The 57,671-nt window shown below is 42.0% G+C and carries 49 protein-coding genes and 3 tRNA genes (1 of these 52 only partly in view); 31 read left to right on the top strand and 21 right to left on the bottom strand.

Translation table 11 applies throughout. The annotated features are described in order from the left end of the window. On the top strand, positions 1-1,218 hold the 3' portion of the coding sequence (gene sppA / locus B9Y69_RS01010; protein ID WP_085471161.1) for a signal peptide peptidase SppA. It extends 549 nt beyond the left edge of the window; the window shows 1,218 of its 1,767 coding nt (coding positions 550-1,767); the start codon falls outside the window, past its left edge; it ends in the stop codon at positions 1,216-1,218. 101 nt (positions 1,219-1,319) lie between these two features. Further along, the gene (locus tag B9Y69_RS01005) at positions 1,320-2,510 is read left to right on the top strand and encodes a phosphoglycerate kinase (RefSeq protein WP_085471160.1); all 1,191 of its coding nucleotides are present in this window, start codon (positions 1,320-1,322) and stop codon (positions 2,508-2,510) included. Between the two features lie 149 nt (positions 2,511-2,659). On the opposite strand, the gene B9Y69_RS01000 is transcribed toward B9Y69_RS01005, so the two are convergent. Together B9Y69_RS01000 and B9Y69_RS00995 are read right to left on the bottom strand one after the other, a co-directional pair. Beyond that, the gene (locus tag B9Y69_RS01000) at positions 2,660-3,841 is read right to left on the bottom strand and encodes a DEAD/DEAH box helicase (protein ID WP_085471159.1); all 1,182 of its coding nucleotides are present in this window, start codon (positions 3,839-3,841) and stop codon (positions 2,660-2,662) included. A 13-nt stretch (positions 3,842-3,854) separates the two neighbouring features. Next, the gene (locus B9Y69_RS00995) at positions 3,855-6,659 is read right to left on the bottom strand and encodes a DUF2268 domain-containing putative Zn-dependent protease (protein ID WP_085471158.1); all 2,805 of its coding nucleotides are present in this window, start codon (positions 6,657-6,659) and stop codon (positions 3,855-3,857) included. Between the two features lie 769 nt (positions 6,660-7,428). Here B9Y69_RS00995 and mgtE point away from each other — a divergent pair. The 3 genes from mgtE (at position 7,429) to B9Y69_RS00975 (ending at position 10,995) form a co-directional block, all read left to right on the top strand. Further along, a complete protein-coding gene (gene mgtE / locus B9Y69_RS00990) occupies positions 7,429-8,808 on the top strand; it encodes a magnesium transporter (RefSeq protein WP_085471157.1) in 1,380 nt (459 codons plus the stop codon). Positions 8,809-8,926: 118 nt separating this feature from the next. After that, a tRNA-Asn gene (locus tag B9Y69_RS00985) sits at positions 8,927-9,000 on the top strand. Between the two features lie 231 nt (positions 9,001-9,231). Next, positions 9,232-10,995, top strand: coding sequence for an aromatic amino acid hydroxylase (locus B9Y69_RS00975; RefSeq protein ID WP_085471155.1), 1,764 nt, complete (start codon positions 9,232-9,234; stop codon positions 10,993-10,995). On the opposite strand, the gene B9Y69_RS00970 is transcribed toward B9Y69_RS00975, so the two are convergent. Beyond that, on the bottom strand, positions 10,984-11,844 hold the full coding sequence (locus B9Y69_RS00970) for a flavin reductase family protein (protein WP_085471154.1): 861 nt from the start codon (positions 11,842-11,844) through the stop codon (positions 10,984-10,986). The two genes, B9Y69_RS00975 and B9Y69_RS00970, sit on opposite strands and share 12 nt — an antisense overlap. Position 11,845: 1 nt before the next feature. Beyond that, positions 11,846-12,820, bottom strand: a complete 975-nt coding sequence (locus B9Y69_RS00965; protein WP_085471153.1) for a fumarylacetoacetate hydrolase family protein — start codon at positions 12,818-12,820, stop codon at positions 11,846-11,848. A 318-nt stretch (positions 12,821-13,138) separates the two neighbouring features. Between B9Y69_RS00965 and B9Y69_RS00960 the strand changes: the two genes are divergently transcribed. From B9Y69_RS00960 to B9Y69_RS00940, 5 genes are all read left to right on the top strand, one after another. After that, the gene (locus tag B9Y69_RS00960) at positions 13,139-14,296 is read left to right on the top strand and encodes a homogentisate 1,2-dioxygenase (protein WP_085471152.1); all 1,158 of its coding nucleotides are present in this window, start codon (positions 13,139-13,141) and stop codon (positions 14,294-14,296) included. Positions 14,297-14,510: 214 nt separating this feature from the next. Then, complete coding sequence (gene hppD / locus B9Y69_RS00955; protein WP_085471151.1) at positions 14,511-15,638, top strand: 4-hydroxyphenylpyruvate dioxygenase; 1,128 nt, start codon at positions 14,511-14,513, stop codon at positions 15,636-15,638. A 24-nt stretch (positions 15,639-15,662) separates the two neighbouring features. Further along, positions 15,663-16,892: a Glu/Leu/Phe/Val dehydrogenase dimerization domain-containing protein gene (locus tag B9Y69_RS00950; protein ID WP_085471150.1), complete on the top strand. Its 1,230-nt coding sequence runs from the start codon at positions 15,663-15,665 to the stop codon at positions 16,890-16,892. Between the two features lie 142 nt (positions 16,893-17,034). Further along, a tRNA-Asn gene (locus tag B9Y69_RS00945) sits at positions 17,035-17,108 on the top strand. Between the two features lie 76 nt (positions 17,109-17,184). Further along, positions 17,185-18,105 (top strand): PfkB family carbohydrate kinase, encoded by a 921-nt coding sequence (locus tag B9Y69_RS00940; RefSeq protein WP_085471149.1) that lies wholly within the window; start codon positions 17,185-17,187, stop codon positions 18,103-18,105. A 17-nt stretch (positions 18,106-18,122) separates the two neighbouring features. Here B9Y69_RS00940 and B9Y69_RS00935 read toward each other — a convergent pair whose 3' ends face one another. The 3 genes from B9Y69_RS00935 to murB form a co-directional block, all read right to left on the bottom strand. Beyond that, entirely contained in the window at positions 18,123-18,362 is a 240-nt protein-coding gene (locus B9Y69_RS00935) for a cytochrome b5 domain-containing protein (RefSeq protein WP_085471148.1), read from the bottom strand. A gap of 134 nt (positions 18,363-18,496) precedes the next feature. Further along, the gene (locus tag B9Y69_RS00930) at positions 18,497-19,009 is read right to left on the bottom strand and encodes an RNA polymerase sigma factor (RefSeq protein WP_085471147.1); all 513 of its coding nucleotides are present in this window, start codon (positions 19,007-19,009) and stop codon (positions 18,497-18,499) included. A 267-nt stretch (positions 19,010-19,276) separates the two neighbouring features. Continuing rightward, positions 19,277-20,296 carry a UDP-N-acetylmuramate dehydrogenase gene (gene murB, locus B9Y69_RS00925; RefSeq protein ID WP_317042123.1) on the bottom strand — a complete coding sequence of 340 codons (1,020 nt, stop codon included), beginning with the start codon at positions 20,294-20,296 and terminating at the stop codon, positions 19,277-19,279. A 101-nt stretch (positions 20,297-20,397) separates the two neighbouring features. Here murB and B9Y69_RS00920 point away from each other — a divergent pair, with 101 nt between their 5' ends. Then, positions 20,398-21,009 (top strand): TetR/AcrR family transcriptional regulator, encoded by a 612-nt coding sequence (locus B9Y69_RS00920; protein ID WP_085471146.1) that lies wholly within the window; start codon positions 20,398-20,400, stop codon positions 21,007-21,009. Positions 21,010-21,037: 28 nt separating this feature from the next. On the opposite strand, the gene B9Y69_RS00915 is transcribed toward B9Y69_RS00920, so the two are convergent. Then, positions 21,038-22,021 carry a YpdA family putative bacillithiol disulfide reductase gene (locus tag B9Y69_RS00915; RefSeq protein WP_085471145.1) on the bottom strand — a complete coding sequence of 328 codons (984 nt, stop codon included), beginning with the start codon at positions 22,019-22,021 and terminating at the stop codon, positions 21,038-21,040. 1 nt (position 22,022) lies between these two features. Beyond that, entirely contained in the window at positions 22,023-24,197 is a 2,175-nt protein-coding gene (locus B9Y69_RS00910) for an FUSC family protein (protein WP_085471144.1), read from the bottom strand. A 371-nt stretch (positions 24,198-24,568) separates the two neighbouring features. Here B9Y69_RS00910 and B9Y69_RS00905 point away from each other — a divergent pair, with 371 nt between their 5' ends. From B9Y69_RS00905 to B9Y69_RS00885, 5 genes are all read left to right on the top strand, one after another. Then, entirely contained in the window at positions 24,569-27,139 is a 2,571-nt protein-coding gene (locus B9Y69_RS00905) for a phosphoenolpyruvate carboxylase (protein ID WP_085471143.1), read from the top strand. Positions 27,140-27,239: 100 nt separating this feature from the next. Next, positions 27,240-27,794 carry a hypothetical protein gene (locus B9Y69_RS00900; RefSeq protein WP_085471142.1) on the top strand — a complete coding sequence of 185 codons (555 nt, stop codon included), beginning with the start codon at positions 27,240-27,242 and terminating at the stop codon, positions 27,792-27,794. A 149-nt stretch (positions 27,795-27,943) separates the two neighbouring features. After that, a complete protein-coding gene (locus tag B9Y69_RS00895) occupies positions 27,944-28,822 on the top strand; it encodes a Ppx/GppA phosphatase family protein (protein WP_085471141.1) in 879 nt (292 codons plus the stop codon). A 63-nt stretch (positions 28,823-28,885) separates the two neighbouring features. Then, a tRNA-Leu gene (locus tag B9Y69_RS00890) sits at positions 28,886-28,969 on the top strand. A 384-nt stretch (positions 28,970-29,353) separates the two neighbouring features. Then, positions 29,354-30,154 carry a hypothetical protein gene (locus B9Y69_RS00885; protein ID WP_144036472.1) on the top strand — a complete coding sequence of 267 codons (801 nt, stop codon included), beginning with the start codon at positions 29,354-29,356 and terminating at the stop codon, positions 30,152-30,154. Between the two features lie 95 nt (positions 30,155-30,249). Here the strand turns inward: B9Y69_RS00885 and B9Y69_RS00880 are convergent, their stop codons facing one another. The 4 genes from B9Y69_RS00880 to gpmI form a co-directional block, all read right to left on the bottom strand. Then, on the bottom strand, positions 30,250-31,044 hold the full coding sequence (locus B9Y69_RS00880; RefSeq protein ID WP_085471139.1) for a (Fe-S)-binding protein: 795 nt from the start codon (positions 31,042-31,044) through the stop codon (positions 30,250-30,252). A gap of 15 nt (positions 31,045-31,059) precedes the next feature. Then, positions 31,060-32,352, bottom strand: coding sequence for a 4Fe-4S dicluster domain-containing protein (locus B9Y69_RS00875; protein WP_085471138.1), 1,293 nt, complete (start codon positions 32,350-32,352; stop codon positions 31,060-31,062). A gap of 397 nt (positions 32,353-32,749) precedes the next feature. Beyond that, positions 32,750-33,313 (bottom strand): hypothetical protein, encoded by a 564-nt coding sequence (locus B9Y69_RS00870; RefSeq protein WP_085471137.1) that lies wholly within the window; start codon positions 33,311-33,313, stop codon positions 32,750-32,752. Continuing rightward, positions 33,300-34,835, bottom strand: a complete 1,536-nt coding sequence (gene gpmI / locus B9Y69_RS00865; protein ID WP_085471136.1) for a 2,3-bisphosphoglycerate-independent phosphoglycerate mutase — start codon at positions 34,833-34,835, stop codon at positions 33,300-33,302. The genes B9Y69_RS00870 and gpmI overlap by 14 nt, the downstream gene beginning before the upstream one ends. A gap of 254 nt (positions 34,836-35,089) precedes the next feature. Between gpmI and B9Y69_RS00860 the strand changes: the two genes are divergently transcribed. The 4 genes from B9Y69_RS00860 to B9Y69_RS00845 all read left to right on the top strand — a co-directional run bounded on the left by B9Y69_RS00860 (position 35,090) and on the right by B9Y69_RS00845 (position 38,110). Further along, positions 35,090-35,485, top strand: a complete 396-nt coding sequence (locus tag B9Y69_RS00860; RefSeq protein WP_085471135.1) for a DUF4783 domain-containing protein — start codon at positions 35,090-35,092, stop codon at positions 35,483-35,485. An 81-nt stretch (positions 35,486-35,566) separates the two neighbouring features. Beyond that, positions 35,567-36,421, top strand: coding sequence for a carboxylating nicotinate-nucleotide diphosphorylase (gene nadC, locus B9Y69_RS00855; RefSeq protein ID WP_085471134.1), 855 nt, complete (start codon positions 35,567-35,569; stop codon positions 36,419-36,421). Positions 36,422-36,542: 121 nt separating this feature from the next. Then, entirely contained in the window at positions 36,543-37,196 is a 654-nt protein-coding gene (gene plsY / locus B9Y69_RS00850; RefSeq protein ID WP_085471133.1) for a glycerol-3-phosphate 1-O-acyltransferase PlsY, read from the top strand. Positions 37,197-37,318: 122 nt separating this feature from the next. Further along, the gene (locus B9Y69_RS00845) at positions 37,319-38,110 is read left to right on the top strand and encodes a M48 family metallopeptidase (protein WP_144036502.1); all 792 of its coding nucleotides are present in this window, start codon (positions 37,319-37,321) and stop codon (positions 38,108-38,110) included. A gap of 191 nt (positions 38,111-38,301) precedes the next feature. On the opposite strand, the gene B9Y69_RS00840 is transcribed toward B9Y69_RS00845, so the two are convergent. From B9Y69_RS00840 to B9Y69_RS00815, 6 genes are all read right to left on the bottom strand, one after another. Continuing rightward, positions 38,302-39,975 carry a DNA polymerase/3'-5' exonuclease PolX gene (locus tag B9Y69_RS00840; RefSeq protein WP_085471946.1) on the bottom strand — a complete coding sequence of 558 codons (1,674 nt, stop codon included), beginning with the start codon at positions 39,973-39,975 and terminating at the stop codon, positions 38,302-38,304. 7 nt (positions 39,976-39,982) lie between these two features. Beyond that, on the bottom strand, positions 39,983-41,302 hold the full coding sequence (locus B9Y69_RS00835) for an NAD(P)/FAD-dependent oxidoreductase (RefSeq protein ID WP_085471132.1): 1,320 nt from the start codon (positions 41,300-41,302) through the stop codon (positions 39,983-39,985). Between the two features lie 175 nt (positions 41,303-41,477). Then, the gene (locus B9Y69_RS00830) at positions 41,478-41,807 is read right to left on the bottom strand and encodes a 2Fe-2S iron-sulfur cluster-binding protein (protein ID WP_085471131.1); all 330 of its coding nucleotides are present in this window, start codon (positions 41,805-41,807) and stop codon (positions 41,478-41,480) included. 1 nt (position 41,808) lies between these two features. After that, the gene (locus B9Y69_RS00825; protein ID WP_085471130.1) at positions 41,809-42,813 is read right to left on the bottom strand and encodes an NAD(P)/FAD-dependent oxidoreductase; all 1,005 of its coding nucleotides are present in this window, start codon (positions 42,811-42,813) and stop codon (positions 41,809-41,811) included. Positions 42,814-42,888: 75 nt separating this feature from the next. Beyond that, positions 42,889-43,326 carry a MarR family winged helix-turn-helix transcriptional regulator gene (locus tag B9Y69_RS00820; RefSeq protein WP_085471129.1) on the bottom strand — a complete coding sequence of 146 codons (438 nt, stop codon included), beginning with the start codon at positions 43,324-43,326 and terminating at the stop codon, positions 42,889-42,891. Between the two features lie 75 nt (positions 43,327-43,401). After that, complete coding sequence (locus B9Y69_RS00815) at positions 43,402-44,397, bottom strand: acyl-ACP desaturase (protein WP_085471128.1); 996 nt, start codon at positions 44,395-44,397, stop codon at positions 43,402-43,404. Positions 44,398-44,519: 122 nt separating this feature from the next. On the opposite strand from B9Y69_RS00815, the gene B9Y69_RS00810 reads away from it, so the two are divergent. Genes B9Y69_RS00810 through B9Y69_RS00785 form a run of 6 tightly spaced genes read left to right on the top strand, consistent with a single transcriptional unit; the run spans position 44,520 to position 51,027 of the window. Further along, positions 44,520-45,761 (top strand): cysteine desulfurase, encoded by a 1,242-nt coding sequence (locus tag B9Y69_RS00810; RefSeq protein WP_317042122.1) that lies wholly within the window; start codon positions 44,520-44,522, stop codon positions 45,759-45,761. 12 nt (positions 45,762-45,773) lie between these two features. Next, on the top strand, positions 45,774-46,193 hold the full coding sequence (locus tag B9Y69_RS00805; protein ID WP_085471127.1) for a SufE family protein: 420 nt from the start codon (positions 45,774-45,776) through the stop codon (positions 46,191-46,193). Further along, entirely contained in the window at positions 46,165-47,082 is a 918-nt protein-coding gene (locus B9Y69_RS00800; protein WP_085471126.1) for a hypothetical protein, read from the top strand. Before B9Y69_RS00805 ends, B9Y69_RS00800 begins: the two co-directional genes overlap by 29 nt. Positions 47,083-47,095: 13 nt before the next feature. Further along, on the top strand, positions 47,096-47,908 hold the full coding sequence (locus B9Y69_RS00795; RefSeq protein ID WP_085471125.1) for an alpha/beta hydrolase: 813 nt from the start codon (positions 47,096-47,098) through the stop codon (positions 47,906-47,908). A 7-nt stretch (positions 47,909-47,915) separates the two neighbouring features. Continuing rightward, positions 47,916-50,234, top strand: coding sequence for a TonB-dependent receptor (locus B9Y69_RS00790; protein WP_085471124.1), 2,319 nt, complete (start codon positions 47,916-47,918; stop codon positions 50,232-50,234). A 4-nt stretch (positions 50,235-50,238) separates the two neighbouring features. Next, positions 50,239-51,027 (top strand): DUF4249 domain-containing protein, encoded by a 789-nt coding sequence (locus B9Y69_RS00785; protein WP_085471123.1) that lies wholly within the window; start codon positions 50,239-50,241, stop codon positions 51,025-51,027. Here the strand turns inward: B9Y69_RS00785 and B9Y69_RS00780 are convergent. After that, complete coding sequence (locus B9Y69_RS00780) at positions 51,024-51,632, bottom strand: polysaccharide deacetylase family protein (protein ID WP_085471122.1); 609 nt, start codon at positions 51,630-51,632, stop codon at positions 51,024-51,026. The two genes, B9Y69_RS00785 and B9Y69_RS00780, sit on opposite strands and share 4 nt — an antisense overlap. A 124-nt stretch (positions 51,633-51,756) precedes the next feature. Here B9Y69_RS00780 and B9Y69_RS00775 point away from each other — a divergent pair, with 124 nt between their 5' ends. From B9Y69_RS00775 to B9Y69_RS00755, 5 genes are read left to right on the top strand one after another with little or no spacing between them, the layout of a single operon-like run. Beyond that, the gene (locus B9Y69_RS00775) at positions 51,757-53,076 is read left to right on the top strand and encodes a TolC family protein (protein ID WP_085471121.1); all 1,320 of its coding nucleotides are present in this window, start codon (positions 51,757-51,759) and stop codon (positions 53,074-53,076) included. 11 nt (positions 53,077-53,087) lie between these two features. Next, positions 53,088-54,392 (top strand): efflux RND transporter periplasmic adaptor subunit, encoded by a 1,305-nt coding sequence (locus B9Y69_RS00770; RefSeq protein WP_085471120.1) that lies wholly within the window; start codon positions 53,088-53,090, stop codon positions 54,390-54,392. Positions 54,393-54,412: 20 nt separating this feature from the next. Then, on the top strand, positions 54,413-55,336 hold the full coding sequence (locus B9Y69_RS00765; RefSeq protein ID WP_085471119.1) for a ComEA family DNA-binding protein: 924 nt from the start codon (positions 54,413-54,415) through the stop codon (positions 55,334-55,336). Positions 55,337-55,345: 9 nt separating this feature from the next. Beyond that, on the top strand, positions 55,346-55,873 hold the full coding sequence (locus B9Y69_RS00760; RefSeq protein WP_085471118.1) for an adenine phosphoribosyltransferase: 528 nt from the start codon (positions 55,346-55,348) through the stop codon (positions 55,871-55,873). 20 nt (positions 55,874-55,893) lie between these two features. Further along, complete coding sequence (locus B9Y69_RS00755; protein WP_085471117.1) at positions 55,894-56,658, top strand: TerC family protein; 765 nt, start codon at positions 55,894-55,896, stop codon at positions 56,656-56,658. A gap of 43 nt (positions 56,659-56,701) precedes the next feature. Here B9Y69_RS00755 and murI read toward each other — a convergent pair whose 3' ends face one another. After that, positions 56,702-57,520 carry a glutamate racemase gene (gene murI / locus B9Y69_RS00750; protein ID WP_085471944.1) on the bottom strand — a complete coding sequence of 273 codons (819 nt, stop codon included), beginning with the start codon at positions 57,518-57,520 and terminating at the stop codon, positions 56,702-56,704. Positions 57,521-57,671 lie beyond the last annotated feature (151 nt).

The raw sequence follows: 57,671 nt of genomic DNA, 5'->3' as shown, positions 1-57,671 counted from the left end.
GTCGATATGCAGGTGGTCAAGGTCGGTACGTATAAGTCTGCTGTGGAACCTTTTCTGTTGAATGAGATGAGTGCTGCCAATCGCGAGCAAATGACATCTTATCTAAACAGTACATATGATGCTTTTTTGGCTAATATAGCGGAAGGACGAAAAATTCCAGCCGATTCTTTACGTGCAATTGCTGATAATTATTTGATCCGTAATGCGGATGATGCCAAGCGCTATAAATTTATTGATGATAAGCTATATAAAGACGAACTGTTGACATTGATGAAAAAACGTCTAGGTGTGGAGGAAAAGAAAGATATTCCAACCATTTCATTGCTAGATTACAGCACGCCTGCGAAAACAGAATCAGCCACAGACCGTGTTGCAGTTTTATATGCTTATGGCGATATCGTAGATGGTGAAGGAAGCGAAGGCAGTATTGGCGGGGAGAAGCTTTCCAGAGAATTACGTAAGCTACGTCGGGACGATCGCGTAAAGGCTGTTGTTCTACGTGTTAATTCACCGGGAGGATCGGCTTTGGCTTCCGATATTATCGCACGTGAGGTAGAGTTAACAAAAAAAGTGAAGCCTGTTGTTGTCTCCATGGGAGATTATGCGGCTTCGGGTGGTTACTATATTTCGGCACTAGCGGACTCTATTTTCGCGGAGAAAGAAACATTAACAGGCTCAATTGGTGTATTTGGTTTGATTCCAAACATGAAAGGCTTGTTAAATAATAAATTAGGTATCCATATGGATGAAGTGAAAACGGGTAAATTTGCTGATCTAATGACTTCTGTGGATCGTCCGTTGACGGCCGAGGAGTATACAATAGTACAGGCAGAGGTTAATCGTGTGTATCATACCTTTACCAGCAAAGTGTCTACGGGAAGAAAAATGACGGTTGCTGCGGTGGACAGCATCGGACAAGGACGCGTTTGGACGGGGCAACAGGCGGTCGCGAATGGATTAGTGGATGGTATCGGCGGTTTGCAACGTGCGATTAATTCGGCAGCAGCGAAAGCGAAGTTGAAAACATATAGAACGGTTGAATATCCGGCCGTGAAAGATCCGTTTGCTTCCATTTTAAGTACGTCAAAAGAAAAAATTAAAATGTGGGTCATCGGAGAGGAATTGGGTGAATATCGTGCTTATATTGAGCAGTTGAGAACGGTAACCAAACGATCTGGAATCCAGGCACGCGTCCCTTATAGTTTGGAGATCAAATAAAGGGAAAGCAAAAATACAAGCACCGTAATTTTTCAATTCGGTGCTTTTTTTTATATTTATAGCTGCATTAGTAACGCAACAACTTAAACACATATAATAGTATGAAAACAATTGATGACGTAAACTTCTCTGGTAAGAAAGCCTTGGTTCGTGTGGATTTTAATGTGCCTCTTGACGAGAATTTTAATATAACGGATGATAATAGAATTAAAGGAGCGACACCAACGATTCAAAAAATTCTAAAAGATGGTGGATCTGTGATCTTAATGTCCCATTTAGGACGTCCGAAAGATGGTCCTGTGGATAAGTATTCACTTAAGCATATTGTTGCGCATTTGTCTGCTGTTTTAGGTGTTGAGGTTCAGTTTGCAAATGATTGTATTGGTGCTGAGGCGGTAGAAAAGGCTGCTGCATTGCAACCAGGACAGGTATTGCTATTGGAGAATCTTCGCTTTTATAAAGAAGAAGAGAAGGGTGATCAATCTTTTGCGGAGAAATTATCAAAATTAGGTGATATCTATGTAAATGATGCTTTTGGTACAGCACACCGTGCACATGCGTCAACCTCAATTGTTGCGCAATTTTTCCCTGGAAATAAATACGCCGGCTACTTATTAGCGGCTGAAATCAACAATGCTGAGAAGATAATGAATCATCCGGAACGCCCATTCACCGCTATTATGGGGGGCGCTAAGGTGTCTGATAAAATTGAACTTATCGAAGCCTTATTGGATAAAGTAGATAACCTGATCATCGGTGGCGGTATGGCTTATACCTTTGTTAAAGCGAGTGGTGGTGAGATTGGAAAGTCGTTGGTTGAGCTTGATAAGCTAGATTTGGCAAACCTGTTAGTGAAAAAAGCAGAAGAAAAAGGGGTTAACCTAGTATTGCCTACAGATGCGCAGATCGCAGATAAATTCTCTAATGATGCCGATGTATACAACGGCCCGAACAATGAGATTCCTGCGGACAGAGAAGGATTGGATATTGGTTCGGAATCCTCGTCGCATTTTGCAGATGTTATTTTAGCGTCTAAAACTTTGTTGTGGAACGGTCCGATGGGCGTTTTTGAGTTTGATACCTTTGCGAAAGGTACAAAAGCGGTTGCGGATGCCGTTGTAGCAGCAACGGAACAAGGTGCATTTTCTCTAATCGGTGGAGGAGACTCTGCCGCTGCGGTAGCGAAATTCGGGATGACCGAGCATGTCAGCTACGTTAGTACAGGCGGTGGTGCTTTGTTGGAATATATGGAAGGTAAAGTATTGCCAGGCGTAAAAGCTTTAGCAGACTAAACGTAATCGTTTACGTATAAAAAGAGACTGCCACGTCACTGCGAGAAGCGTAGAGATGTGGCAGTCTTCGTTTATTTTCACCGCTATAAGATTGCTACATCTTCGTTCCTCCGCTTCGTAAAGATGTTTTACCTTTCTTCTGCGAGCCCTTATTTTTTTCGTTTCCCTTGCTTTTTGCCCTTTTTTACCACAGGGCTACTAGTTTGCATTTTTTGCCAACTTAATGGGTAAGGATGTTTGTCAAAAATAGGAATCGTCTTTTTTAGCTCCGTTTGGAGGCTGATTAATTTGAGGTTGTCCTCACCGTCGCAAAAAGTAAAAGCTATACCTTCCTGTGTGCGCCCTGTTCGGCCGATGCGATGTTGATAATTTGCGGCGGTCTCTGGAAGCTCGTAGTTGATGACCGCCGATAGATTCGGGATGTCGATTCCACGTGTAGCAACATCTGTTGCCACGAGGATACTGAACTTTTTATCGCGGAAATCCTGTACGATAGACTCGCGCGTAGCTTGTGTTTTGTCGCCATACAAACCTTCGGTCGGTAGACCGTTCGCCGTCAGATGCTTTACGATACGATCTACGCCATGTGTCGTTCGGGTAAAAACAATGGCTTGTTCTATCCCAAAGTGTGTTTGAAGAAACAGTATTAGATCTTTTTTATCGGCTTTATCCACGAAGAGAAGGTATTCCGTTATCTTTTTCTGCGTTTCGCTGATCTGAATATAGGTCATATCGCGCAGTTGTTTTTTAGCCATTTTCTCAATAGCTTCCGGCAAAGTCGCCGATACAAAAACACGCTGTGCGGAGGTTGGAATCGGGGCGATAATGGTGTTTACATCATGCAAGAAACCTAATTCCAACATTTGGTCGACTTCATCAAGTATTAGTTTTTGTATGTTTTCAAACGTTATAATCCCCTGATTATAGAGGTCCAACAAGCGTCCTGGCGTTGCAACAATGACTGCTGGATTTTGTGCAAGGGCCTTAGCTTGCTTCTCATACGTTGCGCCGCCGTAGATACTGATGCACCCTACGTGGTGTTTTTTTCCTAGTTTTTGGATTCTATCTGCGGTCTGTATCGCTAATTCGCGAGTCGGACTTAAGATCAAAGTTTGTTTTCTGTTTTCCGCAGTAGCCTCTATATAGGCGGAGATTATAGGGATTGCAAAAGCTTCCGTCTTACCGCTGCCGGTTGGTGCAACAGCTAAAATATCGGTTCCGCTTAACATAGTTGGAATCAGTTTTTGCTGTATGGCAGTCGCTTTTACGTATCCAAGCTCCGTTAAGGTCTCAACCAGGCTTTTGTTTGTTATTAATTCTTCAAATTTCACAGTAAACTTTTCTCTAATATGTATAACTTAAGGTAAAGGTAGGGACAATTTTATTGCTAGCTGAGCCGTCATTGAGATAAGTTAGCTTTGTGCCTACATTCACATCGGGTAGGTTGTACTTAAATACATTAAAATCAGCAGATAAACCTAATCCCATGCTTTTGGGAGTTACTTCTTGATGAATATTCTGGAAATCAGAAAAAACTAACCCTTGGATTCGTTTAATGTAAAAAATGGATCCTAAATCCCAATCAGGATAAAAGAGAGGAAGTCTGTAGTTAACCATTGCTGTGTTGTGTACGATAGGGGAGGTAAAGTGCCCCCAACCACTGACCATTGGGATATCATAGCTGTTTTGGTATCGACCAGTGCTTCTCTGTAGGGCGAAACGGGCTTGTATACTGTGGTTGGTCACCAATCCTGGAAGATAAAAATTGCTCCGTAAAGACAGGATGTTCCCCGAGATTTGGGTTTCAAAAGGTAGGTGACGATACGTAATACTCACGTTTTGGCCCCAGCGAGGGAGTAGATCTAGCTTGCTGCGCATGTTATTTCTATTAAAATAGACCTGATAACTAAGCGGAAAAGCAATTTCATCGTTGAAATTTTTAAGATCTAAGCTTAGATTATACCGCTTAGTATAGGATGTTCCCATGTTGAAACCAAAGCTATACACTTGGTTCTGGCGATAAATAGAGAATGGAAGTGACATATCGAAAGTTACGAGATGTTCCTTGTAATCAAACATGACGGTAGATCCAGGTTTTGCACTATTTACAGCGTTTCCTACTTGACCTCTATTCGTGTATTTAGCGGTGAAAATAGGAAAAAATCGCCTGTACGATACTTCTGCAGAGTATATGCTTTTGTTGATATCAGTGTCAAATTCGTACCCTAATTTAATCTGCGTTGTATTCAATAGGTCGTTGGAGAGCCAAAATATGCCAGGGATATAGTTGTCAAATGTTTCGAAATTAGTGCCACTAATAGACAAGCTATGGAAATTAATAAGGTGTGCTGTTGGGTTGTATTTCTGTACTGGGAAGTCATCTGATAGCGGCTGTGCCGTTGGAAAAGTAACCGTTTGCAGTGTTTTATTGATGTAAATTGCACGTGTAACGGTGTCTGTGTCCGTTATTTGGTTTAACTTTTGCGAAGCAAGTTTATAACCGTCATATGCGTAGTTATTGTAGACCAGGGTTTCCTCTGGACCAAGGGAAGGGTTAAATGCACCGAAAGTAGCTTGTGTAACTTGTTGTATTTGATTGTTTTGTAGTTGGTAAATGTTGTCTATCCCATTGTAGTGCGCTTTAAATACAATGTCGTTATTTCTGTATATTGGCCGCTCTAATTGTTGGTTGCCAGCAGGTAAGCGAACAGTAGATTGACGAGTTGTTAGATCGAACTCCAATAGGCTTGTACCTGCTTTGGAGACAGCAATGCATATTAATTTATCCCCTATATTATTATATCTAGGTTGTTGTATATGTGTTGCATTAAGTGCCGATAAGGAGTCTAAAACATGGCCATTCTTGCTGTTTAGGATTACAATACGACTCCTGTTATCATGTAAAACTTCTACGACAGCGACCTCATTTTTGGTGGGATGTAAGGTGGGCGAGTAGTATCGCGATCCTTTTGTAAGCGTCTTTAGTTGCTTGTTTTTGGTATCCAGTGTATGGATTACATTGTAGGTTCGTTTTCCAAATCGAGCATCTTTTCTGTATTCATCCCATACGATTTCTGTTCCTCGAAGATGAAAGTAAGGGGTAATCTGGATGCCTGTTTTATGTATCGTTTTCTCAGCCCCAGACTCCTCCAGCATGACGATTTCGTTTACTTTCTGCGGTGATGATTTGAGGACGAATAAACGATTATTTGTGTCGTATTGCGGAAGTAAAAAGTCGGTCGGGAAGCGCGATTTTTTCGTTTCGATCACGGCGAAAGGAGGCCCTTCGATAGGTCTTTCATGTTCCCATTTAGCCGTTAAATCTTGGATTGTTTTTGTGAAAAGTTGTTTTGAATTTAACCCCGAAACAGATTGTAGGGAGCGTTGGAAATTGAAAGGACGCACTAGTTTTCCACGCATGTTTTCGAGAATTTTCTCCTGACTGTCTATTCCAAAATTGTTCGTCAGGTACGTATTCATCAGGTAGCCGATTGTATAATAAGAGGGAATATTATCCCGAAAGGACCCTAAGACATACTTACTAAAGCCATAGTTTTTACCCGATAATATGTTTGCACGGATGGGCATTTCCCATGATGGAAGGCGGCCTCTTCCGCCTTGACTGTAGAGTGTTTCAACCTGCACGGCGTCGCCTTCAAAATACCACGCAGGAAGGTTTAGTGCATACAGTGCAAGTGCCAATTGTTCGAAAAATGGTCCTTTTATTTTGCCTGTCAATTTGTCAAACTGGGCAACATGGCGCATCTCATGTAAGGCTAGGTTTGGTAGCCATTCTTGGTTGTCGGCGGTAGAGGAGGGGACAGGGTACATCTCTGATTTACGGGGTGCGAGTTGTACATATCCGTTTTGATTTAGGTGATTTCCTTGTAGTACAAGGGTGATTTTTTTTGGGATAACGCCTAAGTCTTTGGAACTTGATTCGATGAATGTTTGGAGCTCTTTGGCTAAGTTTTGGGCCGCTGGTTCAAACTCTTGTGGGAACAACAGCCTATAGTTTGCAGTTGTAATTGAACGCCATTTATCAGCAGGATGTGCTTGTTCGTTGTCAAAAATTTGAGCAAAAGAGTAATGTGAACTTAGTGTTAAGATATTAAATAGTATTATTCTGATAATTAGCTTCTTATTCATAAATAAATTCCCGATTTTACTATTTTGCTAAAAATTATAGTATTTTATTGTTTGTTTTTATTACTCGTTTGTTTATATGTGTTTGTTTTTTGACTTGATTAATAGGTTTTTATGTCTGTTGTTATTTTGTGTGTTTTTATGATTATTCGTTTGTGCTTTGAGCCTTTGTTCTTCTTTCGCTATGTGCTGCATTGCGGTCTTAAAAGCGATACCAATATAAGAGAAAAAAGTAGAAAACAACTTCTATGTTCCCCTGTTTTATTATTGGACCGGATGGTTCTTGAAGTCTGCTTCGTGTTTTGGGGTAGTTAGTGATGTGGCGCTTCGGGTTACGGGTTTGATGCTGTGGTTTACGGTGTTGAAACGTCTTGAAGAGAATCGTTCGTTTCTGTGTTTTTCTGGAGGCTTAGGCGTGGGAGAAACAGGATATTCTAAGCCGCTTTTTTGTAATATGGGCTGCTGACATTTTGGCCTTTTTTTTCTTTGATTACTTTTGTGATGTACGGTGTACGCAAAACTATTTTAGTTGATGGTCGCTGATTTGTTGTTGTTTTTGAGGTCTGTCTTTTGATGTAAATTTAGGACGTTGGAGTAGGGAAGATCACTTTTTTTTGGAGGCTGTTAAGAGGCCTATGCCCCAACTTCGAGTGTTCTTTTTGAAAGGTAAGCTAGTCATGCCTATTAAAAAAGATTAGTTATTTCAAAAAAAAAAACGACTTTTGCTGCAAACAGATTTTTACCAATGTAGGATTTTTTTTAAACGAGTGCTATGGAAGAACTAGAGATGCAAGTCGAGCTTATTGAAAAGTGGGTAGAGGCAGACGATTTTGCTGCGCTTCAAAACTATCTTAATGAGCAAAACATTTCGGATGTTGAGGAGTTAATTGATGAGCTTCCCGAGTACGCAGCGTTGTTTATTGAAACCTTAAATATCAACCGCGCTGTTCATGTTTTTAGAATCTTAGATTTCCCTACCCAAGAGCGGATTTTTAAGAAGCTCTCTGCGGGTAAAGTTCGGGAGCTGATCAATGAGATGCCACCCGATGACCGGACCTCTTTTTTAAGTGAACTTAAGGGCGATGTTGTAAAACATCTTATCATCATGCTTTCACCGGAAGAACGGAAAGAAGCACTCTCGCTATTGGGGTATCCTGAGGATAGTGTCGGTCGTTTGATGACACCCGACTACATCACCGTGAAAGAGCACTGGAATGTGTCGCGGATCTTAGATCACATCCGTCGCTATGGTAATGCTTCGGAAACGATCGATGTGTTGTATGTGATCGATGGGGAAGGAAAGCTGATTGACGATATTCGTATTCGCGATGTGTTGATCGCTGATCTGGAAACGGTTGTGAGTGACTTGATCGATAATCGTCTAATTTCTCTGAATGCAAATGATCCGCAAGAAGAGGCGGTGAATGTCTTCCGGATGAACAACCGCGTGGCTTTACCTGTTATCGATGAGCAGGGCATTATGTTGGGGATTGTGACGATCGATGATATTCTTTGGGTGGCAAATGAAGAGTACACCGAGGATATGCAACGTATCGGGGGTACGGAAGCTTTGGATGAGCCGTACCTGGATGTGTCGATTATGCACCTGGTGAAAAAGCGTGGCGGTTGGTTGATTGTTCTTTTTCTGGGACAGCTGTTGACCGCGACCGTGATCGAGCATTTTGAGGGACAGTTGGAGAAGGCGATATTCTTGATGGCGCTAATGCCGTTGATTATGTCGAGTGGAGGAAATAGTGGTTCTCAGGCTTCGACCTTGATTATTCAAGCGATGGCAATGGGCGAGGTGACATTGGCCGATTGGTGGAGGGTTATGAAGCGCGAGATCCTGTCTGGACTTTTCTTGGGGCTTATCCTAGGAACGCTGGGCTTTGTGCGAATCGCAGGATGGCAAGCATTTTCGCATGCCTATGGTGAGTATTGGGTATTGGTCGCGACAGTGGTTAGTCTTTCTTTGGTGGGCGTTGTGATGTGGGGATCGTTGACGGGTTCCATGCTTCCGTTTATGCTGAGACGCCTCGGCGCGGATCCAGCTAGTTCGTCGGCTCCGTTCGTTTCGACCCTTGTCGATGTGACAGGATTGATAATTTATTTCACGATTGCGACCTTAATCCTAGGGGGTGTATTATTATGATGAAAAAAATCTGGCTGTATTTGAGAGAGTTGTAAAAACAGTGTTAAAAATATTTGGAGAGGTCGTTTAAAGTTCCGATAATTGCATCACCGAAACGGAAATGACCAATCGGAAAGTTTCCTGAATAGCTCAGTTGGTTAGAGCATCTGACTGTTAATCAGAGGGTCGCTGGTTCGAGCCCAGCTTCAGGAGCGAAAGCCTTCTCACATCGAGAAGGCTTTTTTTTTATGCCGTTGTAAATTGAGCTGCTGCCTCGTGCCACACATTACGTATGTCTCCTGACGATTTAAAAATAGTTCTTCCTTCGATCCGAACGTAAGCCAAACATAAGTTCGTAAATCCTTCTCTTTACTATATAATTCTTTGGGAAAAGAATGTTTCGATTTAAAAAAATACATATATTTACCGCTTAACCGATTCTAAATGGAAACGTATCAGAACATCGTGCTGGAGAAGCTTCCTGCACATCTCCGAAAGTATGTAGTACCACAATTCTACGAGCGCTATACGCCGATTGACCAAGCCTTGTGGCGATATGTCATGCGGCAGAATTATATTTACCTCAAAGATGTGGCCTATTATCCGTACATCCCGGGGTTGCGCAAAGCTGGATTGACGATTGAACGTATTCCAGATTTGCAACAGATGAACGATAGCTTGAAGCAGATCGGATGGGGCGCTGTAACGGTTGATGGTTTTATACCGCCGGCTGCTTTTATGGAATTCCAGGCGCACCGGGTGCTCGTCATTGCGGCGGACATCCGGCAGCTGGAACACATCGAGTACACGCCTGCACCCGATATTATTCACGAGTCGTCGGGGCATGCTCCGATTATTGGAGAACCCGAGTATGCGGAATACCTCCAATACTTTGGAGAAGTCGGAAGTAAAGCGATGTTTTCGGCGAAAGACTTCGAGCTGTATGAAGCGATCCGGAATCTGTCGATCCTAAAGGAAGATCCAAATGCAACGCAAGAGCAGATAGCAACGGGGGAGCGCCTTCTTGAAAAGATTCAGCAGAATATGGGTGAGCCCTCCGAAATGGCCCTTCTTAGCAGGTTGCACTGGTGGACGGTGGAATATGGGTTGATCGGTACGGTCGATGATCCAAAGATCTATGGCGCGGGCTTGCTGTCCTCCATTGGAGAAAGTGTTACCTGCATGCAGCCTGAAGTGCCTAAACTCCCGTATACGCTGGATGCCGTAAACTACAGTTATGATATCACGAAGCCACAGCCGCAACTGTTCGTGACGCCGGATTTTGAACACTTGCGTGGGGTGCTCGATGAATTTGCTGCGGATATGTCATTCCGTGTCGGTGGGAAGAAAAGCGTCGACAAAGCGATTGCCTGCAAGAATGTTTGTACCGCTGTTTACAGCTCGGGCCTGCAAGTCTCGGGTATTTTTACAGCTGTTGGCGATGAAAATAAACTTACCTATATCAAAACTAGCGGACCGACCGCTTTAGCCCTTAGAGGGAAGCAGTTGCATCGGCATAGTAAAAACTACCATAAAGATGGTTTTAGTGCGCCTGTGGGTTTAGTAACGGGTTTTGACAGGTCATTGGAAGATATGACGGATGCTGACCTTTATGCCGCGGGCATAGTCGTTGGGCAAGAAACTGTGTTGTCCTTTGATTCTGGAATCACGGTCACCGGAGTTTTGGAGTCGTTAACCCGATCGGAAGATAAGCTTGTTTTGCTTTCTTTTACCAAATGTACCGTTCGCGACACGCGTACGGACGCCATCCTGTTTATGCCGGAATGGGGGATGTATGATATGGCGGTGGGCGCTCAGATTGTTTCTGTTTTTTCGGGAGCCGCTGATAAGGATGCTTACGAACAACAGTCCGATGTTTCGGAAATATCGGCGGTACGCCATGCGTACGATGAATCGACAAAACAGTTGCATGAGCGGTATGCGAGAATCCGACGGATGCGGGAGAAAGGGAATGCGACGGAAAAACTCCTTATGGAGCTATTTACAGACCTTCAGGCGAACTTTCCGGGCGATTGGCTCTCGTTGGTCGAGCTGCTGGAGATTGCTGCTAATATGAGCTTAACAGAGGCTGTGCGCCAAATCGAAGATGCGCTTGATCAGATACAAAAAAATCAACCTCACTTGGTGAAGTTGATTCAAGATGGCAAACGTTTGGCAAAAGATACCAACGTATCGTTAATTCTCTAGGTGAAGCACCACTTGCCAAGCATCATGGAGCTTGTTCTCGTCTAATAGATTTCCAATATGACGATGGGCATGCTCCATGTTGTCAAATGTGTGCTGCGGCGAACCTGTAGGATCCATGCTCGGGATCGCCTCGACATTCGCCAATAACGCTAAGTGGTTTCCCGATAAGACCTTGGAAGTTCGAATTGTTTCTGGAAGCTGATCGATGCCGATCCCTAGATTACGCAACGGTTTGGGAACGATGAAGAGGTTGTCAGAAGTTACACGACAGTACCAGTCGCCCCCAAGGCGTGCAACAAGATCTAGCTCCGCTTGATCAATATTATTTTTTTCATCCAGTAGATGGGAGTGGATGTGCATATGTACAATTTCGGCAACAACGAGGTTTCCGGCACCCGGACCATCGCCCAGCGCAATAATATCTCGCACCTTGCATTCCAGTTGAACCGGAGATTCGGCGACGCGCGGCGGTCGAACATGTAACGATGGGATCGCTGTCAATCCTGCTTTTTCAAACTCATTGATGCCTTTTCCATATTCGGTACTTGCCAGGGACTGTTGTTGTACAATCGAGTAGTTGACGATGTTGATGACCACCTCATCCAGTTCTTGAAGGTTATCCAGTGTGTGTTTGGTTGATCCATCACGCATGCGGCGCAAAGGGGAGAACACACAGATAGGCGGCTGTTGTGAAACAAAATTAAAATAACTGAATGGGCTGAGGTTAACCTGCCCGGAAGCGTCCATTGTGCTGGCAAAGCAGATAGGGCGTGGAGCAACCGCATATTTTACGAGATTATCAAAAGTAGCTTGTTGTTGTTTCGGATCAAAAGAAGTGGTTTCGTGCATGCTAGTTGTTTGTTAAGTGTACGGTATTTTCAAGAGTGCCCAAGCCAGTGACTTTCATGGTGACGGTGTCGCCCGGTTCCAGCCATTGCGTTGCATAATTAGGGTCATTTAGCTTTCCGGTTCCATTGAGTTCCAGAAAACATCCGGTACCAACTGTTCCGGATCCAATCAGGTCTCCTGGGTAAATATCAACGCCATAGGATATCCGTTCGATCACCTCGGCAAAGGTCCAGTTCATATCTGCGAAATTACCGCGCGATACTTCTTTTCCGTTTACGAGGCAAATCATCTCTAGCTGGTAAGCATCGCCAATGTGGCCGGCTGATGCGGTTGTTTTGTAAGGCTCAAGTTCATCTTTTGTAACCAACCATGGGCCGATTGCAGTCGCAAAATCTTTGCCTTTTGCGGGACCAAGGTTTAGTTTCATCTCCTCCATCTGTAGCTTTCGTGCGCTTAGATCATTCATGATCATATAGCCGGCGATATAGCTGTCCGCTTCCGCTGCGGCAATATTTCTGCCCTGTTTGTTGATGACAACAGCGACCTCCAACTCAAAATCCATTTGCTCAAAGTGCTTCGGCATACAGTCGATATTCCCTGGCCCAGCGATGGCCAGGTGATTGGAGAAGTAAAAAACTGGAAATTCATCAAATTCAGGGATCATCTCCAGTCCGCGGTTGCGACGCGAGGTCGCCACATGCTGGCGGAAGGCATAGGCATCGCGAAATGAATTCGGGCGTGGCACGGGAGCTAATAGCGTTGCTTCTTCCACGGGAACTGCGTGTGCTTGGTGCTGTCCTTCTTTTATCTCTTGTTCGATTTGTTGTGCCGCTTGCATCATCGATTCGCCTCCTTGCAAAAAAGTTGTCATGTTGTTGGGTAGGGTATTCGATATTGCATGGAGCGGGAAAATTTGGTCTTGAATAAAGAGACCTAGATGTTCCCTGTTTCTATAGCTGAATGTTGTTAATTTCATCGTGTATAATTGGATTCCGCGCTATGGGCGTTACGGCGATAAAGATAGACATCCTCTAGGGGAATTTCAAAATCTTTCGGTAGCTCTTGCTCGTGTGGATTGGAATGCTTACTTTTGAATAGTAAGCATAACCACTTATGAACAGACAGCAGCAAAAACATATAGACCTCGTGCGGGGTATGGCGCCTTTGGTGAAGGCGTTGATTGCTGATGTGGTATTTGCGCAATACTAATTTCCTGTTTTTTCCTTTCGACCAACTATAAACCCTAACCAGGTTTAGTCTAGTCTATATATTTCATTTTTTAACATGATTTACTATGCCTATTTATCATCAATTGGGGAAAATCCCACAAAAGAGACATACGGTTTTTAGAAAACCAAATGGCGAGCTGTACTCGGAAGAGTTGGTCTCGACGCACGGTTTTTCGAGTGCTTATGCGCTTGTCTACCATTGTCACCCACCAACTTTGGTGAAGCAAATCCATGAACCTTATGATGTTTCGCCTCGTATAGCGCGCGAAAAGCACCTTAAACATACCAGTCTCAAAGGTTTTCAGGTAAAACCGAAGGACGATTACTTAGAAAGTCGTGTACCTGTACTGGTGAATAACGATCTACATATCTCCTTGGCAGCGCCGCGGGAATCCCTGACGGCTTATTTCTATAAGAACAGTCAGGCTGATGAGGTGATTTTTGTACACGAAGGGAGTGGAGTGTTAAAGACGGGGTACGGAAATATCCGTTTTGGGTATGGTGATTATCTTATTATTCCGAGAGGCGTGATCTATCAGCTACATTTTGATGGACCAGATAATCGACTTTTTATTACCGAATCTTTTGAGCCGATCCGTACACCTAAGCGATATCGCAATGAATATGGGCAGTTGATGGAGCACTCGCCCTACTGCGAGCGTGATATCCGTAAGCCTGTCGATTTGGAAACGCACGATGAATTTGGAGATTTTGAGGTGCGCATAAAAAAACAAGGATTGATCTATCCTTACGTGTACGGCAGTCATCCTTTTGATTTTGTAGGCTGGGATGGGTACCACTATCCTTGGGCAATATCTATTCATGATTTTATGCCAATCACCGGCAAATTACATCAACCACCTCCGGTGCACCAGATGTTTGAGACCAATGCGTTTGTGTTGTGTAGTTTCTGTCCTCGTTTGTATGATTACCATCCAGAGGCCGTTCCGGCTCCATATAATCACAGTAACGTGGATTCCGATGAGGTGTTGTACTATGTCGATGGTGATTTTATGAGCCGCAAGTCGGTGGAACGTGGACAAATTACATTGCATCCAGGGGGGATACCGCATGGGCCACATCCAGGAACGGTCGAAAAAAGTATCGGACAGAAGGGAACGGAGGAGTTAGCGGTGATGATCGATCCTTTTAGGCCGTTAATGTTGACCGAGGAGGCTCTGCAAATTGAAGATCCTGATTATTATAAATCGTGGATGAGTTAAGGAGCATAAAGTAGTTGGTAGTTAGTAGTTAGTCGTTGGTAGTTAGTAGGAAATAGTTAGTAGAGACGCAAACCCCGAAGGGCTCAGCGCAGCTAAATTTTGTGTCTAATTAAACGCCGAAGGACTCAGCATAACTAAATTTTGCGTCTAAGAACAGTAGAGCCACAAGATTTTGTGGCTAATTAAAAACTAATAAAATTATAAAACGAAGGGTATGGGACAAACTTTTGCAGAGAAAATCGCTAAAGCAGATGATTTTCTGCCAATCAATGGTACAGATTATATTGAATTTTATGTGGGTAACGCGAAGCAAGCGGCACATTATTACAAAACCGCTTTTGGGTTTCAATCGGAGGCGTATGCTGGTCCGGAGACGGGCGTTCGGGATCGGGTTTCTTATGTGGTAAAGCAGGATAAAATTCGCTTGGTGTTGACTACCGCATTGCGGTCGGATCATCCGGTATCGGAGCATGTGAAAAAGCATGGGGACGGCGTGAAGGTGTTGGCGCTATGGGTGGAGGATGCACGAAAGTCGTTCGAGGAAACGGTAAAGCGCGGTGCAAAACCGTATCTAGAACCTCAGCAGCTAACGGACGCGCATGGAGAAGTATGGATGTCGGGAATTTATACCTACGGTGAAACCGTACATATGTTTATCGAGCGTAAAAACTACAACGGTGCTTTTATGCCGGGTTTCGAACCTTGGGTGAGCGACTATAATCCGGAAGAAACGGGGTTATTGTATGTCGATCATTGCGTAGGGAACGTAGGATGGGATCGTATGAATGAAACGGTAGATTGGTATCAAAATGTGATGGGTTTTGTAAATATCCTTTCTTTTGATGACAAACAGATCAATACCGAGTATTCGGCCTTAATGAGTAAGGTGATGAGTAATGGGAATGGTTTTGTGAAATTCCCGATTAATGAGCCAGCAGAAGGAAAGAAGAAATCGCAGATTGAGGAGTATCTGGAGTTTTATGAAGGGGAAGGGGTGCAACATGCCGCGTTGGCAACGAAAGATATCGTGAAAACAGTGCGGGCTTTGAAAGCACGTGGGGTAGAGTTCTTATCGGCACCACCGGAGGAGTATTACGATATGTTGCCTGAGCGTATTGGAGCAATCGATGAAGAGATTCGCATTATTCAGGAGCTAGGTATCTTGGTCGATCGTGATGAAGAAGGGTATTTATTACAAATCTTTACGAAGCCCGTAGAAGATCGGCCGACTCTCTTTTACGAGATTATCCAACGTAAAGGGGCGCAAAGTTTTGGCGCTGGAAATTTTAAAGCGTTGTTTGAGGCGATCGAACGAGAACAGGAACGTAGAGGTAATTTGTAATTGTTATTTATATATAAATTGAAAATGAAAGACTTGCTGAAGGCCTTTGAGGAAAAAAAACCAGAAATTGTTTTCGAGTGGAAAGATACCGAAACAGAGGCAGAGGGTTGGGTGGTTATAAACTCGTTACGAGGTGGTGCTGCCGGTGGTGGTACACGTATGCGTGCTGGTTTGGATCGGCATGAGGTGGAATCGCTGGCTAAAACAATGGAAGTTAAATTCACGGTCTCGGGACCGGCGATTGGTGGGGCGAAATCGGGGATCAATTTTGATCCGTCAGATCCACGCAAGCAAGGTGTGTTAGACCGTTGGTTTAAAGTGGTGACTCCATTGCTCAAGAATTATTATGGTACGGGCGGGGACTTAAATGTCGATGAAATCCATGACGTTATTCCGTTGACGGAGCAGTATGGGTTATGGCATCCCCAAGAAGGAGTGTTAACCGGGCATTTTGATGTACGCGAAAACGGACGTATTCATCAAATTGGCCAGTTGCGTCACGGGGTATCCAAAGTATTGGAAGAGGCAAAATACAGTCCGGATCTGAAACGTAAATATCGCGTAGCCGATATGATTACAGGGTTTGGCGTTGCGGAGTCAATCAAGCACTTCTACAGTATTTACGATGGTTCTTCTGCCGGGAAGCGTGCTATTACACAAGGTTGGGGGAATGTGGCCGCTGCCGCCGCCTTCTATTTGGTGAAACAAGGCGTGAAGATCGTCGGTATAATTGATCGTGTTGGCGGGTTGGTGAATACCACTGGTTTTACCGAAGAGGAAATTACTGCTCTGTTCTTAAATCGAAATGGCAACGCGCTGAATCATCCAAACATGCTTTCATTTGATGAAATCAATGAGAAGATATGGTCAATAGGAGCCGAAATTTTTATTCCAGCGGCGGCTTCGCGGTTGGTGTCCAAAGAGCAGGTTCGCTTATTGATTGAGCACGGTTTGGAAGTTATTGCTTCGGGTGCGAATGTACCTTTTGCCGATCGCGAGATTTTCTACGGTCCAGTGATGGAGTATGCCGATGAGCAGGTGGCTGTAATTCCTGATTTTGTAGCCAATTGCGGGATGGCGCGTGTGTTTGCTTATTTGATGCAGCCGAATATCGAAATCAGCGACGAGGCTATTTTTAACGATGTTTCTTCGGTTATTCGGGAGGAGATGAAAAATATTCATGCCCTGACTCCGCAGCCTAAAAATATCTCGTCGAAGGCTTACGAGCTGGCTTTGAAGCAATTGTTAAGTTAGAAGCTCTTTGAAACGTGAGATAGGGGTAATCCATCGGCATATTGGTGAAAAATATTTTTACTTTTTTTTTGAATATATGCTACAAAGGTTTATCTTTGTCTCACTTTAGAAAAGCAGCTCACGCCGCTCTTTCGAAGGAAATTCCTGAATAGCTCAGTTGGTTAGAGCATCTGACTGTTAATCAGAGGGTCGCTGGTTCGAGCCCAGCTTCAGGAGCAAAGGAAACCGGCTATTTTTAGCCGGTTTTTTTTTGAGCTTTTGAATACAAATACTTTCAAAAAAATTAAAAATCATGAGTTTAGTAATTGTTGGTACCGTTGCTTTTGATGCGATCGAAACGCCGTTCGGAAAAACAGATAAAATTGTAGGTGGCGCAGCTACCTTTGCTGGTTTGGCAGCTTCTTATTTATACGATAACGTAAAGTTAGTCAGTGTAATTGGGGATGACTTTGGAGATGATAACTTAGATATTTTACGATCGAAAGGAATTGATGTAGAAGGAGTGGAGATCGTAGCGGGAGGAAAATCATTTTTCTGGTCTGGTAAATACCACAATGATATGAACAGCCGTGATACCTTGATCACCGAGTTGAACGTATTGGCGGATTTCGATCCTAAAGTTCCGGCATCGTACCAAGACTGTGAATATATTTTGTTGGGTAACTTGACACCACAGGTGCAAATGGATACCTTAGCGCGTTTAGACAATAAGCCTAAGTTGGTGGTTTTAGATACCATGAACTTCTGGATGGATGTTGCGTTGGAGGATTTGAAAGCTGTATTGAAGAAAGTTGATGTCTTGACAATTAATGATGCGGAAGCACGCCAGTTGTCGGGTGAGTATTCGTTAGTGAAGGCGGCGAAGGTAATTTTAGAAATGGGACCGCAATACCTGATCATTAAAAAAGGAGAGCACGGGGCATTGTTGTTTGGGGAAGGACAGATTTTCTCCGCACCAGCGCTACCATTAGCAGATGTGTTTGATCCAACAGGAGCAGGTGATACATTTGCAGGTGGATTTATTGGTTACTTAGCGAAAGTGAAAACGATTAACTTTACCAATATGAAGAATGCCATTATCTACGGTTCTGCTTTAGCCTCGTTCTGTGTAGAAAAATTTGGTACAGAACAATTGCAAAGTTTAACAGCAACTGATATTCAAGCGCGCATAAAGCAATTTATAGCGTTGTCTAAATTTGAGATCAGCGAATAATAAAGAGGGCTGATCGCTTAGGCGAGTTTTCCGATAACGGTAAATTTCGCAAAGACGTGGTCAGCATGCGGCGCATCGGCAAGTTCATCGGTTAGGTCTTGACCTGCCCAATGTTCATAATGCTTGCCGTTTCGCCATAACCTGCTTAAGGAAACATCATAGATGAGTCCTTTATAGCATACCCATATTTCGGGTTTGTCTTGTCCATTGCGCAACGCTAGTTGCGATTTAGTGTAAGTAGGGCAGTCGTGTTCCACGGGCCAAACTTACCTAAATTTGGTTTTCCTTACAAATTCCCATTTTAGAACATAACAATCCTGGGCTACCTTTTGGATAGCATGGGTTTGTGTACTATAAGAGTTGACTAATACAGCGTCGGATTTCGCTGGCGTTAATATCCGAACTGATACGCGTTTAAAGTTTTTTTCATGGCTTTACGAGCCACATGTATTCTGGTCTTTACTGTTCCAATAGGAATGTTTAAATGATCCGAGATCTCATGGTACTTGTAGCCTTCGAAATACATCGTAAAAGGTATGTAATACTCTTCCGATAAGTTGGCTAATGCATGGTTAATGTCGTCCATCACAAAACGGTTTTCACCGACATTGCTCGTGGCAGACACGACAAGGTTAGCACTTGTAATTTCCTCTTCTTTTGTAATAAATGAATTGGTCTTAATGATCCGTCTGTAGTTGTTAATGAAGGTATTCTTCATGATGGTGTACAACCAGCCTTTAAGATTTGTTCCTTCCCTGAAGTTGGTAAAGTAGGTGACAGCCTTCAGCAGGGTGTCCTGTACCAAATCGTTCGCATCATCCTGGTCTCTAGTGAAATTTTTTGCATACGCCTTTAATGAATCTGACTGTTGGATTACTAAAGTATTGAATTCTGTCTTGTTCATACTAGATTGGATTTTAAAGTTTACAATGAGTTAAAAAAATTAATTACAATCTGTAATAAGGTTGTATTCACTTGAATGAAATACGGTTTCTGACAAAGAGTTATGCAAAGGGCGTGCTAAACTTTTTGATTTGACATTATTCTATATTAAAAAAATATTAACTATTCGTTACAGTTAATGCTTATTTAGGAAAACTACCTTTTATGCGCTTTGGGTGGCTCTTAAAAGGTAGTTTTTAACAATTAAAATTCACAAATGTGGAAAACTTTATAAAACGTTTACCTCGCGTTCGAGTCTAATACCAAATGTATCGTACACATCGTTCATTATTTTGGACGATGTGTCGTAAATTTCAGACCCACGTGCTTCCCCCAAGTTGGTGAGAACCAGTGCTTGATGTTTCCATGTAGCTACGTTACCATCGATTTTCCCCTTCCATCCACATTTTTCAATCATCCAGCCTGCGGCCAACTTTACATGTGTGTCGTCTACTATATAGGAAACAATCTCGGGGAACTCCTGTTTCAACTTATTGAAAATATTTATATCGATTATCGGGTTCTTAAAGAAGCTTCCGGCATTACCTATCGTGGAAGGATCGGGTAATTTTTCCACACGAATGTGCGAAACAACCTCGGCAATATCCCGTATGGTCGGATTGGTAATGTTACGTTTTGTTAACTCACTATTAATTGCGCCGTAGGAACTATTAATCTGGTGTTTCACCGCAAGTCGGTAGGTCACCGAGGTAATAATATATCGTCCTTTGTAGGTTGTCTTGAATATACTGTCGCGATACGTAAAATTACAGTCTGCATTTGTGAAGCTTGTGAAGGATCCGGTTTCAGTATCGAATGCTTGACAAGAATAAAAGACATCCATCAATTCGGTGCCGTAGGCGCCGATATTTTGAACCGGAGAGGCACCGACCGTTCCAGGTATAAGCGCCAAGTTTTCTATTCCGGCAAAATCGCGGTCTATGCAGTACCATACGAAGTCATTCCACACTTCACCTGCTTTGGCTGTAACATAAATATAATTCCCCTCAATGAAATGTGTAATTCCTTTATTTGCTATACGAATAATAAGACCATCATAATCCTGTGTGAATAGCACATTACTGCCTCCACCAAGGACAAAAAAAGGACTATTGGTGAAATGTCCTGCCGAGAAAAGTGAGGAAAGGCTGCTTTCGTCCTCAATGGATATAAACTGTTTGCAGCGGGCATCTACACCAAATGTGTTAAAAGGCTGTAAAGAAACGTCGTTTTGGATATGATTCATCATTTTATATTGACTAATCCTTTTAAAAATTCAAAAAAAGAACTAATTTTATAGTAAAGTGTAAAGATAGTATAAACGCTAGTTATATAGAGGAAAAAAGTATCATGCCCAAGAATGTTGATATCAAGAGAGCGAAAATTTTAGATGTTGCAAAGAAACGTTTTGCTCACTTTGGAATGGCGAAGACAACGATGGCTGAGATTGCCAAGGATCTATCCTTTTCGAAAGCTCTTTTGTATTATTATTTTCCAGATAAGCACAGCTTATATACGGCTGTGTTAGGTTATGTCATCAATGATATGATGGTTAAGGTAGATGCTTCATTATCGAAGTGTATTACGGTGGAGAAGGCAATGAATCACGCTATCGAGCTGCGTATGGAGATGTTGCGCGAGAACTACAACCTTTTTGAGTATTCCTCCTCCCTGTTTATGCAAAACCCTGGCGAGATGAGCAAGAGTGTAGGCCCGTACTTTGAGAAGATCAAAGAACAGGATAGTCGTATCATGGAAATCGGTGTTAAAAATGGCGAAATTGTTGTCGATGATCTCAATGAGACATCTGAATTAATGTCTTTTGCGTTGATGGGAATGCGTACAGGGGTGTTAAGTAAACAGGTAAACGACTGTCTTTTTCCTTCACCAGATGAGTTTGAGCTCATCTTGACCAAACAGAAAAAATTACTTCATATCTTCTTACGCGGGCTACGGCCGTAGCATATCTTGTTTTACTGATCTGAGATGGTTAGGCTCTAACCGCTTTCTCTTTCTGTAAGATGTCCGTTATAATTTGGCGGGCATGAATCCTTGAATTTTCAATAAACCAGAGGTGCGTATTTAGCCCGCCACAAACTACGCCAGCCAGGTATAGTCCAGGAACGTTTGTCTCCATCGTATTCACATTATGGGTCGGGATCATTGGCGCTTCCTGTGGTATCTCGATGCCGAGCTGGCGCAGAAAGTCAAAGTTTGGCCGGTATCCCGTTAGTGCCAATATGAAGTCGGCCGGTATTTGCTTTACACCTTCTTTGGTGGCGATTACGGTATATTGTGGATGTATCTCCTTTATTTGACTCTCGAAATATACGTCGATCGAACCTTCTGCAATTCGATTTTCAATATCGGGTCTTACCCAATATTTTACCCGTGGACTAATTTCTGTGCCTCGAATTACTAAGGACACTTTAGCACCTTTCCGATACGTTTCTAGTGCGGCATCGATAGAAGAGTTGCTGGCGCCTACTACGATAACGCGTTGATTGGTGAAAAAATGAGGATCATTATAGTAGTGAAAAACGTGTGGTAGATCTTCTCCAGGAACACGTAGGTGCATGGGGATGTCGTAAAACCCTGTTGCAACAATCACATATTTAGCGGTATAGGTGTTTTTTGTTGTTTTCACGTGGAATATCCCATCTTCTTGGTGCTGGCTTACCACCTCTTCAAACAAATGGGTGTTGAGTTCAAATTTTTGATCGATCCGGCGGTAGTATTCTAAAGCCTCCGCACGTTTCGGCTTTGGAAGAGTCGTGACAAAGGGTGTGTCGCCGATCTCTAAGCGTTCTGAAGAGGAAAAAAAAGTCATGTTAACCGGGTAGTGGTAAAGGGAATTTACCAGGGTACCCTTTTCTAGAATAATATGTGATAAACCTTTTTCCTGGGCGGCGATTCCACAGGCTAGGCCTATTGGACCACCTCCTATAATTAAAACATCAAAATGATTCTCCATGTCAGTTTCGTAATACGGGCACTAGTTCGTTTTCACCAGAAAGGGCGATCTCCTGTGTCACTTTATGTAAATCTCCTGATATTTTGCTCAAGAATTGTAATTGTTCTGTAATTAGATTGCTGTTTTCATCTTCTACCTCGGCCGCATCTTGTAACTCCGGAAAGATATTGTGCGTTGTAAAGTCGGCTTCGCCTTCATGTGGTAAGGTTGCGATTGCTTTTTCCAACTCATTTAATGTTTTGCGCAGCAGTTTAACGTGCTCCTTGTGGAAAGCCTCTTTCTCTGTTTGGTTGACCTGGCTGAGTAAATTAGCCGCATAGGAAGAGAAGATATGGCTTAATATAACAAATCTATTGACCTCTTTGGTATGCTTTTGTCTCCATTTAGGCTCTGTTAGCATACGCTGAAAAGTAGATCCCATATTGGCGGAAGCGATGTATACTTCTTTACGTGCTAGCTTGTAAGCGGTTACGGAGAGGTTTTGTCCGCTAAGCATTTGCAGAGCTTGCGCCATATAATTGTAGTTGGCTATCAAAAGAGAACGCATGTTGTTTCGGAACTGTGCACTCTCCCAATTTGGAAAAATAATATAGCTGGAAAGGAAGGCTATCATTCCCCCCAAGAAGGTGTCTAGAATACGCTCCTGTGCCATTTCAAAGGTATTCATGCCGTTAAAGCTGAGCATGATAAGTACGTATGGGGTCATAAAGAGAACCGCTACAATATAGTTGATGCGGAACATACTGTAGGCCGTCAAGAAGAAGAAAATAAGCAGCACAAAGCGGATTGTTTCATCTTCTATAGTAAGCAAAATTACGGCTCCAATAATACCTCCCAGAACGGTGCCTATAAGGCGCTGGACATTTCGCTCTTTGGTGAGACCAAAACCAGGCTTAAGGATCACCATGATGGTGAGTAATGTCCAATAAACGCCGTTCGGATTAAAACCGACAAGGTTCAAGGTGAGGTAAGTGCCCGATAAAACAATAGCCATCCGGAGCGCATGTCGAAAGACTGATGATTCAAAGCTAAAGTTGCCTTTGAACTTTTTCCAATCGATCTGGTCACGCGTCACAAACTGAGATGCAGAGTCAATTTCTTCTTTCGGGATCTCTGAAATTTTAGAAGCACCGTAGCTATATATATTATCCAAAAACTTGACAATCGTTCGGATGTTAATAATAATCTTCTTGAGCGGAATGGTATTGATATTTTCCTTTTCGAGTTTATCTACAGCTTCCTTTAGCAAAGCAATATCTTTTTCAAACGCATACAGCGGTTTCGGTATTTTATTGGCGTTAAGATCATACGCCATATTATCCATTTCATTGGTTATTTTCAGGAGGACATGTCTGAAGGAAGATAGGACCCCCGATTTTCCATATGCAGCCTTAATGGCATTGTAGTCATATTGGGTGGTCATACTCTGTTCAAAAAGATCCACTACATCGGAAAATACCAGGGTCAAAAAACGACCGATTTTCGTGGTATCTTTAATCGATCGTTTACTCTGAAAGAGAATGTCACGCACACTTTCTTGATGGGTATGCACTTCTACTTGCTTTTCGATGAGCTTTAAGTAGTTTTCATCAAAATCGGTTTTGGCGTCATAAAAATTTGCTTTCAGGCGAATATAATCTGCGACATACCGGATGGACTCCGATAGCTCTTGTTGGGCAATACGATACGGCCTTATTTGCATCAATGACATGCTGATCAGCATATACCAGGCACCGCCTGTCGCAATATAAACAAGGTACATCCACTTTTCATTCTCATTAATATCTCCGCGTATATTGATCAGCATCATTAAGATGGCCATCGAACCGACTGTCGCAGCTCGGGCATTGAATACAGCAAGCATGGAAAACAAAAAGCTCAGTACGGCAATACCTATGGTGGTAAGTGGGACAGAATGGTTGATATGTGAAATGATCAGGTAGGTGAACATACACAACATCGCTGTAGAAAGCATCCCGAGTCGTCTATGTGACGGCGCACCAGGCGTGTCTGATAAGCCGACAAGTAATGCACCGAGCGAGATTAAAGTGCCTATATGAAAATCACCTAAGTAAGCGCATACAATTACGGGCACGATACATCCGAACGTGATTTTTAATCCTTCTGAGAAATACTGGCTATAAAAGAAGTTGCTGATTTCCTTAGTCTTGTCCATAGAATGATCAAAAGCGCGTAAAAATAATGTGTAGAGAAATTTCTTTGCTCAAACATACAAAAAAAGCTGTTGAATAAACAATTGCCTTTCACTAATTGATGTAGGATACGTAGCTTTACAATTATTGAAAAGAACGACCATGTAAAGGTGTTTTATTTTGCTTATTTTTTAATAAAACACTGATTTTTATATATTTTTTTTATTTTAAAATTTGATTAGATGTAATAATTGCATACTTTAGTGCAATTTTGAGGAAATACTGTTACTTTATACATTTTCTTTTTATACTAAACCGGTTCATATTGTCAAAAAACTCGATGCCACTAACTCGATAGGCTATGGAGCTGTTTAAAGAAGATTAACAATACATTATGAAAATAAGTCAAAAACAATCTGTTTTCAATAACGAGGTCTTAACACGTTTTGATCTCTATAAGAGTTTGTTCCTGACGTTGCCCTTTCAACGGGTTCAACATACAGGGACTGTGTTGCCTTTTTTTACAACGCATTGTGAAAAGGGAATTGAAGAACACTTAACACCAGAAGCTATTATCGATAGTTTCTTTGGGCAGTATGAACAATATGTGCAGGAAGAAGATCGATTGGATTTTTTGTTCCGTATCGTGCAGTATATTGAACGTCAGGTTGTTTTGTTTGATGCGGTCGAGGATTCGGCTTTTCAGGCGATTGGTAAGAATGATGAAGCCGGACTTCTGCATTCGATGTTTCGCCGGGCACAAGAGAACCCCGAGATGAAAAAGAAAATCGTGGATAAACTACACGATTTCTCCGTTCGTTTGGTGCTTACAGCACACCCGACCCAGTTTTATCCAGGACCTGTTCTTTCGATTATCACAGACTTGATCGAAGCACTTAAACTGAATGATGTCTCGAATATTCAGTTGCTGTTGCAGCAATTGGGAAAAACACCCTTTATAAATAAGGAAAAACCAACACCTATTGATGAGGCGGCAAGCTTAGCTTGGTTCTTGGAAAATGTGTTTTATAAAGTAGCCTCCGAAATTCAATCGCAGATTGACAATGAGTTGGAAGTACCGATCGAGGGTGTCAAGCAGCTGATTGAACTTGGTTTCTGGCCGGGTGGTGATCGAGATGGAAATCCAAACGTAACGGCGGAAAGTACTAAAAAAGTAGCGGCGATGTTGCGCACCATACTTTTCCGTTGTTATTACCGAGACTTCCGCATCGTGAAACGTCGGATTACTTTCCGTGGTGTGGAGAAATATTTGGAGGTTTTACAGAATCTGTTCTATGAGAACTCGTTTAATCCGCAGGAGCGTCCGAATGATGAAACGGCAACAATTTTAGAGAACTTAAACGCAGTTAAAGATGTTCTAAATCAACACCACGATGGTTTGTTTGTGGAGTTAGTGGAAGATTTAATTCGTAAGGTGGTTACTTTTGGTTGTTATTTTACAACGCTGGATATCCGTCAGGATAGTAGTATTCTACGTAATACCTTTAACTACCTGGTGGAGCGTAATCCTGACCTGGGAATTGCAGTAGGAGATCTTGAAACGGAAGAAAACAAACAAAAAGCAATTACCTTGTCAGAAAAGGAACTTTCGTTCGGGGATGATGCCGATGCGTTGGTGGTAGACACCTTGTCGGTTATTGATTTGTTGAAGGATATTCAAAAATCGGGTAGTGAGCGTGCCGCACAACGCTTTATTATAAGCAATTGCCAACAAGCGTCCGATATTTTGGGACTTATGCAGTTGTTCTTATGGTCGGGCTGGAAGAAAGATGCGTTGACTATCGATTTTGTGCCATTATTTGAGACGGTTGATGACCTATCCCGTGCCGCGGATGTGATGCGTACGTTGTATGCACATAAAGAGTATGCTGCACATGTAAAGAGAAGAGGTAACAAACAGACGATCATGCTTGGTTTTTCCGATAGTACAAAGGATGGCGGATACCTGATGGCGAACTGGTCTATTTATAAAGCAAAAATTGAATTGACCGCGATTGCAAGGGAGTATGATGTGGACTTGATCTTCTTTGATGGTCGGGGAGGCCCTCCAGCACGTGGTGGTGGTAAAACGCAAAAATTCTATGCTTCTATGGGGAAAGAGATTGCGAACGAACATATTCAATTAACGATTCAAGGGCAGACAATCAGTAGCCAGTATGGTTCCTTGGAAACGGCGCAATATAATATTGAACAGCTTTTACAGGCGGGGATGATTTCAGAATTGCAGCAAAAGGAGGGAGATACACTAACCGCGAAACAAAAGTCTATTATTGATCAGATGGCACAAGAGAGTTATAATAAATTTATGTCTCTTCGTAAAAATCCATTGTTTCTGCCTTATCTGGAAACATTGAGTCCATTGAAGGAGCTTTCAGCCGTGAATATTAGTAGTCGTCCAGTGAAGCGAAATAATGGGAAAGAATTGCGTTTGGAAGATTTGCGGGCCATTAGTTTTGTGACCTCTTGGAGCCAGTTGAAACAAAATATACCTGGATTCTTTGGCGTAGGAACTGCATTGCGTTGGGCCGAGGAGAATAATCTATGGTCTTATGTCAAAAATCTATACGAAAGCTCGGGCATGTTTAAGACCATTATCGACAACTGTATGATGTCTATGACAAAGTCTAACTTTGACATTACAGCTTATATGCAATACGATGAGAAGTTCGGCGACTTTTGGCTGATGCTGCGGGAAGAGTATGAGCTGACGAAAGCCTATACATTGAAGCTTAGTAATTCCCAGGTGTTGATGGAAGATTATCCAATCGATAGAGCTTCGATTCTGGCACGTGAGAAAATTGTACTTCCTTTGCTGATCATTCAACATTATGCTATTCGCACACTGTTAAACAATAATGTTTCGACCGAAAAAGAAGCCGCTTATAAAAAGCTTATCGGACGTACTATTTATGGTGTTGTAAATGCCGGAAGAAATCTAGCCTAAATGTATGGTGTAGATACAAATTTCTTCTGTGTATAACGTATTTATATTGTTTATAAGGGCAAATTTATCTAAGTTTGTCCTATTAATAAATAGATAAGAGATGAAATTAAATACTTTATTTGTTGCAGGTGTGTGTGCCAGTATGTTCTTTGCTTCTTGTAACCCAAAGACGGCACAGGAAAATCAACTGAAATATACGCATACTAGTTTAGCTGACGGTGATGCTTATCATTTTTTTCAAGTAGTAGGTGCAAAAGCGGCTTATGAGGCTGATTACGCAGCGGCGATCGAAAAGTCTGCTAGTGAAGCGCAGGTTAAGCAAGTTGCAGCAAAAGCTAAGGAAGTTTATGGTAGTATCTTACCTGTTTTAGATAGTCTAGCCGTGGTTAATCAAGTCGATTTTCCAATCAAAGGAGCTGCGAAATACGAGGCACCTGTAGCGGATACCACAGCGACACATGCAGTGGCGGCACATGGCGCGAGCGACTATGTAAAACATGTTCAACATGAATCGGCTATTATCAAAGAACAGTTTGAGCGGTTAAGCGTTAATACAAACGTAGGTTTGCGTGAATTTGCAAAAGCAAACGTAGAGAAGGTTGCCGAATTGTTTAAACTTGCGGGTGGCAAGGAACAAGCAGGTGGACATCACTAAGTCACGATATTTATAATAAATGAGAAAGGAATGTGAGAGAATCACATTCCTTTTTTGTTTATTATTTGACTTAATATTAAATTAATATTTGATTTACTATACTTGTGTATATTTTTTAGATCGATTATTTTAATTATAAAGATACATACGTGAGATACGGAGCTATAGATATCGGTTCCAATGCCGTTAGGTTATTGATTGCCGAAATAAACCAAGAAAAAAATCCTGTCAGCTTCAAGAAAGAAGCATTGATCCGTGTTCCATTGCGTCTAGGCGATGATGCTTTTATCCAGCACCATATCTCGGAGCCTAAGTTTGTCAATATGGTAAAGACAATGCAGGCATTTCGGAACCTGATGGATGTTTACCGGGTGACGAACTACATGGCCTGTGCAACGTCAGCGATGCGGGATGCCGATAATGGCCCGGAAATTGTCGCAGCCTGTCGTGAGGTAGGTATCGATATTCAGATTATTGGTGGAGCAGAAGAGGCTGAAATTATTTACAACAGCCATTTGCAAGATACGATGGATGCGAATAAGGTGTATTTGTACATTGATGTGGGTGGTGGTAGTACAGAGCTTTCACTTTTTGCAAACCAAGAGCTTGTCGCCTCTAAGTCGTTTAATTTGGGTACCATCCGTATTCTGGATAATCAAGATAAGCCGGAAACGTGGGAAGAAATGAAAACTTGGGTACGGGAGAGTACGCGGGGCTATAAAAATATATACGGTATCGGTACAGGCGGAAACATTAATAAATTGTCCCGTATAGCCAATGAAAAAGCGGATAAGCCGATGTCCTACGCAAAGCTGCGTGCGATTTATACTTATTTGAATGGATATTCCCTTAAAGATAGGATTCACGTGTTGGGGTTAAAACAAGATCGTGCAGATGTTATTATCCCTGCTGCGGAGATTTTCTTAACTATTATGAAGGTCGGACACTTGAAAAATATTACGGCACCACGCGTTGGCTTGGTGGATGGTATAATTCAGACTTTGATAGCGAGGGATTTAGGAAAATAATAGTGAAAAGGCAAAGATTTCTTTTCCAAATCTCATGAAAAAAACTATTTTTGTGCAACTCAAGCCCAGGTGGCGAAATTGGTAGACGCACCATCTTGAGGGGGTGGCGCTCGCATGGGCGTGGCAGTTCGAATCTGCTCCTGGGCACTTAAGGAGACGACTAGTTATAGTCGTCTCCTTTTTTATTAAATATACACCTGTTGTTTTCTTGTAGCTGGAAGTAGGGGGCACCTCTAGCTTAGCACAGTCCACCTTTCTATAATCCTCAAGTCCTCTTGTTTATTTGTTATTACTCGTTTTTCATTATCTGTAAGACCCATATTTAACGGAACGGGGGCTATAAGATGGATAGCCCAGCTTGCTTAACCTCTGGATTACACGTAAAGCCTGTTTTTTTGTGCGAGGGATTAATTTTTACGGCACAAAAAAAGTAATCATGTAAAAACAATAAATGGAAAAAATCTGTTAGATATAGTTGTCATCTATTATGAAGTATTTAAGCTGTAATAATTAAAACTAATTATTGGAATTATGAAACTGATATCAAAATTGTCAATTTATGTTGTTGTGTTTTTAGTGCATATTACAACGACCATGGCGCAACAAAGAGAAGATGTTATTTACCTAAGCGACGGTAGTCAAAAGAAGGGAAAGGTTGTTTCGATAGGTGATGAGGTTATTAAATTTTCGTACACCGGGGAGGAGGTACAATATGAGCTCAAAAAGCAAACGGTAAATAAGATTGTTTTTGCAAATGGCAGGGAAGAGTCTTTTGGGAACTCTTCTGCTGTAACTGGAATTACACCTTCTGTGGTGGCGAGCAACCAGCTTGCGGTTCTTCCTTTCGAGATCGTGAGTAACGATCAGGCATTGACCACTGATGCCATGCGTCGGGAAATTCAACAATCTTGTGTGGATGCGATTAAATCGCGTGGATTATCTTTTCAGATCCAAGATCCTAGAACAACGAATGCTATGTTAGCTAAATCAGGAATTCAGCTTTCGGATATAGCAAACCATGTTCCTGAAGAACTAGCGAAGTTACTAGGGGTGAGCTATGTTATAGTAGGTGCCTATGAAATTGAAAATAAAGGAACGTCCACGATTGTCACAACATACAATGATAAAAAGCAAGAGGATCGAACGAAAGGTACCGCTGTTCGATCGAATAATACCTATACTTCGACTAACTACAATACAAAAGTGCTATTGTCAATCTATGATTCCAATGGCAGACAGCTGTTCTCCGATACACGAAAACCTTTTATGGGTGGACTGGATTCGTACAGTGGCGCATTAAAGACTTTAGCAAAACGTATTACCTTAAAATAAGGAGTAGGGGCTGGTTTGGAATGAATAGGGAATAGAACAAGAAAAGCGCTTGGATGGGATCCAAAGCGCTTTCTTTTTGTTTAATAGTGTATAGTTTATAGTTTATTTGCGCGTGCTGTGATCTCGGCAATGTCGAGAACTTGAATTTCCTGCTCTTTCTCCTTGATTTTTACGCCATCGCTTAACATGGTCATACAGAAAGGGCATGCTGCAGCTACGATTTCTGCTTTTGATTCGATGACATCCTCGATACGTTCAATATTTACATCTTTATTTCCGGGTTCTGGTTCTTTAAACATCTGCGCACCACCGGCGCCACAACAAAGGCCATTGCTACGGCAACGTTTTAATTCAGATAGCTGAGCATCCAGCGACTCTAAAACCTTACGCGGTGCTTCATAGACTTCGTTCGCACGTCCCAAATAGCAAGGGTCATGGTAGGTAATCTTTTTACCTTTAAAAACATGGCCATCATCCGGACGTAGTTTTCCTTGATCAATAAGATCTTGGATAAGTTGTGTGTGGTGAATAACCTCAAAAGTTCCGCCCAGTTCCGGGTATTCATTTTTTAACGTGTTGAAGCAATGTGGACAAGCGGTAACGATTTTTTTTATCTCATAACCATTTAAGATTTCAATGTTCATCATGGCCTGCATCTGAAATAAAAACTCGTTACCTGCACGTTTTGCAGGGTCTCCAGTGCAACTTTCTTCGGTTCCTAAAATCGCATAATTCAGACCGACATGATTTAAAATTTTACATATATCTTTCGTTATGCGTTGCGCCCGCTCGTCAAAACTTCCGGCACAGCCTACCCAGAATAATAAATCTGGAGTTTGACCTTTCGCCATCAATTCAGCAACAGTGGGTACGTGAAATGTATTTTCCATAGATATGTGTCTTAATTATTGGTTGGCCCAGTTTGCGCGGTCTGCTTGTGCATATTTCCACGGGGCACCGTTGTTTTCTAAATTACTGAACATGCCGTTGATGCTGCTTGGTGCTTGCGACTCCTCCATCACGGCGTACTGACGTAAGCCTATAATAATTTCCAGAGGATTGATATTGACTGGACATTGTTCAACACAAGCATTGCAGCTGATACACGCCCAAATTTCCTCCCGAGTAATGTATGTATCCAACAAGGATTTACCGTCGTCTTCAAAGCTTCCTTTTTGATCAATTTGTTTGCCCACTTCGGTAACCCTGTCCCGTGTATCCATCATAATCTTCCGCGGTGACAATAATTTACCCGTAATATTGGCCGGACAGCTTGCTGTACAGCGTCCACATTCGGTACACGTATAAGCATCAAGTAGATTTTTCCAGGTCAAGTCTTGCACATCTTTTACCCCAAAGCGTGTCACTTCACCAGACGGTGGTGGCAAACTTGGGTCCAACATGGCTTTTACTTCTGCTGTTACACTTTCGATATTGTTTAGTTTGCCTTTAGGAGTTAGGTTGGAGAAATACGTGTTCGGGAACGCTAAGATAATATGGAGGTGCTTTGATAGCGGCAGATAATTTAGAAATAAAAGAACACCAATAATGTGGAACCACCAACAAAAGCGTTCGACCATCACTAAACCATTTATGTTATCGGGTAATAGCCCGACCAAATATTGACTAACCGGAAATGCTCCCGCGGTATGATAACCGTCGGCACCTAATTGCTGGAGCTTACCGTCGGCAGCATTCATGGTTAGAAATGCTGCCATCAAGAGAATCTCCGTAATCAAGATGATATTTGCGTCCGTACGCGGCCATTTTAGTAGTTCTCGTCCGCCGAATCGATAAATATGTAATACGTTTCTACGAATGAAAAAGATAACACAGCTCACCAGTACAGCAAGCGCTAGCCATTCAAAGGCGTAAATCAAGAAATCATAAAAACTACCCATTACAGAAAGAACCCGATGGGTCCCAAATAAGCCATCGATGACGATTTCGAGCATCTCAATATTAATGATACAGAAACCAACGTAAACAAAAACGTGGAGGATCGCCGCTAGCGGCTTCTTGAACATTTTTTGCTGTCCTAAAGCGACCATGGCCATAATCCGAAATCGTTCACCTGGATTGTCCGTTCGCTGTGTCGCGCGGCCGAGTTTAATGTTTCTATATATTTTCTTCGCGTTACGTGCAAAAAAGACGATCGCAACGGCGAATAAAATAAAAAATATGAGTTGACTTATCATAACTAATATTTCAGGTTCAATTACAAATATAATTATACTAATCAATACTATGCATGCATAATGATTAATTTGGAAAGATTACAAATAATATTATGATTCAATAAGAAAGAGACGTAACCTCTCTGGTTAGAGAACGTATAAGCCGGTGTTTTGTTCTGAGAAATGAAAAACTAAACAGGAGGAGCGACCTCGCTGCGATTTGTTTGAGCAGATTGGTTGTCATTCGGAGGAAGAGGAGATGAATGGCGCCGAGGTAAAGTCTGTACGATGATTCCTAGCTTTGGGAAAGTTATGACTATCTTGTATAGCGTATTTAAAACCAATCATGCGTCATACAAGATAGTCATTGCTTCATTTCTCTGGATTAAAAAGAAGAACGCCCTCTTTTTCGACGTTCTTACTGTTTTATTTTACCTGAAATATGGTAATACTTATCTCCCAAGAGAAGGACATGTTGTCTTTTCTCAAGTTGATAGCCAACATCTTTCTGGTAGTGCAGCGTTTCCTCTGTATCGTATAAAAGATTATCTATATTTCGGTCTATTCGAAAGGTAATAGGTTGTCCTTTATCGTTATAGGTTATTTCTACGAGCTTAAGATCCAATTTTGGGTTTGTGGAATGGTAGGTGACCCGTCGATCAACACTGTCTTTCTTTAGGTATCCCGCATAAGCCGGTTTGTTGATGTCCACGGTAAGAAAGCTTGCTAATTCATTTTCCCAATTATCAATCTTAATATCTTTTGTTTCCGCAATACTATCCTTTTTAACCGTTTTAATGACTTCGGGTTTCTCCGCCGATAAACGAGCTATCTCTGTCGTAAAAAATGCCGGTATATCCAGCTGTTTGCTTGCAAAATGCTCCACTTGTGCGGTCTGCTCCGAACAGGCGAATACTAAAGCGGCCATGGTAATAACCATGGCTGCTTTACCTATTTTATAGGGTCGTTTATACCAATACATTCCCTGTCATTTCTGCCGGAATCGGTAAGCCCAACAAAGTAAGAACTGTAGGGGCAATATCGCCTAGCTTTCCATCTTTAATATGATTAAAGTGGTTGTCGATCAAAATACAAGGTACCAAGTTTGTGGTGTGTGCTGTATTTGGCGAGCCATCTTCATTCAGCATGAACTCTGAATTTCCATGGTCGGCAATAATAATAAATGAATAGCCAAGCGCGAGACCTGTGTCTACCACTTTTTTCGTGCAACGATCTACTGTTTCTACAGCTTTCACAACAGCCTCAAATACACCGGTGTGTCCTACCATATCTGGGTTTGCAAAGTTTAAGCAAATGAAATCTGGAGCATTGCTTTCCATATCTTGGCAGATGGCATCGGTGATACCCTGTGCACTCATCTCTGGTTGTAGATCATATGTAGCAACTTTTGGAGAAGGTACCAACAATCTGTTTTCTCCAGCAAATGCCGCTTCTTGACCGCCAGAGAAGAAGAAGGTTACATGCGGATATTTTTCTGTTTCCGCAATGCGAACCTGTGTTTTTCCTTGTGCACTTAGAACCTCACCTAAGGTATTGGTCAAATTATCTTTTTGGAAAACCACGTGTACGTTCTTGAACGTATCATCATACCCCGTCATCGTAACATAGTAGAGATCCAACGGTTTCATATCCTGCGCCGGAAACGCTTGTTGTGTTAATGCAATTGTAATTTCACGACCACGATCTGTTCGGAAATTGTAGCAGAAGACTACATCGCCAGGTTGGATACGTGTTAATGGTTCACCGCTTGCATCCGTCATTACAATAGGTTTGATGAACTCATCTGTAATGCCTTGATCGTATGATGCTTGTATTGATTTTTTCAAATCAGTTGAAGGAGTTCCGATGCCTTGGGTCAATAGATCGTATGTTTCCTTTACACGTTCCCATCTGTTATCGCGATCCATCGCATAGTAGCGACCGATGGCACTAGCGATTTTGCCATTAGAATTTTGTAAATGTTGCTCTAATTGCTCGATGTAACCCAAGCCACCGTTAGGGTCTGTATCGCGACCATCCATAAAAGCATGAATGAATACTTGGTTGTCGCCAAGGTTCGCCTTTTTTGTAGCATCGCATAACGCTTTTAAGTGATCGATATGCGCATGAACACCACCATCAGACAAGAGTCCGATAAAGTGTACATTTTTACCGTTTGCTTTTGCATAGTTAAATGCGTCCTGTATCACTGCATTGCTATCAAATTCACCCGCTTTAGCCGCTTTATTAATGCGTCCTAATTCTTGATATACGATCCGTCCCGCACCGAGGTTCATATGCCCAACTTCGGAGTTACCCATTTGTCCGGCCGGAAGGCCGACATCTTCTCCAGAAGCGGCTAGGGTAGAGTTTGGGTAGGTCGATAATAAATAATCTAAAAATGGGGTATCGGCAGCTTTTACTGCATTTGAACTATCGTCTTTGCCATATCCTAAACCATCTAAGATTAGGAGGGCTACTTTTTTGTTGTCTGAGTTATGCACACACAAACTTAACTAAATTTAGTTTTTTTTGCAATATCGTATATGTAGTTCTGGTAAACAAAATGCTTTATTCGAGGTGAATGGATGTGTTGGTAAGGCCGTGTATCCTAGTCTCTTTTTTTATAAAAAAAATAATGTAGATTTGGCTCACTACTTATTTGAGAAAACAGCGAGCACTTGGCATAGTTTTCGCACATATAAACGATATGATGCGGATAGGCTATGGTGAGTTAGATTAAAAAATTAAATTGTAAATGAAAGTTGTAAAGTGTGTTGTTCTTTTGGTGCTGGTTTCGTTGACTAGTTTGTCTGCCAGTGCTAAAAATCCTTTTGATGACGTCGTGAATTCCATCTCCTCCGCCCTGAAAACAGGAACGTCAAAAGGAATAAGTGCAACGTTTATGAATAGTGTCTCCTTGTCCATCAAGCGAGACGAGCGTGTATATACACGGTTTCAGGCGGAGTTGTTGTTAGATGATTTTTTTCGTTCGAATAAAGTGTCTCAATTAAAGGAATTGCAACGGGCTAAAAGTTCGGCTAATTCTTTTGTCGTGTTCTCCTTGCGCACAAGTAGTTCGACGTATCGTGTTTTTGTAAAACTGGTGGAATCTAACAACGAATTTAAGGTATCAGAGCTGCGGATTGAGTAAATCGTGAACACACAAAAATTAACCTACGATTTTATTATAAAATTTTTTTTCTCCATCTTCGCTTAAATTAACACATAAAAGATGGCGGTTGAGATTGATAAACTGAGGAAGTTTGTAGCATTAGCACTGGAAGAAGATGTCAGAGAAGGAGATCATACTTCGCTGTCAACGATCGATCCCACAGCTATTGGAGAGGCGCAGTTGCTCGTTAAAGACGAGGGAATCTTGGCAGGCGTGGAAGTTGCACGTGCTATCTTTAATACGATAGATCCTGATCTTGTGTTGGATCTTCGTCACAAAGATGGTGATCATGTGGTGTTTGGCGCTATTGCTTTTTATGTTCACGGAAGTATACACAGTATACTTAAAGCCGAGCGTTTGGTTTTGAATGTGATGCAACGCATGTCTGGCATAGCGACGCGCACGGCGCTATATGCTGAAAAATTGGCTGGAACAAAGACCAAAGTTTTGGATACCCGTAAGACAACACCATTGTTGCGCTTTCTGGAAAAAGAAGCCGTTAAAATTGGTGGTGGTGAAAACCATCGGTTTGGCTTGTATGACATGATCCTCATCAAGGATAACCATGTCGACTATGCTGGTGGAATTACAAAAGCATTGCAAAGAGCACAGGCATATAAAGAGGAGAAAGCATTAACGATTCCGATTGAGATAGAGGTCCGTAATATGGAGGAACTTCGTGAAGTACTATCAAATACAAAAGTAGATCGTGTGATGCTGGATAATTTTACGCCAAATCAGGTGGCTGACGCGGTAGCGTTGGTCGATGGTCGTTTGGTAACGGAAGCATCAGGCGGCATTACATTGGATACGATACGTGATTACGCACTGGCAGGCGTGGATTATATTTCGGTAGGTGCTTTAACCCATTCTGTAAAAAGTTTGGATTTAAGTTTAAAGGCAAAATTAATTTAATTATATTTCCTAAATAACGTTTATCTCGTAAGGAGAGACACCGGTAAACTATTTCTTGATAGCCTTTATGTTGGGTATAGATGTTTTAGTTTTATCGCTGTTTAGGAAGCTTAAATAATATATGATTTCAGTTTATTTAGTAGGGATTGTGATACTGGCGTATTTGTTTGGCTCCATTCCCTCAGCAGTGTGGTTTGGAGGGGCTTTCTACGGCGTGGATGTACGGGAGTATGGAAGTGGAAATGCCGGAGCAACCAACACATTTAGAGTTCTAGGCAAAAAAGCTGGATCTATTGTTATGTTTGTTGATATCCTTAAAGGATGGACAGCAACAAATTTACCATACTTGTTGGATTCTACGATTGTTGGAATTCCCAGCTCTTCACAGTTTGTTAATTTTCAATTGGCGTTAGGAGTAATTGCGGTGCTGGGACATTTATTTCCCCTTTTTGCCGGATTTAGGGGAGGGAAAGGCGTTGCAACACTTTTCGGGATGGTGATTGCTATCCATCCGGAGGCTGCTTTATGCTGTGTAACTGTTTTTCTCATTACACTTCTGGTCACCCATTATGTGTCTTTGAGTTCAATTTTAGCCGGATTTACGTTCCCATTCAGTATTGCCTTTGTTTTTCATACGACCGTTCCTGCGGTGCTTTTGTATGGTATTGCTATATGCGCTTTGATCTTGGTCACGCACCAAAAGAATATAGAACGATTGCTCAAAGGGCATGAGTCTAAGATTTATTTGTTTAGGAAACAAAAACGTGATGTTTAGGCACAAGATTTGTGTCGATTACAACGCTAATATAAGAAGGTGTCTAGATGGGGTATTGTTATACGCGTTTTAGAAACCTGTTCAGGCAGAATAATAGTACGAAAGAGATGAAAATATTTACGATGAAATATACCGCAATGGCTTTACTGGGTTTGACCATTGCATCCTGTTCTACCGTGCCCCTATCGGGACGCAAGCAATTGGCTTTGGTTAGTGATGATCAGATTCAAGAACAGGCAACCACGGCGTATAAAGAGTTTTTAGGTTCACCGAAAACGAAGGTAATAACAGGTACCTCTAATGCTGCATTGGTTAAAAAAGTGGGTAATAATATCGCTGCTGCGGTAAATAAATATTTGACTTCGCAAGGTATGGCTTCACAGTATAACTTTACTTGGGAGTTTAATTTGATTGAAAGCCCAGATGTAAATGCGTGGTGTATGCCGGGGGGGAAAGTAGCCGTTTATACGGGTATTTTACCTTTTACGGCGAATGAAGCGGGACTGGCGACGGTGATGGGGCATGAGATTGCGCACGCTATTGCACGCCATTCCATGGAGCAGATGTCTAATCAGTATGCGATGCAAATTGGTGCACAGGTACTGGGCGTAGCAACGGCAGGAAAAAGTTCTATTGTTCAAGGTTTAGTAAATAATGCCTACGGCATAGGTGGGCAGTTGGCTATGCTTAAATATTCACGAAGCAATGAGTCTGAAGCGGATAAATTAGGACTGATCTTTATGGCGATGGCAGGCTACAATCCGGAAACGGCAGTTGGCTTTTGGGAGCGTATGGCATCTGCAAAAGCGGCTAGCGGGCAACCTGAGTTTTTAAGTACGCACCCAAGTGATGCTCGTCGTATTACTGATATTCAGCGCTTATTGCCTGAGGCACGCAAGTATTATAAGAAGTAGAGGGTAGTTCGTAGTTGGGAGCGTGTAGTTCGTAGATTGTAGGAAGTCTTGTTTGAACGAAATGAGTTTTGGATAATTTAGCGAAGGACGATAGAAGCCAGCATAAGGAATGCAGCCTTGATTTTTTGTTTACTTTTTTATCAAGAAAAAAGTAAGAAAAATCCTCATCAAGAAAATAACTAAAAAAGGCACTATATAGTGCCTTTTCTAGTTTTAAAATATGTTTCGATCTGATCCAGCGTAAACGCATTCAAACATTTATCAGCCGTTAAACCACCTTTACGCGCAACGTTGATGCCGTAGTGCATATCCAGAAGACCTTCCGTACGGTGTGCGTCTGGATTTATGGAAAGAATCACACCTTTTTCAAGTGCGTACTGATGCCAACGCCAGTCTAGGTCAAGGCGCAGCGGATTGGCATTGATCTCGATTACCACCTTATTAGCGGCACAAGCGTCAATAATTTTTTTGAAATCCAGCGGGTAACCACTTCTGCTGAGGAGTAAACGACCTGTAGGGTGACCTAAGATGGTGGTATAGGGATTTTCAATTGCTTTTAACAATCGTTCCGTTGATTTCTCTTCGTCCATTTTTAGATTGCTGTGTACCGAAGCCACCACAAAATCAAATTGCCTTAATATTTCTTTTGGATAATCCAGCGAACCGTCAGATAGGATGTCCGACTCTATGCCCTTAAAAATACGGAAAGGTGCTAGCGATTGGTTGAGCTGATCGATCTCCTTCCATTGTTCGGCAAGCCGTTCAATGGATAAACCATTGGCATACACCGCTGTCCTGGAGTGGTCACATATTCCGAGATATTCAAGCTTTAGTTCTTCTTTACAGTAGGAGGCCATTTGTGCTAGCGTGTGTACCCCATCACTGTATGTCGAGTGGTTATGCACCGTACCCTTGAGGTCCTCAAATGTAATCAGTGTAGGGAGTTTTCCTTCCTTAGCCCATTTTATCTCTGCTCCACCTTCACGTAATTCTGGTTCTATATAATCTAGACCTAGGGCGCTGTAGATTGCAGATTCATTTTCCAAGGCTGGGAGTGGCGAAGCTAGCGATAGTAGCTGCTGTATATGCGCCTCACTGCCTGTTGTTTTGAGGAAGTCTAAAGCAAAGGAAGCATGTGTTGTTGCGATGATCTTGTAATGCAGGCCTACGGGATCTGTGTAAAGTAAAAAGCCCTCCTCCGAAGGTACAACGGTGTATTCTTCGAGTTGCTGTAGCTGATCTGCAAGATCGATGAGGGAGCTGGTTGTTAGAAATTCAAGCTGAGCAATTATCTCAGCCTTTCTTCTGAAATCTCCGGTAATAGCATGCTGTTCGCTCGGGAAATTTGTCGTTAATATCGACAAGAACGCAGCTGCCTGACGCGCTACTTTAGCATATAAAAACAAACCTTGGTTTGCATTGGCAAATTCAATGGATTTCTTAATGTCTTCCTGCGTTTTTAAACCAAAACCTTTTGCCTCAATCAGTCGATTTTCATTGACCGCATAGAGTAGTTCACCAACAGATTCGATTTCTAAATCCTGCCAAATAACTTGTACTTTTTTTGGCCCCAGGCCTTTGATGCTTAACATATCGCGTACCCCTGCTGGAGTTTTGTCGATTAGCTGTTGCAGCTCCGGGAAAGTCCCGGTTTGTACAAATGCTTGGATTCGTTCCGCCGTCCCTTTGCCGATTCCTGGCTGTTCACTTAATTCTTCAAATGATGCCGTAGCAGCAGGAAAAGGTAGTTTATCTATCTTAAAGGATGCGGAAGCCATAGCTTTGGTCCTAAACGGGTTTTCATTGTGTAGCTCCATCAGTTGGCTACTTAGTTTAAAGGCTTTTGCTATGACTTTGTTATCCATATCTTTTTTAATGAAATTCGAATTCTTTCTCTTCTTTTGCTTTTGCAGGTGCTGGCCGTTGGTATTTGTCAATAATCAAACGAATACCACTGTTTTTAGTGAAAAATTTAATACTCCAGTTTACAAAAGTTACTAACTTATTTCTAAATCCAAAGATAGAAACTAAATGGACAAACATCCATGTTAACCATGCTAAAAAGCCTTTCATATGGAAATTGCCCATGTCAACTACAGCGCGGTTACGACCTACGGTCGCCATCGATCCTTTATCAAAGTATTTGAAGTCGGCAATACTCTGGTCATTCATGCGTGCTAGAATGTGTTTCGCAACATAAGCGCCTTGTTGTTGTGCCGCTGGAGCAACCCCAGGTAGTCCTCGCGGTGTATTTTCTGTTATCATGGCCGCAACGTCACCAATGGCATATACCGCCTCCATATTTTCTACGCGACATTGACCATCCGTTTGGATGCGGTTTCCACGCTGTACAATTTCTGGAGAGATTCCTTCTGGGAATTGCCCCATAACACCAGCGCCCCAAATAACCGTTTTCGTCGCGATCGTCTGTCCATCGGAGAAGCTGATCGTATTGCCATCATAATCGGTAACCTGTGTATTCAACATGATTTGAACGCCCAATTCTTTCAGGTAGCGTTCTGCATTTTGTGATGATTTTTCGGATAGAGCCCCCAAAATTTTTCCTGTTCCCTCAATCAGGTATACCTTCATTTCATGTGGCGCAAGTTCCGGATAATCTTTTTTCAAAATGTGAAGTTGGATTTCAGCTATAGCACCGGAAAGTTCTACACCCGTTGGGCCACCGCCAACAACGACAAAGTTTAAGTACCTCTCACGTTCGTGGTGGCTTTCATGAAGAACGGCCTCTTCGAGGTTTTGAAGGACATAACTGCGTATATTCAATGCCTCTTTAATACTTTTCATTGGCAAAGCATACTTGGCTATACCTTGGTTGCCAAAGAAGTTTGAGGTTGCGCCAGTTGCCAAGATCAAATAGTCGTAATCATAGTCGCCGACTGATGTTTTTACGATTTTGTTCGCTTGGTCAATTTTTTGTACCTCGGCCATACGAAAGCGGAAATTGTCTTGCGCCTTGAACATCTTGCGCAAAGGAAAGGATATGGCATCGGCGGCAAGTGTTCCTGTGGCTACTTGATACATTAGGGGTTGAAAAGTGTGGAAGTTGTTGCGGTCAATAAGCAACACTTCCACCTCTTTATCCTTAAATTGTCGTGCGGCTTCTACACCACCAAAGCCGCCGCCAATAATAATAACTCTTGGGAAGTTTCGTTCAGAACGATCTAATAACATGATAAACTAATTTTGTCCAGTTTAAAGGTGTAATTGCGAATACCTTAATAATTAAGATATTTAACCTGTTCGCTATCTTGCTTTTAGCTGATGTGTTGAGCAGTTGGCAAGATTATCAACCTTTTATTGCAAAAGTACAAAAACTTAGTGTAAGGTGTACACATTATTCGTTACCTTATTGTAAAGCTCCTTTAATTTTTACATAAAGACCATTATCGTCATTTGTTAATCGTAACTGACACGCCAGTCTGCTATCGTCATCAGCGTCAGGTAAGGTGTCCAACATGTCGAGTTCTTGATCTTCAGCAGGGTGGAGGTGATCGCCTCCTGATACGACTTGTACGTGGCAGGTTGCACATAATGCCATTCCACCACAAGTGGCTAAAACCTCATACTCTGAAGCTTTTAAGAGCTCCATCAAGCTTAGATTGATGTCTGTTGGAACTTCAATTTCCTGCACCGTTCCATCTCGGTCCTCCACCGATATTGTTATGATATTTTCCATGTTAGAAAGCGTTGATGCCATTTACGGTGGTATACTTAAAACTTAGTTTCTGATCCGGATAAACATACTTAAATGCACTTTGACACATAAGCGCAGCCTCATGGTATCCACACAGGATTAGCTTAAGTTTACCGGGGTATGTATTGATGTCGCCAATCGCAAAAATACGCTCCACATTGGTGGAGTAATCAAAGGTGTCCACCACGATAGCATTTTTGTCAATATTTAGGCCCCAGTTGGCAATGGGTCCGAGTTTGGGACTTAATCCATAAAGAGGAATAAAATGCTCGGTCGGGACAGTGAGCTCTTCCTTTTGTTTGTTTGTTAAAGAAATGCTCTCTAGTTTGCCATTTCCATTTAAGGAAACAAGGTTGTGCGACAAGAGTAAGTTTACTTTTCCTTCTTGTGCCATGTTGTATACTTTTTCAGCGGAGTCTGGCGCTCCTCGGAAGGAGTCACTGCGATGCACGAGGGTAACCTCTTTAGCAATATCAGCTAAGAAAACTGTCCAATCGAGTGCGGAGTCTCCACCACCGGCGATAACAATCTTTTTATCCCGAAATTGTTCCGGATCCTTAACCATATAGTGCACATTTTTACCTTCAAAATGCGCTAGATTTGCGAGTTCAGGCTTGCGAGGTTCGAAACACCCCAGGCCTCCTGCAATAACGACTACCTGACAGTGAATTACTGTGCCGTCTGATCCAATAACATGGTAGGAGCCATCGGCTTGTTTAATCAGTTCCTCGACACGCTCTCCCAATGTAAAGGTAGGCTCGAAAGGAGCTATCTGTTCCATCTGATTGGTAATTAATTCCTGTGCTTTAATTGTTGGGTAACCCGGGATATCATATATGGGTTTGTGCGGATATATCTCGGAAAGCTGGCCGCCAACCTGAGGAAGAACATCAATCAGATGGCATCTCATTTTCAGTAAACCTGCTTCGAAAACCGCGAACAATCCTACAGGACCAGCTCCAATAATGCATATATCTGTTGTTATCATATGTATTTTAATTTATGTATTGTATGTGATTTCATTGTCCTTTGCCGTTTTAACCCCTTAACTCTCTTTACTCCTTTACCCTTTGTCCAAATTCTGATGTATGGTGTTCAAAATACGTGTGAAGTGGGCGAAATCTTCTTCGGAAAGATTTTCCCATGCCTTCATTCGGATGGACGCAACAGCCGGACTTAATTGTTCTACTTTTGCTTTCCCTTCGGTTGTTAACTGTAGTAGTAAACAACGGCGGTCGGTAGGATGTTCTATTCGGCGTACAAGATTTTTTTTAATAAGCAGATCAATGATGCGAGTAAGCGTGGGTTGATCCTTGCTCGACTCCTCTGATAGCTCCTTTTGTGTCATGGGATCCGCATTGTATAGAATCTTTATGACGGCCCATTGGTCGATCGTTATATCAAAATCTTGTTGCGTAAAGGTGGCTTGCGCATATTGTTTTACCTTACGTGCTGTACGGTCTAAAATAAAAGAGTATTGGCTAAATTTCTCTATTAGCATAACAAATATTAGTGTGACAACTAATTTAAGGAGAAAATATGAGGAAACAAAAAAAGCTTGAGTAATCTCAAGCTTTTATCCGTATATCCATTTGAATTTATACTGCATTTCAGGGATTTTTATGCGTTCAGCCAATCGGGTTAAACGATCTGGTAACTTCATGAGATAATCCCGTGCTTTTTCACCTTTCTCATTCAGACCTGTCACCTGGTCAATTTTCCAGGCATCATTCAGTTCTTTGAGTATATCGACATAATCTAAGGCTGTGTATACCTCTAGGCGCTGTGCTGCATCTGAAAAGTGTGCAAAAGCTTCGCCTTGAGGTTCTCCTGCTTCGCGTAGGAAATGGGCGGGCATAACGATTTTTTTGCGCATCATATCTTCAAAAGCCAACATGACTTCACTCGGGTCAACGACCATTGCATGTGAGATGAAAGACATGTATGCCTTAGCATGTCTCGCTTCATCGGCCGCAATTACACCGCACATTTTGGCGAGTAATTTATCGCCAGATTTTTTCGATATACCAGCCACACGTCTATGCGATACGTTGGTTGCGATCTCTTGAAAGGAGGTGTAAATAAAATTCCGGTAAGGATCGGCGCCCGTTCCGATATCAAAACCATCTTGGATGAGGTATTGCGTCGACATTTCAAACTGACGCATATCAATACGTCCCGATAAATAAAGGTATTTGTTGAGCAAGTCGCCATGTCGGTTTTCTTCGGCCGTCCAGGCGCGTACCCATTTCATCCACCCACCTTGTTCGTTTTTCTCCACGTCCTCTACCATTGTAAGCCACGATTCGTAGGTTGGAAGTGCTTCTTCTGTTATCGTATCACCAATTAAAACCGCGACAAGATCATAAGGGAGCTCTTTTGCACTTTCCTGTAAATCCCGTACCTCTTCAAAAAAAGTGTCGCGCGAAGAATCAGGTAGAAAATCTGCCGGTTGCCACATCTCCTCCACAGGTTTAAGGTATTCACTCATTTCGTTGAGCATGAAGGGCTCCAAATAAGTCATAACCTCTTTCCTCGATCCTTCGGGTATATTTAATGGTAAATCTTGCATATCAATAACAAAGGTAACCAAATTGAAGGAAAGTAGTGCGGATTAATTTTTCTTCTCTTTACAAAAAGAATACATGGTATTGACCTGTTTTTTTTCTTATTATAGTAACTTTGTCTTTCATCATGAATACAAAGGAGATTTTGAAAGCTATCAATATAGAAAAAATACGTGCCGATTTCCCGATTTTACAGCGGGAGGTGAACGGTAAGCCGCTTGTTTATTTTGATAATGGCGCAACGACACAAAAACCTAAGCAGGTGATTGATGCCGTCGCGCATTATTATGAACAAATGAACAGTAATGTGCATCGTGGCGTGCATTATTTAAGTCAAATTTCAACGGATGCCTTTGAGGTTACCCGCCGTAAATTGCAGGCTTTTATCCATGCGGAACACGAGCATGAGGTTATTATAACCAAAGGCACGACGGAATCGATCAATATGGTTGCAACCTGCTATGGACGTAAATTTATCGGTGAAGGTGATGAAATTATTGTTTCGGCGATGGAGCATCACTCGAATATTGTGCCTTGGCAAATGTTGTGTGATGAAAAGGGATGCGTTTTAAAAGTTATTCCGATGAACGATCGTGGAGAGCTTGATCTTGATGTGTACAAATCTTTATTCTCATCAAAAACCAAAATAGCCACCTTTACTTATGTTTCCAATGCATTAGGTACGATTAATCCGGTTAAAGAGATGATCGATATTGCGCATGAACATCAGGTTCCCGTATTGTTGGATGCGGCACAGGCTGTGCAACACATGGCCGTTGATGTGCAGGCTCTCGATGTAGACTTTTTGGTATTCTCGGGGCATAAGATGTATGGTCCGACAGGGGTCGGAGTGCTTTACGGTAAAGAGGCTCTTTTAAACGCAATGCCACCTTATCAAGGTGGAGGGGATATGATTAAGGAAGTGAGCTTTGAGAAGACAACGTACAATGAACTCCCTTTTAAATTTGAAGCTGGAACACCGAATATCGAAGCTGGTATTTGTTTAGGAGAAGCCATAGATTACCTAAACGAGTTGGGCCTGGAGCAAATTAAAGCGTATGAAGATGAACTTTTGGCGTATGCAACCGCAGAGCTGTCTCAGGTCGAGGGGGTGCGTTTCATTGGTACAGCCGCACAGAAGTCTTCTGTTATTTCTTTTGTGGTGGATGGTACCCACCCTTACGATATTGGCGTTATCTTAGATAAGTTGGGTATTGCCGTGCGTACAGGGCATCATTGTGCGCAGCCCGTGATGGAGCGATTTGGTATTCCAGGAACGGTCCGTATGTCGTTGGCGATGTACAATACCAAAGCCGAGGTCGATACTTTAGTAGAAGGGTTGAAGAGAGCATTAAAAATGCTTTTATAACGTTATTAGAACATGCAGATAAACGAAATACAAGACGAGCTGATAGAAGATTTTGCTTTTTATCAAGATTGGATGGAAAAGTATGAATATATCATCCAGCTCGGTAAAGAAGTTCCTTTGATTGAGGAGCAATATAAAACAGAAGAGTATATTATTAAAGGTTGTCAGTCAAAGGTGTGGTTGTTTCCAGAGCTGAAAGATGGTAAAATCTATTTTACCGCAGATAGTGATGCGATTATAACAAAAGGTTTGGTTAGTCTGATGGTGAAGGTGCTTTCGGGACAAACACCACAAGATATTGCCAAAGCAGATCTGTATTTTATCGATCAAATCGGGTTAAAGGAGCATCTTTCTCCGACGCGAGCTAATGGTCTATTGTCGATGGTTAAGCAAATGAAGCTCTATGCTATCGCGTTGCAGGCTGCATCTTAATCGTTGCAGTCGCCAGGCGACCTCTTTTTTCTTCTTCTTACTTCTTCAGACCTTTGTCTGTGCATCGACCGTATCGGCACAAACTGTCCCGCGGGAAACCCTGGGGAAGGTTAAAGATAGTGCGTTGGGTGAGTTGTCGGGATTAATTCAATCCAATAAGTATCCTAATAAATTTTGGACGCATAATGACAGCGGCGACAGTGCCCGGATTTTTCTAATCGATAATAAAGCGGCACTTGAAACCACATATTGGTTGTCTGGCATCAAAGCGGTAGATATAGAGGATATCGCCAAATTTAAATGGGAGGGGCGTTCTTACCTCGTCGTGGCTGATATCGGTGACAATCTGGCCGTGAGAAACGAAGTACAGCTCTATATTTTTGAAGAACCAGATTGGCATGCCGGCTTAAAGGACGTACATATCCCGAAAGAAAAGGTACGAACGCTGCGGATGCGATATCCCGATAAACCAAGAGATGCCGAAGCTATTTTTGTGGATCCACAAAGCCTGACCTGTTACCTGATCAGCAAACGCGATTTTAAGGTCGGTCTGTATGCGGTAAATATCATGCAATCGCCTTCAGAATCAATCCTGTTAGAACCTAAGACAAATCTTCCCTTTACTTTTATTACGTCGGCTGATATCTCGGATGATGGACGTTGGATTCTCGTAAAAAACCTAACGGAAGTATTTTTATGGGAACGAAATTTGGGTGTGTCCGTGGTCTTGACCCTGCAACAAAAACCAATAAAATTACCATACCAACCTGAACCTCAGGGTGAGGCTATTTGTTTTGATCAAGATGGTTCTGTTTTTTATACAATAAGTGAGCGACCGTTAGGATTAGATTCCTATCTTTATCGCTATTCCATTAATTCTATAGATTAATTTATATATCGTAATGAGCAGATTATTAACCGCAATCATTTTTCTACTGGGCATCAGTTCCGTGTATGCCGCTAAAGTTGATACAGTCGAGGTCTACAGTGCGTCGATGAAGAAAAAAGTTAAAACTGTTGTTGTTTCCCCAGAAAAGGGAACGCCGAAAGCAACTTTGTATTTATTGCATGGTTATTCGGGCAATTATGGAAATTGGGTTAATAAAACCCCGCAGATTAAAAATTGGGTAGATCAAAATGAATACCTGATCGTTTGTCCGGATGGTGGTTACGATAGTTGGTATTGGGATATTGAGGGAACGGGCGATCGTTATGAAACATTTGTGTCGAAAGAATTGGTTTCATATATCGAACAGCAGTATGGTGCACCGGCTGATCGTACAAAACGAGGAATTACGGGACTCAGTATGGGCGGACATGGTGCGTTGTATTTAGCGATTCGCCATCAAGATGTGTTTGCCAATGCAGGCAGTACGTCGGGAGGGGTCGATATTCGTCCTTTTCCAAATAATTGGAGCATCAAAAAAAGAATAGGCGAATACCATGACAACCAGACGGCCTGGAATGAACATACGGTAATTGAGCTTATCCATCAAATACGTCCAGGAAATCTCAAGCTTTTTATTGATTGCGGAACGGAAGATTTTTTCTTCGGAGTAAACAATGCACTGCATGAGAAATTAACCTATATGAATGTCGCACATGACTACTTAACAATGCCTGGAAAGCACGATTGGAACTATTGGTCTAAATCGATTGATTTCCAAATGGCATTTTTTAATCAATGTTTCCAAGAAAAGCCTGCTGCTAAATAATTGACCGATGTTTAGAATTGTTTCTTTGTTTGTCCTGCTGATGGTGGGGATGAGTAGTTTTGCGCAACAGAAGGTTACTTTTAGTGGTGTAGTCCGCGACGCCGGTAGTGGTGAGACACTAATTGGCGCTTTGGTTGCTTTAGAAAAAACTGAGCTGGCGACCAGCACAAATAACTATGGTTTTTATTCACTGTCTACACAGCCGGGGACCTACCGGGCGATCGTAAGTTACGTGGGGTATGAGAGTAAGGTAGTGGAGCTTGCTTTAACAGCGAGTAAACGGATGGATATCGAGTTAAGAGCAGTCGATAACCTCTTGGATGAAGTCGTGGTCTCCGCAAAAAAGCGAGATGGAAATGTCACCAACGCACAAATGGGCGCCATGAATTTCACGATGGAGGAGGTAAAGAATATTCCGGTTGTGTTTGGTGAAAAAGATCTTTTGAAGACTATCCAACTTTTACCCGGTGTGCAAAGTGGAGGTGAAGGATCTTCTAATTTCTACGTACGTGGTGGTGGTGGTGATCAAAACTTAATCTTACTGGATGAAGCCACGGTCTACAATGCTTCGCACTTGATGGGTTTCTTTTCTACATTTAATTCAGATGCGATTAAAGATGTTCAGCTGTACAAAGGAGGTATTCCGGCTCATTTTGGTGGACGGGTTTCTTCGGTTTTGGATATTGCTATGCTGGACGGGAACAAAAAGAAATTTACCGCGGAAGGTGGTGTGGGATTGATCGCTTCTCGCCTCAAAGTAGAAGGCCCGCTTGTTAAAGACAAAAGTTCCTTTATGTTGAGCGGTAGAAGAACCTATGCGGATATGTTTTTAAAGCTCTCCAAAGACCCTGATGTAAATAAGAGCAAGCTTTATTTTTACGACCTTAATGCCAAAGTAAACTATAAGTTTGATGAAAAGAATACCTTGTATCTATCCGGTTACTTCGGGAAGGATGATCTGGGTTATTCCGATTTATTTAGTTTTGATTGGGGAAATGCCACAGCAACGGTACGTTGGAATCATATCCTGAATGATCGTTTGTTCAGCAATACCACATTTATCTACAGTGACTTCGCCTATAATGTGATGGTCAATAGTGATAACTCTGATTTTAAGATTGCATCAAAAATTAGAAACTGGAATGTAAAACAAGATTTTTCATTCTATAGCTCTCCGACCAGCACTTTACGTTTTGGGGTGCAGGGGTTGCAACAATCCATTCATCCTGCACGAATAAAAGCGGGCGAAGGATCTACAGTTAACGATCTAGATGTAGGATCTCGACAAGGAGTGGAGGTTGCTGGGTATGTGTCGCACGAATGGAAACCTTCCGATCGTCTTTCGATGATCTATGGCTTGCGTGCAACAGATTTTATGGTCATGGGGCCAGGTAGTTTTTATGAGTTTGATGGTGATGGGGAGCCCATTAGTGAGCAATATTATGGTTCGAAGATTGTAAAGCACTATTTCCAGTTGGAACCCCGTTTTTCAGCGAGTTTCTTGTTAAACAAGAAAAGTAGCATCAAAGCATCCTTTAACCGGATGGCTCAAAATTTACATCAGCTGACGAACACAACATCCAGCTTACCTACGGATCAATATGTGGTGAGCAGTCTGAATATCAAACCACAAATTGCCAATCAGGTGGCTTTAGGATATTTTCGGAATTTTAAGAATAACGACTATGAGTTTTCCGTGGAAGCCTATTACAAGGCTATGGATAACCAGATCGATTTTAAAAATGGAGCCGATTTGCAGGCCAATAAATTCTTTGAAGGCGATCTCTTGTTTGGTATTGGGCGGGCTTATGGTGCGGAATGGTATTTGCGTAAAAATACAGGTCGGTTTACCGGATGGATTAGTTATACCTTATCCAAAAGCGAACGTAAGTTTGATGGCATAAACGATGGTAACTGGTTCCGTGCCCGTCAGGATAGGGTGCATGATATTTCTGTCGTGGGTATTTATGAGCTGTCAAAAAAATGGACATTGGGTGCAACTTTCGTATTCAATACCGGAAATGCGGTAACTTTCCCGAGTGGTAAATATGAGATGGACGGTAAAACAATGTTCTATTACACGGAACGAAATGGTTATCGTATGCCTAATTATCACCGCTTGGATCTCTCCGCGACATATGAACCAAATAAGGAAAACAAACGATTTAAATCGAGTTGGTCTTTTGGTGTTTACAATGCATACAATAGAAAAAATGCCTATATCATAGACTTTAGAGAGAACGAATCGAATAAGAACATTACAGAGGCCTACCGGGTAGCCCTTTTTGGCGCTATTCCATCGGTAACCTGGAATTTTAAATTCTAAGAACATGAAGAATCTAAGATACTTTCTATATAGTGTGTTGTGCTTTGTCTTGCTCACTTCTTGTGAGGACAAAATAGATATTGACTTGAACGAAGGCGATGCACGTTTTGTCATCGAAGCACAATTGTCGGATTTAGATCGGATGCAGCGGATCCGTATTTCGCAAACAGTGCCATTTACGGCGGAGCAAAACTCCAAACCTGTAAGTGATGCAATCGTGAGCGTGCGCGATGGCAATGGGCGGGTGTATGATTTTACGTATACCGATAATGGGAACTATGTGCATCGGAACTTTCTACCTGTCGCTAATCGTACGTATAACCTAACGGTACGGATTGGAGCATCTGTGTATGAGTCGCAATGTACGATGCCTTCGTATGTCGATGTGGATTCGGTGGGCGTAGTGGAGGAGAGTATATTTGGCGATCCTTACTATTTTGCAACGTTCAAATTTAACGATCCCAAAGATGTTGCTAACTATTACAAATATGACGTCTCTATCAACGGTAAAGGAATGGAATTTGCCTCTGCTTTAAGCGATAAATTTGATGATGGTCTTTATGTAACCCATCAGATCGCAGATAGTGAAAACGATCTGACTGTTGGCGATGATATTGTGGTACGACGCTATTGTGTAGATAAGGCGGTTTATAAGTATTGGAATGAATTCCAGATGACGAACCCTGGAACTGCTGCGCCGGGAAATCCGACGTCAAATATTTCCAATAAGGCCTTGGGTTACTTTTCAGTGGCCTCGGGAAAAGAATATACGTTAAAAGTTGAATTACCTTAGAGCGTGCCGAAAGCATATCCTTTTTCTTTGAAATAGGAGATGACGCGGGGCAAAGCATACGTAAGGCGTGGAATGGCTTTAACATTGTCGTGAAAGACAATGATAGAGCCATTCTTGGTATAACGAATGACGTTTTCATAACATTTCTCCGGACTGATAGACTCATCGAAATCTCCTGACAGTACGTCCCAATACACGATTTCATAGTTGTCATAGAGGGGACGAAGTTGACTCTTTTTTGCACGTGCATAGGGCGGGCGAAATAGATTGGTTTGGGTACGTTCTTGACACCGTGCTATATTGTCTAAGTAAACCTCATCGTCCGTTTCCCAGCCTTTAAGGTGGTTGTAGGTATGGTTTCCTATCGTATGCCCTTCGGATAGCAGTCGGGCAAAAAGCGCAGGGTGTTTATCGATATTGTTGCCTACACAGAAGAAGGTGCCGGGGACGCCATGTTCCTTTAGTGTATCCAAGATAAAGGGGGTAATTTCCGGGATTGGACCGTCATCGAATGTTAGATATATTTTCTTCTCGCTCCGGGGTCGGTTAAACGTTACTTTGGCGTAGTACCATCTTAAAAAAAAAGGAGCATTAATTAAATACATGTTGACAATATCAATTTTTTATGCCAAATTTAGGAATCATTTATCCTTAAATTAAGAAATGGTAATAAAAAGATCTCTTTATAGGCGTATTCTAAATATTTCAATATTCACTATATCTTTGGTAATGTGTTTGTTAGGGTTGTTTTCTTCGGGTTTTGCACAAGAGCAAATCACCTTGCAAGAAGCGATTCAGCAGACCTTGGCGCGTAACTTACAGATCAAGCAGGCGCAGTTTGGCTATCAACTTAGCGAACAGGATCTCCGCCAGGCGAAATCGAATCTGTATCCGAATTTATCGTTTGGTGTGGATAACAGTTATAACTACGGTCTAACATTTGACCAAACTTCGGGGCAGCTTATTCGGGGTAACGATTGGACCAGTAGTGCTAGTGCGCGCTTATCATCCAGTGTTGTATTGTTCCAGGGCTTTCAGAAAGTGAATCAAATTCGTGCTAATAAAGTACAGCTTGCTATAGATGCAACCGAGGTAGATAAAGTAAAGAATGATCTTATTTTGTCTGTGGTAACGAACTACCTGGAGGCAATCACCAACAAAGAGTTGCACGAAGCAGCGTTAGGGCAGATCAAATTATCCCGTGAGCAGCTCCGTCAGGATAGTATTCAGTTTAATGTCGGGAATAAGACGATTGCTGATTTAGCGCAAGCAAAAAATCAAGTGGCGATGGATGATTTAAATATCATGACATCGGAAAATGCGTATGAGCTGTCGCTTTTAGCATTAAAACAACTGATGGAAGTGTCACCGGATACGAAATTTTCAATCGTGAAGCCGGATATCGATGCCTTGATGGGGGATTATGCGGGTATTACTTTTGAGCAAGTCTTTGCGGATGCATTGAACACGCAACCAGGGATTAAAAAAGCAGGACAAAGCAAGGAGCTTGCCCTCAAAAATATTGATATCGCAAAGGGTGGTTATTATCCGACGATAAGCTTGTCCGGGGGTTATGGAACCAACTATTCATCGCAAGCTAAGGATCTTGTGACGAACCTTAAGGCACCATTCTGGGATCAGTTTAACGACAATAAATCTTTCCGCGGCGGCATTAGTTTAGAGATGCCTATTTTCAATAACAACCGAACAAAGATTGCGATTAGCAAGGCAAAAATCAATTACCTACAAGCTGAAAATAGCGAGTCTCTTGAAAAGAGAAATCTACAGAAGACTATTGCGCAGGCTATTTTAGATTTACGTTCCGCGAATAAACAGTATTTAACTTCGCAGGTGGCGCATCAGGCATCGCAGGTTGCTTTTGAGGCTTTACGGGAACGCTATAATGTGGGGATGGCCAACTCCATCGAATTATTTACGGCACAGACGAATATGAACAAAGCGGAATTCGACGTAATCCGTCGGAAGTACGAAATGGTGTTCAGAGGCAAGGTGATCGATTATTATACAGGAAATCAAATTACATTCTAATTAGATATTAAATGGCAAAGAAAAAGAAAAATCTTCCCAAAATATTAGTTATAGGCGCAGTAGTGCTTTTAGCGCTTGTTATAGCAGGCAGCAAATTGGGCTGGTTTGGTGATGGTGCAGAGCAGAAGGTTGCAGTAGATGAGGTCAAGGAACAAACGGTTTTTGAACTTGTTTCGGCGAGTGGAAAAGTGAAACCGGAATTTGAAGTGAAATTGAGCTCCGAGGTTTCTGGAGAGATTATAGAATTGAATGTAAAAGAAGGTGATGTTGTTAAAAAAGGACAAGTACTTTGTCGGGTGAAGCCCGATCTTTTGCAGTCTAGCTACGACCGCGCCGCAGCGCAAGTTAGTCAGCAGAAAGCGAATAATGCCGCAGCACAGCAGGTTTTAAAGCAACAGGAAGCAAATCTTGTTAATATTGAAGCGACATACAAAAGAAGTCAAGAACTTTATGGCAAGCGTGTTATATCTGCCTCAGAAATGGATAAAGCACGTGCGGATTATGAAAGTGCGCGTGCAAGCCTGGAGTCGCAGAGACAACAAGTAGTTGCATCGCGCTATGCAATCAGTCAGTCTGAAGCACAGCTTCAAGAGGCGGGTAATAGTTTGTCGCGTACTACGATCTACGCACCATCGGATGGAATTATCTCTTTGCTTTCTATTGAATTGGGAGAACGTGTCGTAGGAACAGCACAGATGGCTGGGACTGAAATTATGCGTATCGCGAACATGTCCACGATGGAGGTTAATGTGGAAGTAAATGAGAATGATATTAACCGCGTTAAGGTGGGAAATGAAGCGACGATTGAAGTAGATGCTTTTCAGGGCCGCAAATTTAAAGGTGTGGTGACAGAGATCTCCAGCTCTTCTAAATCGGCAGCAACGACAGCAACCACGGCAGAGCAAGTAACTAACTTTAATGTAAAAGTGCGTATTGAAGTTTCTTCATACGAAGATTTGTTGGACGAGCAGAATGTTAATTCATCTCCTTTTAAACCTGGCTTATCAGCGACGGTACAGATTCATACGAAAAGTGAAAAAGGATTAACGGTACCAATCCAAGCTGTAACAATTCGTACAAAAGACAAGACTGATTCGGTGAGTAATGATGATATTAAAGAGTATGTATTTGTGTTGAATGGAGATGTGGTTAAAATGACAGAAGTGAAAACAGGGATACAGGATGATAAAAATATCATTGTTAAATCTGGCCTTAAGAAAGGTGAATCTGTTGTTTCAAGACCATTTAATGCCATATCAAAAATTTTGCAGGACGGTACCAAGGTGAAGAAGGTGTCGGCCAGTGAGCTGAAATAATAGGATAAAAAGAGGTTGCCATGCGAAAACGTTTTCCTTTTCTTGATTTAACTGAAAACGAACGCAAAGGTTACCTCTTTTTGTTGATTCTCTTGGTTGCGATCGTGTTTTTTCCATTCCTTTATCGGATGCTTAAATCCGAACCTCCCGAAGAAATCGCAAGCTATATTCACTTAATTGAAGTGAAAGAGGAAAGTGCGCGCGCTGAAGATCAGGCAGGTGCTACTACTTGGGATAGGGGTGACAACATTCGGCCGGAACAGCCTCTCAAAGGCGAGCTTTTTTACTTTGACCCGAACGATCTCCCTGTGGCTGACTGGCGTAGGTTAGGGTTTTCTGATAAGCAAATAGCGGTTATAAAAAATTATGAAAATAAGGGTGGTCGTTTTTATACAAAAAACGATGTAGCTAAAATATATTCCATCTCCAGTGCGGCTTTCAACCGAATTGAACCCTATCTTCAATTTTCTAAATCGAGAGCCGTGGGCAATCGCCTAGGTCAATCTAAAAAAGATCCAATAGAAAAGATAAAAGCACCGGTGGTATCCATTGATTTGAATAAGGCCGACACGGCGATGCTTCGCAAATTACGCGGGATTGGCAGTGTATTTGCTGGGAGGATTGTTAAATTTAGAGAAGCTTTGGGCGGTTTTCATGATGTTATTCAGTTACGTGAAGTATATGGTATATCGGAAGAGCTTTTTGTTTCCATATCGCCCTTTCTGACGCTTGATGAAGCAACAGAATTAGAGCAGTTAAGAATCAATAGCGCTTCTGTGGAGGAACTGGCGAAACATCCCTATATTACCTGGGATAACGCTCGTTTAATTGCACGATACCGAGAGCAGCACGGTGATTTTAGCGGGATAGACGATTTAGAAAATATTTATGCTTTAAATATTGATTTTTTGAGTAAAATTGAGCCATATTTAAATTTCAACTAAAATCAATCTATGCTAGAAGCGCATCTAAAGGAAATTATCCGGGATATTCCTGATTTTCCACAACCAGGCATTATTTTTAAAGATATTACGCCCGTACTAAAGGATCAAGCTTTATGTTCCCAAATTGTAGATGCATTTGTTGACCGGTTGGGGCATATGGAGATAGATGTGATTGCTGGTATTGAAAGTCGAGGTTTTCTATTTGGAATGATGTTAGCCAATCGATTGAATGTTCCTTTTATTCCTATTCGTAAACAAGGTAAGTTACCTTTTAAAACCATTTCAGAATCTTATAAATTGGAATATGGTCAAGCGACCATAGAAGTGCATGAGGACGCTTTCCCAGCAGGAACTAAAGTTCTTCTACATGATGATCTTTTGGCAACCGGAGGTACGGTCGTCGCTGCTTCCAAGCTTATTCAAAAACTAGGGGGGACTATCGCCGGATATTCCTTTGTTATCAGTCTCGATTTCTTGAATAGTCAAGGACGCTTAACACGCTTCAGTGAAGATATTATTTCTCTAGTCCGTTATTAAAAACTTAATTAATATATTATATGGAATGGATTACTGATCCGCAAATTTGGATTTCTTTTTTAACTCTGACAGTTTTAGAAATCGTTTTAGGTATAGACAATATTGTGTTTATATCGATTCAAAGTAATAAGCTCCCGTTGGAGCAACAAAAGAAAGCGCGACAAATTGGTTTGTTGTTAGCGTTGGTTATGCGGGTTGCTTTGTTGTTCTCTATTAAATGGGTCATGGGATTGACCGCTCCTTTGTTCAATTTTGGGGAGATGTTCGATATTGAAAACGTTGCTGTAGCGCGTTATCTGGAGCTTTCTGGACGTGATCTCATTTTGTTTATTGGGGGACTTTTCTTGATTTATAAATCAACAACTGAAATACATCATAAAGTAGAGGGACATGCAGAAGCTGCAATTAAAAACGGTAAAGTGGTTACTTTCTCGAGTGTGATTATTCAAATCTTGATTCTTGATATTGTATTCTCACTGGATTCTGTCATTACCGCGGTAGGTATGGTTGATCAGATTGGCGTTATGATCGCGTCAGTCATTGTTGCGGTAGGGATTATGTTGGTGTCGGCTGAATCTATCAGTAACTTTGTGAACAACCATCCATCGGTTAAGATGTTGGCATTGGCGTTCTTGTTATTGATCGGGGTATCGTTGACGGCTGAGGCTTTCGATCAGCACATTCCGAAAGGATACATTTATTTTGCGATGGCATTTTCGGTATTGGTGGAATGGCTTAATATTCGATCCGCAAAAAAAGCGGCAGATAAAGCCGCTAAACTATAAGCCTATTGAACGAAAAAAGGCTTCCTATATAGGAAGCCTTTTTTTATACAGCAATATGTTTGGCTTTTATTTTCTCTTTAAAGAAGATGGTTGCTTTTTCTTCAAAATCTTGCGCATCATCTGTCGTGTAGAATTCCATTTTTCCTTGTTTCGAACATAACGACTCTATTTCGGGGTGACGTTCCAGGTAATGATCTAAACTTTCTGCTATAAGTTTTCCTTGCGCCAATATTTTGATATTGGGAGGTACAAACTGTTCGATAACCGGTAACAGTAATGGATAGTGAGTGCAAGCAAGCACAATAGTGTCGATCTTATCGTGTTTGGCAAGCAGTGCTTTAATATCTTTCTCAATTAGATAAGCCGCGGCTGGGGTGTGGATCTCATTGTTTTCCACGAGAGGAACCCACATCGGACAGGCATGTTGTACGACTGTAATCTCGGGGTGGAATTTATTGATCTCGATTTTGTATGATTCGGATAGTACCGTTCCTTGCGTGGCTAAGATACCAACAACATTGCTCCGTGTAAATTGTTGGATAGATTCTGTTGTAGGACGAATAACGCCCAATACCCGCTTTCCAGGAGGGAGGTCATGTTGTTGGATGCTCCGAAGTGCTTTTGCAGATGCGGTATTACAGGCCAGGATTACCAAATTACAACCTTTGTCAAACAGTTTAAAGACACATTCTTTTGTGAATTGGTAAACAGTGTCGAATGATCGCGTGCCATAAGGGACACGGGCATTGTCACCTAAGTAGATATAGTCATATTCCGGAAGTCGATCCTTTATCTCTCGAAAAATCGTAAGTCCTCCAAATCCTGAATCAAAAACACCAATAGGTCCAGTTTTACTATCCATACCAAGCTCCATTTTTTCTGATGAATCAAATATCGGAAAATTGTTTCGTATTTAATTATGCCGCTATGCCGGCAGGGCATGTTACTACTCCTCAAGCCGGAGGGGCATCTTCCTTTTGAAGCCAAAAGGAAGCAAAAGCTTGTCGCTAGGA

Source organism: Sphingobacterium psychroaquaticum, assembly GCF_900177625.1.
Classification (GTDB): domain Bacteria; phylum Bacteroidota; class Bacteroidia; order Sphingobacteriales; family Sphingobacteriaceae; genus Sphingobacterium; species Sphingobacterium psychroaquaticum.
This window is presented reverse-complemented; position numbering and strand designations above follow the sequence as displayed.

Coding starts and splice junctions, on each gene's coding strand:
- B9Y69_RS01005 (WP_085471160.1), top strand. CDS start 1,320: ATGAAAACAATTGATGACGTAAACTTCTCTGGTAAGAAAGCCTTGGTT.
- B9Y69_RS00995 (WP_085471158.1), bottom strand. CDS start 6,659: ATGAATAAGAAGCTAATTATCAGAATAATACTATTTAATATCTTAACA.
- mgtE (WP_085471157.1), top strand. CDS start 7,429: ATGGAAGAACTAGAGATGCAAGTCGAGCTTATTGAAAAGTGGGTAGAG.
- B9Y69_RS00975 (WP_085471155.1), top strand. CDS start 9,232: ATGGAAACGTATCAGAACATCGTGCTGGAGAAGCTTCCTGCACATCTC.
- B9Y69_RS00970 (WP_085471154.1), bottom strand. CDS start 11,844: ATGCACGAAACCACTTCTTTTGATCCGAAACAACAACAAGCTACTTTT.
- B9Y69_RS00965 (WP_085471153.1), bottom strand. CDS start 12,820: ATGAAATTAACAACATTCAGCTATAGAAACAGGGAACATCTAGGTCTC.
- B9Y69_RS00960 (WP_085471152.1), top strand. CDS start 13,139: ATGCCTATTTATCATCAATTGGGGAAAATCCCACAAAAGAGACATACG.
- hppD (WP_085471151.1), top strand. CDS start 14,511: ATGGGACAAACTTTTGCAGAGAAAATCGCTAAAGCAGATGATTTTCTG.
- B9Y69_RS00950 (WP_085471150.1), top strand. CDS start 15,663: ATGAAAGACTTGCTGAAGGCCTTTGAGGAAAAAAAACCAGAAATTGTT.
- B9Y69_RS00940 (WP_085471149.1), top strand. CDS start 17,185: ATGAGTTTAGTAATTGTTGGTACCGTTGCTTTTGATGCGATCGAAACG.
- B9Y69_RS00930 (WP_085471147.1), bottom strand. CDS start 19,009: ATGAACAAGACAGAATTCAATACTTTAGTAATCCAACAGTCAGATTCA.
- murB (WP_317042123.1), bottom strand. CDS start 20,296: ATGATGAATCATATCCAAAACGACGTTTCTTTACAGCCTTTTAACACA.
- B9Y69_RS00920 (WP_085471146.1), top strand. CDS start 20,398: ATGCCCAAGAATGTTGATATCAAGAGAGCGAAAATTTTAGATGTTGCA.
- B9Y69_RS00915 (WP_085471145.1), bottom strand. CDS start 22,021: ATGGAGAATCATTTTGATGTTTTAATTATAGGAGGTGGTCCAATAGGC.
- B9Y69_RS00910 (WP_085471144.1), bottom strand. CDS start 24,197: ATGGACAAGACTAAGGAAATCAGCAACTTCTTTTATAGCCAGTATTTC.
- B9Y69_RS00905 (WP_085471143.1), top strand. CDS start 24,569: ATGAAAATAAGTCAAAAACAATCTGTTTTCAATAACGAGGTCTTAACA.
- B9Y69_RS00900 (WP_085471142.1), top strand. CDS start 27,240: ATGAAATTAAATACTTTATTTGTTGCAGGTGTGTGTGCCAGTATGTTC.
- B9Y69_RS00885 (WP_144036472.1), top strand. CDS start 29,354: ATGAAACTGATATCAAAATTGTCAATTTATGTTGTTGTGTTTTTAGTG.
- B9Y69_RS00880 (WP_085471139.1), bottom strand. CDS start 31,044: ATGGAAAATACATTTCACGTACCCACTGTTGCTGAATTGATGGCGAAA.
- B9Y69_RS00875 (WP_085471138.1), bottom strand. CDS start 32,352: ATGATAAGTCAACTCATATTTTTTATTTTATTCGCCGTTGCGATCGTC.
- B9Y69_RS00870 (WP_085471137.1), bottom strand. CDS start 33,313: ATGTATTGGTATAAACGACCCTATAAAATAGGTAAAGCAGCCATGGTT.
- B9Y69_RS00860 (WP_085471135.1), top strand. CDS start 35,090: ATGAAAGTTGTAAAGTGTGTTGTTCTTTTGGTGCTGGTTTCGTTGACT.
- nadC (WP_085471134.1), top strand. CDS start 35,567: ATGGCGGTTGAGATTGATAAACTGAGGAAGTTTGTAGCATTAGCACTG.
- plsY (WP_085471133.1), top strand. CDS start 36,543: ATGATTTCAGTTTATTTAGTAGGGATTGTGATACTGGCGTATTTGTTT.
- B9Y69_RS00845 (WP_144036502.1), top strand. CDS start 37,319: ATGAAATATACCGCAATGGCTTTACTGGGTTTGACCATTGCATCCTGT.
- B9Y69_RS00840 (WP_085471946.1), bottom strand. CDS start 39,975: ATGGATAACAAAGTCATAGCAAAAGCCTTTAAACTAAGTAGCCAACTG.
- B9Y69_RS00835 (WP_085471132.1), bottom strand. CDS start 41,302: ATGTTATTAGATCGTTCTGAACGAAACTTCCCAAGAGTTATTATTATT.
- B9Y69_RS00830 (WP_085471131.1), bottom strand. CDS start 41,807: ATGGAAAATATCATAACAATATCGGTGGAGGACCGAGATGGAACGGTG.
- B9Y69_RS00825 (WP_085471130.1), bottom strand. CDS start 42,813: ATGATAACAACAGATATATGCATTATTGGAGCTGGTCCTGTAGGATTG.
- B9Y69_RS00820 (WP_085471129.1), bottom strand. CDS start 43,326: ATGCTAATAGAGAAATTTAGCCAATACTCTTTTATTTTAGACCGTACA.
- B9Y69_RS00815 (WP_085471128.1), bottom strand. CDS start 44,397: ATGCAAGATTTACCATTAAATATACCCGAAGGATCGAGGAAAGAGGTT.
- B9Y69_RS00810 (WP_317042122.1), top strand. CDS start 44,520: ATGAATACAAAGGAGATTTTGAAAGCTATCAATATAGAAAAAATACGT.
- B9Y69_RS00805 (WP_085471127.1), top strand. CDS start 45,774: ATGCAGATAAACGAAATACAAGACGAGCTGATAGAAGATTTTGCTTTT.
- B9Y69_RS00800 (WP_085471126.1), top strand. CDS start 46,165: ATGCTATCGCGTTGCAGGCTGCATCTTAATCGTTGCAGTCGCCAGGCG.
- B9Y69_RS00795 (WP_085471125.1), top strand. CDS start 47,096: ATGAGCAGATTATTAACCGCAATCATTTTTCTACTGGGCATCAGTTCC.
- B9Y69_RS00790 (WP_085471124.1), top strand. CDS start 47,916: ATGTTTAGAATTGTTTCTTTGTTTGTCCTGCTGATGGTGGGGATGAGT.
- B9Y69_RS00785 (WP_085471123.1), top strand. CDS start 50,239: ATGAAGAATCTAAGATACTTTCTATATAGTGTGTTGTGCTTTGTCTTG.
- B9Y69_RS00780 (WP_085471122.1), bottom strand. CDS start 51,632: ATGTATTTAATTAATGCTCCTTTTTTTTTAAGATGGTACTACGCCAAA.
- B9Y69_RS00775 (WP_085471121.1), top strand. CDS start 51,757: ATGTGTTTGTTAGGGTTGTTTTCTTCGGGTTTTGCACAAGAGCAAATC.
- B9Y69_RS00770 (WP_085471120.1), top strand. CDS start 53,088: ATGGCAAAGAAAAAGAAAAATCTTCCCAAAATATTAGTTATAGGCGCA.
- B9Y69_RS00765 (WP_085471119.1), top strand. CDS start 54,413: ATGCGAAAACGTTTTCCTTTTCTTGATTTAACTGAAAACGAACGCAAA.
- B9Y69_RS00760 (WP_085471118.1), top strand. CDS start 55,346: ATGCTAGAAGCGCATCTAAAGGAAATTATCCGGGATATTCCTGATTTT.
- B9Y69_RS00755 (WP_085471117.1), top strand. CDS start 55,894: ATGGAATGGATTACTGATCCGCAAATTTGGATTTCTTTTTTAACTCTG.
- murI (WP_085471944.1), bottom strand. CDS start 57,520: ATGGATAGTAAAACTGGACCTATTGGTGTTTTTGATTCAGGATTTGGA.